Genomic DNA, 57,311 nt, shown 5'->3' on the forward strand with positions numbered 1-57,311 from the left:
GCGCGTCCGTGCCGAGCTGATGCGGTTGTGGCCGACCGAGGGCAGCGCCGGGGAGCGCGAGCTGCGGGGCATCGAGGAGCGGGTCGCGGCCATGGAGTCGGCGAACCCCGCGGCGCTGGCGCAGGCGGACGCGCTGCTGGCGCAATGGCGCGACGGGTACGGCGACGAGTTCGTGCGGCAATGGTCCGATGCGGCCGCACCCCTCATCGGCGTCTCGCCCGCCTTCGTCTCGCTGTGGTTGCTGCCGTTCCTCGTGCGGTGGCAGGTGGGCGAGCTGGGGGCCGGGGTCGTGCCGGCCGCGGCGCGGCTGACCGGCGTGGCGGAGCCCGTACGCGTGCGGCGTACCTCCTCGGGAACGGCAACCGCGCCGGGGGGACTCGAGGCGGCGGCGCGGCGCATCCCTTCCGGCGGAGACGCGCGCGTGCGGGTGGAGAAGTACACCATGCCCGACGGCTCGCGGCAGTTCGCGGTGTATCTGGCGGGCACGCACGGTGGCGGCGGCGACGCGTGGGATTGGCGGTCCAACCTGCAGCTGTACGGCGGCCAGCGCTCGTCCTCCTTCCAAGCAGCCGCCGACGCCCTCGAGCGTGCGGGCGCGGGGCGCGGCGACGTGCTGCACGTCTTCGGTTTCAGCCAGGGCGCGATGATCGGCGCGCGGCTGGCGGTGGAAGGCGGGTACGAGGTGGAAACGAGCGTCGGCTTCGGCTCCCCGGTCGACGCGCAGGCGGGGCCCGGAACCCTGGCCGTGGCCGTGCGCCACGCCGACGACCCGGTCGCGATGCTCGCCGGCGGCGGCCTCGCCGCCGGGGCCGGGTCACCCGACAGTCTCGTCGTGGAGCGCACGTACGACGCGGCGACCGGGCCACGGGAGTTCACGGCGCCGGCCCATCGGCTGGACGCCTACGCCGAGACGGCCGCCCTGGTCGATGCGAGTGAGGATCCGCGGGTCGGTGCCGTGCACGCGACGCTCCACGCGTTGTCCCGCGCCGTCGACGTGCAGGTCACGGAGTACAGCGCGACCCGGGTCGAGAGGGACTGAGTGGTGGCGGGTTCAGCGGCGCTTCTGCTGCGGTCGCAGCAGGATGCCGAACAGCCAGTTGATGATGCTCAGCAAAATGCCCGCGAGCACCGCGGGCCAGAAGTCGCCGACCGAGAGGCCCCAGCCCCAGAAGCTCGTGATCCAGGCGGTGATCATCAGAAGCACCCCGTTGAGCAGCAGCGAGATGAGGCCCAGCGTGAGCACGAACAGCGGGAACGCGACGATCTTGATGATCGTGCCGATCACCGTGTTCACGAGCCCGAACAGCGCGCCCAGCAGCGCGAGCGTGAGCACCAGCTGCAGGTCGTCGGCCGGCGGGAAGGCCTGGACGGAGACCTGCAGGAACGGGATCAGGGTGAGCACCCAGATGCCGAAGCCGTTCACGATCGAGCGGATGAGGAAGCGCATGGGCCCAGTCTGGCATCGCGCGTCGCGGAGCGGGAAGGCCGCCGCGCGGCGGCGCCCCGTGCGCGGCGCGTACGGTCGCGCGCACCGGCGTATGCATGGCGCGGCGCGTGTTGCGCCTGCGGAGGGAAGGAGAGGGGCGGGACGACGCGCGCCCTAGGATCGTCGAGTGACCAGCGAGCCCGTCCTCCCCCGAATCCGGCCCGAGATCGCGGCGCTGCCCCCATACAAGCAGGGGCGTGCCGCCGGCGTCGGGGGTTTCAAGCTCTCGAGCAACGAGAACCCCTTCGAGCCGCTGCCGGGCGTCGTGGAGGCGGTGCGCGCCGAGGTGTCGCTGAACCGCTACCCGGACGCGACCGCCGCCCGGCTGCGCGAGGCGCTCGGCGGCAAGTACGGCGTGGACCCGGAGGGGGTGCTCGTGGGCGCCGGGAGCGTGTCGCTGCTCGCGGCGTTCCTCCAGGCGGCCGCATCGGTCGGGGACGAGGTCGTGTACTCGTGGCGCTCGTTCGAGGCCTACCCGGGCCTGGTCCTGGTCACGGGCGCGACCGCCGTGGAGGTGCCGAACCTCGCGGACGGCCGGCATGACCTCGACGCCATGGCCGCCGCCGTGACCGACCGCACCCGCTGTGTCCTCCTGTGCACCCCGAACAACCCGACCGGCCCCGTGATCACGAGCGCCGAGTTCGAGGCCTTCGTCGCGCGTGTGCCCGGCGACGTGCTGATCCTGCTCGACGAGGCGTATGCCGAGTTCGTCACCGATGACGCGGCGGTCGACGGGCTTGCCGAGCGCGTCTTCGAGCGCCACCCCAATGTCGTCGTCCTGCGCACGTTCTCGAAGGCGTACGGGCTTGCCGCATTGCGGGTGGGCTACGCCGTCGGGCACCCACGCGTGCTCGACGCGGCGCGCGCCACGCTCATCCCGCTCTCGGTGACCGCGCAGGGCGTCGCGGCCGCCGTCGCGAGCCTGCAGCACGAGGAGCAGATGGCCGAGCGCGTCGCCGCGATCGCCGAGCGCCGTGATCGGCTTGCGGCATCGCTGCGCGAGGCGGGCTGGGACGTGCCCGTGAGTCAGGCGAACTTCGTGTGGCTGCCGACCACCGATCCCGACGTCGCCCGCGCCTTCGACGCGGCGGGGCTGGTCGTGCGGCCCTTCCCCGAGGGCGTGCGCATCTCGGTGGGCGAGGAGGAGTCGCTCGCACCGATCGTCGAGGTCGCCCGCGCGATCCGGTGAGCGGTGCCGCGCCCTCGACTCAGCCGCGCCCGGTGAGCCCGGGGAAGTGCTCCTCGCGATACTCGCGCGAGAGGTCGGCGTCGGGGTCGTTCTCCCGCGCGCGCAGTTCGACGCGGCGGATCTTCCCTGAGATCGTCTTGGGCAGCTCGAAGAACTCCACGCGGCGCACCCTGAGGTACGGCGCGAGGTTCTCGCGACAGTGGCGAAGGATGCTCTCGGCCACCTCCGCGCTCTCCTCGTACCCGGGTGCCAGGGCGACATAGGCCTTGGGCACCGCCAGGCGCACGGGATCCGGCGCGGGCACGACCGCCGCCTCCGCGACGGCGGGGTGCTCGATCAGCACCGACTCCAGCTCGAACGGGCTGACCTTGTAGTCGCTCGCCTTGAACACGTCGTCCGTGCGACCGATGTACGTGATGTCGCCGTCCGCGTCGCGCGCGGCGACGTCTCCGGTGCGGTAGTACCCGTCGCGCGTGACCGCGGCGGTGCGGTCCGGGTCACCCCAGTACCCGGTCATGAGCGGCAGCACATCGTGCGAGAGGTCGAGACAGAGCTCACCCTCGCCCACACCGTCGACCCGCCGCCCAGTGGCGGCGTCGAGCAGCACGACCGGGTAGCCGGGCAGCGGCCGTCCCATCGATCCCGGCTTGATGCGGGACGACGGCGTGTTCCCGATCTGCGCGGTCGTCTCGGTCTGGCCGTAGCCGTCGCGGATGGTCAGGCCCCAGGCGCGCTCCACGCGCGCGATCACCTCGGGATTGAGCGGCTCGCCGGCCGAGAGGAGCTCTCGCAGCCCCGCAGGCCGCTCGCCGAGGTCGGCGCCGATGAGCATGCGCCACACCGTGGGCGGAGCGCAGAACGTGCTGACATCGCGCCGGCGCAGCTCCGCGAGCAGGGCGGCCGCGTCGAAACGGGCGTAGTTGTAGACGAAGATCGTCGCCTCGGCGATCCACGGCGCGAAGAAGCTGCTCCAGGCGTGCTTGCCCCAGCCGGGGGACGAGATGTTCAGGTGCGTGTCGCCGGGACGCACACCGATCCAGTACATGGTCGAGAGATGGCCCACCGGGTAGGAGACCTGCGAGTGCTCGACGAGCTTCGGCAGCGACGTCGTGCCGGACGTGAAGTAGCGCAGGAGGGGATCGGTCGTCCTCGTGCGGGGGTGCGGGAGGGGCGCCCAGGGCCGGTCGCGGGCGGCGCGCAGATCGGCCCAGCCGTCGGCCTCGCCCACGCTCAGGCGCAGGAAGCCATCGAGCCCGGCGAACTTGTCCGCATCGGGAGCGTTGCAGATGACGGCGCGCACGTCGCCGCGCGTCACCCGATCGGCGAGGTCGACACGGCCGATCGCGACGGTGGTCGGCAGGATCACCGCTCCCAGCTTCATGAGCGCGAGCATCGCGTCCCACATCTCCACCTGGTTGCCGAGCATGAGCAGCACCGGGTCGCCAGCGCGCACGCCGCGGTCCGCAAGCCACGCGGCCAGGATGTCGGAGGAGCGTGACAGCTCCGCGTACGACCGCTGGAGCGTCGACCCGTCCTCCTCCACGATGACGAGCGCGGGGGTGTCGTTGCCCTTCGCGACGGCGTCGAACCAGTCCACCGCCCAGTTGAACTCGTCGCCGAGCTCGGGCCAGCGGAACTCGGCGACGGCCCTCTCGTGATCATCGCCGAGCGCGAGCAGCTGATCCCGGGCGGCTCGATAGATCTCCGTGACGTTCACGCAGGCCTCCTCTCGTCGCGCGAGCGACGCATCCCGACGACCCTAATCCCGGTGGTCATTCGCGCGCGTGCATACGACTGTGGGGTTTCGCCATCGGATTCGCCGAGGCGTTGTCGGGAGTGCCGCACCGCCGATCCGCCGCGGCGGACATAGCGTGGAACGGTGACTGACGCGCGAACCGAGACGGACGACGGACTGGTGCGCATTCTCGGCGCCGACGGGGCGATCTCGCCCACAGAGGCGGCCGAACGGTACGTTCCGGTGATCGATGGTCTCGACGATCGCATGCTCGAGACCTTCTACCGCGACATGGTCGTCGTGCGCGCCTTCGACCGGCAGGCCACGCTGCTGCAGCGTCAGGGGCAGCTCGCGCTGTGGCCGCCGTCGCAGGGCCAGGAGGCGGCCCAGGTGGGGTCGGCGCGCGCGAGCCGTCCGCAGGACCACATCTTCCCCTCGTACCGCGAGCACGTCGTCTGCACGATCCGCGGCGTCGATCCCGTCGACATCATCAAGCTGATGCGCGGGGTGAGTCACGGCGGCTGGGATCCGACCGACCCGAAGAACGGCCGCACGCGCATCTACACGCTCGTGCTGGGATCGCAGACCCTGCACGCCACGGGCCTCGCCATGGGGCTCGGCTTCGACGGCAAGACCGCCACGGGCGACCCCGACTCGGACGAGGCCGTCATGGTCTACTACGGCGACGGCTCCTCCAGTCAGGGCGACGTGCACGAGGCGATGGTCTTCGCCAACAGCTATCGCACGCCGCAGGTCTTCTTCCTGCAGAACAACCAGTGGGCCATCTCGGTGCCCGTCTCCACGCAGTCGCCGGTGCCGCTCGCAGACCGCGCCCGCGGCTACGGCATGGAGAGCATCCGGATCGACGGCAATGACGTGCTCGCCAGCTACGCCGCCACGAAGCTCGCGCTGGACGAGGCCCGCGCCGGCGGCGGACCGCGCGCGATCGAAGCGGTGACGTACCGGATGGGCGCGCACACGACCAGCGACGACCCCACGAAGTACCGCACGAGCGACGAGGAGAAGCGCTGGGCGCTGCGCGACCCGATCGAGCGGATGCGCACGTACCTGCGCTCGCGCGGCGCGTCGGACGAGTTCTTCGCGGGCGTCGACGCCGACGCGGCGGCCTACGCCGAGGACGTGCGCGTGCGCACGCTGCAGCTGGAGGCGCCGACCCCGGAGTCGATGTTCGCCCACGTGTATTCGGAGCCGCACCCGCTGATGAGGGAGCAGGCGGCCTGGCTGGCCGAGTACGAGGCGTCGTTCGAGGAGGCCGGCGAGTGAGCATCGAGGTGATGACGTTCGGCAAGGCGCTGAACGCCGGCCTGCGCAAGGCGATGGCCGACAGCGACCGCGTTCTCATGATGGGCGAGGACATCGGCCGCCTCGGCGGGGTCTTCCGCGTCACGGAGGGTCTGCTGGCCTCCTTCGGCGACCGCCGGGTGCTCGACACACCGCTGGCGGAGTCCGGCATCGTGGGCACGGCCATCGGCCTGGCGATGGCCGGTTTCCGGCCCGTCGTCGAGATCCAGTTCGACGGCTTCGTCTTCCCCGCCTTCGACCAGATCACGACGCAGCTGGCCAAGCTCACCAACCGCCACGAGGGCGCCCTGTCGCTGCCGGTCGTCATCCGCATCCCGTACGGCGGGCACATCGGAGCCGTGGAGCACCACCAGGAGAGCCCCGAGGCGTACTTCGCCCACACGCCCGGTCTGCGCGTGGTGAGCCCGTCCACGCCGAACGACGCGTACTGGATGATTCAGGACGCGATCGCGTCGAACGACCCGGTCATCTTCATGGAGCCCAAGTCGCGCTATTGGCACAAGGGCGAGGTGGACCTGTCGCAGCGGGCCATGCCGCTGCACGGCAGCCGCGTCGTGCGCAAGGGCACCGACGTGACGCTCGTGGGCCACGGCGCCATGGTCACCACGCTGCTGCAGGCGGCCGTGCTCGCGGAGGCCGAGGGCACGAGCTGCGAGGTGATCGACCTGCGTTCGCTGTCGCCCATCGACTACGGGCCGCTGCTCGACTCGGTGCGCGCGACGGGACGCATGGTCGTGGCGCAGGAGGCGCCCGCCCTGGCGAGCGTCGGCAGCGAGATCGCCGCGACGGTGGCCGAGCGCGCGTTCTATTCGCTCGAGGCGCCCGTGTTGCGTGTCTCGGGTTTCGACGTGCCCTTCCCTCCGGCCAAGCTGGAGGGGTCGTATCTGCCCGACGCCGATCGCGTGCTCGAGGCCGTCGACCGCGCACTGGCCTACTAGGAGGATCCGGATGCAGACCTACAACCTGCCCGATGTCGGCGAGGGACTGACCGAGGCCGAGATCGTCCAGTGGCACGTCAAGCCCGGCGACGCCGTCGCCGTGAACGACGTCGTCGCCGAGATCGAGACGGCCAAGTCGCTCGTGGAGCTGCCGTCGCCGTTCGCCGGCACGGTGTCGGAGCTGCTCGTCGACGAGGGTGAGACCGTGGCGGTCGGCACGCCGATCCTCGCCGTGTCCGCGGAGACGGGGCAGCCCGCGCAAGCGGCGCCGGCCCCGCAGGCCCCGGCGGCGCCCGCTGAGCCGGCCGCCGACGCCGGCGGCTCGGTGCTCGTCGGCTACGGCACCGGCGGCGAGGTGCAGACGCGCCGGCGCAAGGCGCCGCGGGAGAAGACCGTCACCGACACCGTGGGTGTGGTGGCGAAGCCTCCGATCCGCAAGCTCGCGCGCGACCTCGGCATCGAGCTGTCGGAGGTCACGGCGACGGGGCCGGCCGGGGATGTGACCCGCGACGACGTGCTGCGCCACGCCGAGCAGGCGAAGGTGTTCCGCAACCTCGAGACGCCGCAATGGCCCGAGGAGCGCGAGCGTCGCATGCCCGCGCCCCCGCGCAGCGTGCCGCCGCGCCCCGCGGACGACCGCTACGAGGCGATCCCCGTCAAGGGCGTGCGGAAGGCGACCGCCAACGCGATGGTCGGGTCGGCCTACACCGCCCCGCACGTGTCTGTCTGGACCGACGTGAACGCCAGCCGCACCATGGAGTTCGTGCAGCGGCTGAAGCAGCAGCCGCAGTTCGCGGACGTGCGCATCTCGCCGCTGCTCGTCTTCGCCAAGGCGCTGCTGTGGGCCGTGCAGCGCACGCCGGAGATCAACTCGGCGTGGATCGACACGGAGGACGGCGGCGCGGAGATCCAGGTGCGCGGCTACGTGAACCTCGGCATCGCGGCGGCGACGCCGCGCGGCCTGCTCGTGCCCAACATCAAGGAGGCTCACGCGATGTCGATGCGCGAGCTTGCCGTCGCGCTGCAGAACCTCACGCAGACGGCGCGCGAGGGTCGCACCCGCCCCGAGGATCAGCAGGGCGGCACCATCACGATCACCAACATCGGCGTCTTCGGGATGGACGCCGCCACCCCGATCATCAACCCCGGTGAGGCCGGGATCGTGGCCATGGGCGCGATCCGGCAGAAGCCGTGGGTGGTGGAGGGTGAGGTGCGTCCGGCGTGGGTGACGACGGTGTCGGGGTCGTTCGACCACCGCATCGTCGACGGCGACAAGATCAGCCGTTTCATCGCCGACATCGCGGCCGTGCTGGAAGAGCCGGCGCTGCTGCTCGACTGACGCCGCCGGTGACGGCGGCTGTCGGCGGCGGTCCGTAGGCTCGGCTGGTGCCCGCACTCCTCCTGACCCCCGAGCTCGTCGACGCGCTCTGCGCGGCAGACGACGCCGAGGCGGGCCGGATGCTGGCAAGCCGCGTGCCGATCCGGATCCTGCGGGCCGACGTCGGTCCGGACTTCTCGGCGGCACTCGTCGCCGTGGGCACCGCGAGCGTCGAGGTCGAGGCCGAGTTCGACGAGACGGGTAAGGGGCGCATTCGCACGTGGTGCGCCGACGACGGCGGGCGCGGCTGTGCGCACGCCGCCGCGGCGCTGCACGCGCTCGCGGAGCGCGACGAGCCGTTCGGGGTCGGCGGGATCGCCGCGCGCTCTGGCGGGGTCGCCACCCGGCGCGGGGTGGACCCGTGGGAGCGGACGCTGCAGGGCATCCTGCGTCCGGCGGCTGACGATGACGGGACGGACGTGGCGCTGCTGTTCGCCGTGCGCGCCGCCGAGCGCGGCGACCCGCCGGGCGTCGGCGTCGCGGTCCGCCCCGCGGTGCGCGGTCGCTCGGGCGCCTGGATCCGCTCGGGCATCTCGTGGGACGCCGTTGCGGACGTCGGCGCCGCCGACCGGCGCGGGCGGGTGCTCGCCGACCTGCACGCGCTGCACGCCTCGCGTGGCAACTTCCCCGCCGTCGGTGCCCGGCTGCGCGGCGGGGGCCGCCGGGGGTATGACATCGGGTGGGGCAGCCCGGAGTGGATCCGGCTGGACGCCGTGCCCTCCCTCGGGCTGTGGCCGCTGTTGGCCGAGGCGCAGGAGGCGGGCGTGCCGTTCGTGGCGGACGAGCGGCTCCAGCGCGTCGTGCCGCTGGAGCGCCGGCCGGTCGCCGCCGCGCTCGACCTGCGCACCGTGCGGGGCCGCCTGTGGGTGGAGCCGGCGTTGGGCGGTGAGCCCGGGGAGCGGATGCTGCCGCTCGGGGCGCCCACCGCCGCCATGGCGCGCGTCGAGGACGGGCGGGTGACGGCGCTCGTGCCGCTGGAACGGCCGGTCGGCGAGGAGTTCGATCGGCTGCAGCGCACCGGGCGGCTCTCGGTGCCCGCGACGAGGGTCGAGGGGTTCGTGCGGGAGTACCTTCCCGCGTTGCGGGCGGTGGCCTCGCTCGTCTCCAGCGACGGATCGTTCGACGTGCCCGAACCGGCGCTGCCGACGCTCGTCCTGGCGATCCGTCACGCGCAGCCGCACACGCGGCTGTACTGGGAGTGGGAGTACGACGACGGCGGCGCGCACCGGCTGGCCGACGCCGAGCGGCGCATCCTCGACGAGGTCGAGAATGCCGCGGGGCGGTTCGCCCACCTGGTGGGGGAGCGCGGGCGCGACGCGCCGTTCGTCTCGCGCGATCTCGGTCGCGACGAGACGATCGAGTTCCTCGCCTCGGTGTTGCCGGCGCTGCGATCCGTCGAGCGTCTGCGCGTGGAGGCACACGACGAGTTGCCCCGGTACACCTTCGCCACCGAGGACCCGCACGTGCGGATCGGGGCGGACCCGAGCGGAAACGACTGGTTCGAGCTGCGGATCGTCGTCACGATCCAGGGCGAGCCGGTCAGCACGGGCGAGCTCCTCACGGCGCTGTCGCGAGGGCAGACGTACTTCACGCTCCTCAGCGGCACCGTCTTCCCGCTCACGAGCCCGCTGTTCGCACGGCTGCGCGACATCCTCGCCGAGGCGCGGGCGCTCGCCGACGAGACGTCCGACGCGGTCCGGATCAGCCGCCACCAGATCGACCTGTGGGGAGAGCTGTCGGAGCTCGGGATCGTCGAAGCGCAGCGCAGCGACTGGTTCGACGCCGTGCGGGCGCTGGGCGATGCGCGCATCGAACCGCGCGACCCGCCGCCGTCGTTCGCGGCCGAGCTGCGCGATTACCAGCGCACCGGTTTCGGCTGGCTCGATTTCTTGCGGCGACACCGCCTCGGCGGTGTGCTGGCCGACGACATGGGGCTCGGCAAGACCGTGCAAGCCCTCGCCGCGCTCGATCAGGCCCGCCTCGACGAGCCGGGTGCGCGCTTCCTCGTCGTCACCCCCACGAGCGTGGTGGGCCACTGGCTGGCGGAGGCGCGGCGCTTCGCGCCCGAGTTGCGCGCCGTGGCCGTCTCCGAGACCGCCGCCAAGCGCGGGACGGCCGTGGCGGATGCGGTGCAGGACGCCCGGCTCGTCGTGACGAGCTACGCCATCTTCCGCCTCGACGTGGAGCAGTTCCAGGAGCTCGGGTTCCGGGTGGCGATGTTCGACGAGGCGCAGCAGATCAAGAACGCGGCCTCGCGCGGCTACGCCTGCGCGCGGCTCCTCGACGCGCCGACGAAGTTCGCCCTCACCGGCACACCGATGGAGAACGATCTGTTGGAGCTCTTCGCCCTCGCCACGCTCGTCGCGCCGGGGCTTTTCGGCACGCGCGCGCACTTCCGCGAGGAGTATCAGCGCGCGATCGAGCGGGACCGCGACCGGGCCCGTCTCGATCGCCTGCGCTCGCGGATCCGGCCCTTCCTGCTCCGGCGCACGAAGGAGAAGGTCGCGCCGGAGCTGCCGCCGAAGACGGAGCAGGTGCGCGAGGTCGTGCTGCACCCGGAGCACCGGAGAGCCTACGAGCGGCGGTTCCGCCGCGAGCAGCAGAAGCTGCTCGGTCTGCTCGACGACGTCAACCGCAACCGCGTGCAGATCCTGGCCTCGCTCACCACGCTGCGTCGCCACGCCCTCGACCCGTCGCTCGCCGGAGCCGGGGGACCATCGACCAAGCTGGAGGCGCTCGGCGAGCTGATCGACGAGGTGGTCGCCGAGGGGCACCGCGTGCTCGTGTTCAGCCAGTTCACCGAGTTCCTGGGCCTCGCCGCCACGGTCGCCGAGGAGCGCAAGGTGGCCTACGCATACCTCGACGGGTCGACACCACCGCGGCGCCGCGGCGCGATGATCGACCGCTTCATGCGCGGTGAGGTGCCCGTCTTCTTCATCTCGCTGAAGGCCGGCGGTGTCGGTCTCAACCTCACCGCCGCCGACTACTGCGTGCTGCTGGACCCCTGGTGGAATCCCGCGGCCGAGGCCCAGGCCGTCGACCGCACCCACCGCATCGGTCAGGACCGCCCGGTCATGGTCTACCGCCTCATCGCGGCGGGCACCATCGAGCAGAAGGTCGTCGAGCTGCAGGGACGCAAGCGAAGACTGTTCGAGGACGTGCTCGGCTCGGACGACGCCGCCGGCGCCGCGGCCCTGACCGCCGACGATTTCCGCGCGTTGCTCGCGTAGCCTCGCGAGCCCGCTCGTCGAGGAAAGGACGTTCTCTCACATAAGATACTGAGAACCGTTATCGTTCTTGTGTTGAGGGGGACGCATGTCTGTTGCCGCCGGGCGGCTCGTCGCCGCACCGCTGCCTCGCCGACGCGGCCTCGCGCGGCGGGCGGCGCTGGTGGTGGCCGTCGTGGTCGGCGTGCTCCTCGCGCTTCTCGTGGCGACCGCGATCGGCCCCATCCCGACGCCGCTCGGCGACGTCCTCGCCGCCCTCGGCGGCTCACTCCGAGGCGAGATTCCGACCGGCACTGACGCGCTGGTCCTCACCGTGCGCCTGCCTCGGGTGCTCGTCGCCGCCCTGGTGGGTGCCGCGCTCGCGGTGAGCGGTGTGGTGATGCAGGCGCTCTTCCGCAACCCGCTCGCCGAGCCGGGCATCATCGGCGTGTCGAGCGGTGCGGCCGTGGGCGCGGTCACGGCGATCGTGGCCGGCGCTGCTGCGACGGCGTGGTGGATGCTTCCGCTGGCGGCCTTCGTGGGAGCGCTCGCCGCCACACTGGCGGTGCAGGCGATCGCGCAGCTCGCCGGCGGGGCGCCCTCCACGCTTGTGCTCATGGGCATCGCCATCAACGCCCTCCTCGGGGCGGTGGTGGCCGCCGTGCTCGCCAACGCGAGCGAGGCCTCCGACGTGCAGCGGGTGATGTTCTGGCTCAATGGCGATCTCACCGCCCGCACGTGGGGCGACGCCGCCGTCGCGGCGGGGCCGGTCCTCGTCTGCGTGGCGTTGCTGTGCGTGACAGGCCCCGTGCTCAACCTGTTCACGCTCTCCGAGGAGCAGGCGTCGGCGACGGGGGTGAATGTGCCGTTCGCGCGGCATGGTCTGCTCGCGATCGCCGCGCTCGCCACGGCGGCGGCCGTGTGTGTCACCGGCGTCATCTCGTTCGTGGGTCTCGTCGTCCCGCACCTCGTGCGGCTCCTCGCGGGCGCCGACCACCGCCGGCTGCTCCCGCTGTCTGCCGCGGTGGGCGCGGTCTTCCTCGTCCTGGCCGATGTCGGCGCCCGCATGCTGTTCGACCCCATCGTGCTGCAGACCGGCACCGTGACCGCGCTCATCGGGGCGCCCGCGCTCATGCTGCTCGTGCTGCGCCGGCGCAGGGTGGCCGCGTGAGCGGCGCGGCCCTGACCGCCCGAGCGGTCAGGGTGCGGCGGGACGGGCGGGACGTGCTCTCGGGCGCGGACATCCGGATCGCGCCGGGTGAGGTGCACGGCATCATCGGTCCGAACGGCGCCGGCAAGTCGACGCTGCTGCGCGCGCTCGCCTCCACCCTCCCCGTTGCGGAAGGTGCCGTCCTGGCGGGGGCGCGGGACGTGTCGCGGTTGTCGGCGCGGAGCCGGGCGCGGATTCGCGCGCTCCTGCCGCAGGAGGCGGGGCACGGCGACGATCTGCGCGTGCGCGAGCTGGTGATGATGGGCCGTCATCCGCACCGGGGCCTCCTCGCTGCCCCGACGGCGGCTGACGCCGAGGCGGTCGACACCGCTCTCCACCGCGCGGGGATCGCATCGCTCGCAGCGCGCGAGGTCCGCGCACTGTCGGGAGGGCAGCGGCGTCTGGCATTCATCGCCAAGGCACTCGCGCAGCAGCCCGCCGTGCTCCTGCTCGACGAGCCGCTCGCCGCGCTCGATCCGCGTCATCAGCTCGACGTGCTCGCCCTGATCCGCGAGGTGGCACACGACGGCGTGGGGGTCGGGGTGGTGCTGCATGACCTCGAACTCGCCTCGCGGGTCTGTCACCGGATCACGGTGGTCGCGAGGGGGGCGGTTGTCGCGTCGGGTGCTCCGAGCGACGTGCTCACGCCGCGTCTCCTCGCCGACGTCTATGGCGTCCGCGCCCGAGTGTCGCCCTGCGCGGACACGGGCGGACTGCGCATCGCCCTGCTCGGCACCCTGACTCCCGCGGACACCGCGGGCCCACCCGAATACGCACCGATGGAGCAACCCGCATGATCACCACCCGTTTCCGCCCGCTCGCCGCGGCTGCCGCCCTCGCGGCCGCGTCCCTCGCCCTGACCGCCTGCGCCGCCACGGAGGCCGACGTCGCCGCAACGACCGCCCCGGCCGCCGAGTGGCCCCGTACCGTCGATGTCGCCGGCGCCGCGGTCGAGATCGCGGACGAGCCGCAGCGCATCGTCGCCCTCTCCACCGAGACCGGGGATCTCGCGCTCGAGCTGGTGGGCCCGGACCGCATGGCGGCGATCTCGAGCGGGAGCGTCACCGAGGGTGCCGGCAACCAGGTCGAGCTCGCGCAGCAGGTCGAAACCGTTCTCGAGACCAACACGACGCCGGATCCCGAGCAGATCCTCGCGTTGGAGCCCGACCTCGTGCTCATGACCCAGCGGCACGACGGGGAGCAGGCCGCGGCCGACCTGCTCGCCGGGACCGGCATCCCGTCGCTCGCCTTCCCGACCTCGTCGTTCCAGACTCTCGACGGCATCATGGACGCGGTCGACGTGCTGGGAGAGGCGCTGGGGGCCGAAGAGGCCGCCGACGAGGTCGTAGCGACGATGCGCGAGCGCCGGCAGGACCTCGTCGAACACGCGCAGGAACACGCTGCCGACGCTGAGCACGCACCGACGGTGCTGCTGCTCATGGCCCGCGGTGGGCAGCAGATGATCCAGCCCGCGACCACCCTGATGTCGCACCTCGTGTCGGAGGTCGGGGGTGAGGTCGTCGGCGCCGGTCAGGGGGCGGCGCCGGCCGACCCCGAGCGCATCGCGCACGTGAACCCCGACCTCATCCTCGTGGAGGACTTCCGCGGTGCCGGCCTCGGCCCGTTCCAGTCGCTGTTGTCCTCGCCCGCGCTCGCCGAGGTGAAGGCGATCTCGAACGACCAGGTGCACCTCGTGAGCGGCGCGATCGCGTCCGACACCGCGGGCACCCGGGCCGTTGACGGCCTCGAGGAGATCTCCGACCTCCTCCATCACGGCGATCACTGACCGTGGGGAGGGATGGGGTGGCCTGGCGGCCCGCCCATCCCTCCTCGCGCGGCCCGGCGGTGGTGCCGAATTTGAGAACCGTTATCGTTCTGCGTACGCTAGCGACATGACCCGTCGTGCCCTTCCGGTCCTGTCCCTCGCCGCCGTCGCCGCGCTCTCTCTCGCCGGTTGCGCCTCGACTCCCGGCGACGCCGCGGCGAGCGGGGGAGACGTCTCGATCGTCGCGTCGACGAGCGTCTACGCCGACCTGGCGCAGGCCGTGGTCGGCGATGCCGCCGAGGTCACCGCGATCATCGACTCGCCCACGCAGGACCCCCACGAGTACGAGGCCAGCGCACGCGACCAGCTGGCCGTGCAGGGCGCCGACCTGATGATCCTCAACGGGGGCGGCTACGACCACTTCGCCGAGGACCTCGTCGAAGCCGCGGGCATCGAGCACGTCGTCACGGTCGTCGAGTACAACCACGATTACCCGGGTGCCGACGGCGACGACCACGCGCACGGCGAGTCGGACGAGCACGCCCACGAGGACGAGGCGGAGGATCACGCCGACGACGAGCACGGCGAGCACGAGCACACTCACATCGAGGGCTTCAACGAGCACGTCTGGTACGACCCGCACACCATCGCTCACGCGGTCGAGGCCATCGCCGAGGAGGCCGAGGCGCTGCTGCCCGACGAGGCCGAGGCCATCCACGCCAACGCCGAGGAGCTGATCGGGCAGATCGAGGACCTCGAGGTCGGGCTGGACGAGATCGCGGCGGCGCACGCGGGGGGAACGGTGTTCTTCACCGAGCCGATCGGCGGCTACCTCGCCGCGGCGGCCGGGCTCGAGGACGTGACCACCGACGGCTTCGCGGAGGCCGTCGAGGAGGGGCAGGATGTCGCGCCCGCCACGCTGCTCGCCGCGACCACCGCGATCGAGGGTGGAGAGGTCGACGTGCTCGTGACGAACACGCAGACCGCCGGCCCCGAGACCGAGGCCGTGCTCGCCGCGGCCGAGGCCGCCGGAGTGCCCGTCGTCGAATACGGTGAGACGCTGCCCGAGGGTGAGAGCTACGTCGCCTGGATGCGGGCCAACATCGACGCCCTCGCCGACGCCCTCGGCTGATCCCGCACCGCGCGGCGGGCTGGCCGCGCCGCCTCGAGCCGAGCGCCGAGCGCGGCTGCCCGCGGTCGGGGATGCCGCGGAGCGGCGAGAACCGTTATCACAATCGCGGATAGGGTAGAGGGATGACCGCATCCGTGCTCGAGATCGACGGCGCGGCGCTGCGTCTGCGCGGCCGCGAGCTGTGGTCGGGTCTCGACCTGCGGGTCCAACCGGGCGAGTTCGTCGCCGTGCTGGGGCCCAGCGGGTCGGGCAAGACCACCCTGATGCGGGCGATCCTCGGCCTGCGCGAGCTGAGCGAGGGCAGCATCCGCGTGGCGGGGGAGGCGGTACGGCGCGGCAACCGGCGCGTCGGGTACATCCCCCAGCAGCTGCCGTTTCCGGCCGACACGAGCCTGCGCGCCCGCGACCTCGTGGCCCTCGGCGTGAACGGTGCCCGGTTCGGCCTGCCCATCCCGCCGCGTGGCGCGCGCGCCCGCGTCGACGCCCTGCTCGACGCCGTGGGGGCCACGGGCTACGCGGACCACCCGGTCGGCCGGCTCAGCGGTGGCGAGCAGCAGCGGTTGCGCGTCGGTCAGGCGCTCGCCGACGATCCGGCGCTGCTGCTGTGCGACGAGCCGCTGTCGAGCCTCGACCTCGCCAACCAGCAGGCGATCACCGAGATCATCGACCGGCAGCGCGCCCGGGGCACCGCGGTCCTGTTCGTCACGCACGACGTGAACCCGATCCTCGATCGCGTGGACCGCATCCTGTACATCGCGGGCGGCCGATTCACGCTCGGCACTCCCGACGAGGTGCTGCGCACCAGCGTGCTCAGCGACCTGTACGGCGCCCCGGTCCACGTGCTGCGCGCCGGTGACCGGCTCGTCGTCGTGGGCATCCCCGACGCCGATCCGCACCACGCACACGAGCACGAGCACGACCACGAGGCGCACGCATGATCCGCCCCGCCCTCGAGTGGAGCGACGTGTTCTCGTTCCAGGACTACGGAGCGCTGCTGCAGCTCGTCGCGAACTCGCTCGTCGCGGGCGCCGTGCTGGGCATCGTCGGCGGGCTCATCGGCATCTTCATCATGCAGCGCGACATGGCCTTCGCCGTGCACGGCGTCAGCGAGCTGTCGTTCGCCGGGGCCGCCGCCGCGCTGCTGTTCGGCGGGTCCGTCGTCGCCGGGTCGCTGCTCGGAGCCATCGCGGCGGCGCTGCTCATCGGGCTGCTCGGGGCCAGGGCCCGCGACCGCAACTCGATCGTGGGCGTGCTCATGCCGTTCGGCCTCGGCCTGGGCATCCTCTTCCTGTCGCTCTACGAGGGGCGCAGCGCCAACCGCTTCAGCCTGCTGACCGGCCAGATCATCTCGGTCACCACCCCCGATCTCGGCTGGCTCATCGGCATCTCGGCGGCGGTGCTCGTGGTGCTCGTGCTCGTGTGGAACCCGCTGCGCTTCGACTCGCTCGACCCGGACTCCGCCGCCGCGCGAGGGGTGCCCACCACCGCGATCAGCATGTTGTTCATGCTGCTCATGGGGCTCGTCGTCGCGGTCGCCGTGCACATCATCGGGGCGCTGCTCGTGATGGCGCTGCTGGTGACCCCCGCCGCCGCCGCCATGAAGGTGGTACACGGTCCGCTCTCGGTGCCCCTGCTGTCGGCGCTGTTCGGCTTCGTCTCGGCGGTGGGCGGCATCCTCCTCGCGATCGCGGGCACGCTGCCGGTGAGCCCCTACATCACCACCATCTCCTTCCTCATCTACGCCGTGTGCCGCCTCGTGGCGTGGCGGCGGGACCGTGCGCAGCGCTCGCGCGCCCAGGCGACGCCGAGGACGGCGGCATAGGATCGGCATCATGGCGCAGCGGAACACATGGCAGCGCGAGCGGGTTCGCGACGCGCTCAGCGAGGCCGACGGCTTCGTGAGCGCGCAGAGCCTGCATCAGTCGCTGCGCGAGGCCGAGACGGGCATCGGCCTGGCCACCGTCTACCGTGCCCTTGCCGGCCTCACCGCCGCGGGCGAGGCGGACTCCCTGCAGAGTCCCGACGGCGAGGCGCTCTACCGCGCCTGCCGCAGTTCGGCGCACCACCACCACCTCATCTGCCGCTCGTGCGGCCGCGCCGTCGAGATCGAGGCGCACGCCGTCGAGCAGTGGGCCCGCGACACCGCCGCCGCCCACGGCTTCACCGAGGCCGAGCACGTCGTCGACATCTTCGGGCTGTGCCAGGACTGCTCCGCCAAGAAGGCCGCCGCGAGGGCGTGACCGGCGGCGGCCACCGGCCCGAGCCGTGCACCCGCAGCACAACGAAGGCAGATCGAGCACGATGACCACGATTCAGGCGCCGACTCGCCGTCGGGCGGGCGTTCTTCCTTCGTTGTGCATCGGCCTGGCGGTCGTGGCGGCGCTGTTCGCGATCGACGCGTTCGCGCCCGCGCTGTTCCCGGCCGATCTGCCGACGCGCGCGCAGGACGGCCTGACCCTCGCGCTGAGCGTGCTGATCGAGGCACTGCCGTTCGTGACGCTCGGCGTGGTGCTGTCGATCGCCGTGCAAGTGTGGCTTCCGGACGGTGTCATCGAGAGGATCCTCCCGACAGCGGGGTGGGCCCGCCGCGCCGTGCTGTCGCTGCTGGGCATGTTCATCCCCGTGTGCGAATGCGGCAACGTGCCCTTCGCGCGCGGGCTGCTCATGCGCGGCCTCGGGCCGAGCGACGCCCTGGCGTTCCTCGTCGCCGCCCCGATCGTCAACCCGATCGTCATCCTCACCACGCATCAGGCGTTCGGCTGGAGCGATGGCATCCTCGTGGCGCGCCTGCTCGGCGGCTACGCCATCGCCAACCTCGTGGCATGGCTGTACAGCCGTCACCCCGATCCGCAGCGGATGCTCACCGACCGATTCGCGCAGACGTGCGAGGTCGTGATCAACGAGCCCGGCTCGCGCGGGCGGCGCAGCATCGCGCAGCTCGTCGTCGAGCTGCGCGCCGTGATGCCGGCCCTGATCATCGGGTCGGCCCTCGCCGGCGCGGTGCAGGTGCTCGTGCCGCGCGACGCGCTCGTCGCGATCGGATCCAACCCCGTGCTGTCGATCGTCGCGATGATGCTCCTGGCCGTGACGGTGGCCATCTGCTCCAACGTCGATGCGTTCTTCGCCCTGTCGTTCGCCTCGACGTTCTCGCCCGGGTCGCTCGTGGCGTTCCTGCTGGTCGGGCCGGTCGTCGATCTCAAGATGATCGCCCTGATGCGCACGACGTTCACCTGGAGGGTGCTCGCCGGCATCGTCGTCGTGGTGATCCTGTCGGCCTTCGCGATCGGGATCGGGGTGAACCTGCTTGTCTGAGCGCCTCGGATCCCTCGGCACGCGCTGGCTCGGACTGGGCCTCGCGTCGGTGCTCGCCGTCGTCACGATCGGCCTGGCCACGACCGGCCGCCTCGCGCTCTACATCAACCCGGCCCAGAACTGGTTCGCCGTCGGCATGGCGGTGATCGTGCTGATCGGCGCCGTCGCCTCGTTCGCGCTGCCGCTGGGCGCCGAGGCGGATCACGGCCACGACCACGGCGGGCCCGCCCGCGACCCCGACTCGTCCGCCCACGACCACGGCGAGCACCGCGCCGCCTCGCGCGGGCCGCGGGCCGCGCTCGTGGTGGGTGCGGTCGGCGGCGCGCTCGCGACCGGCGTGACCGCAGGGGCGATCCTGCTGCCGCCGGCGTCGCTCTCGGTCGAGCTGGCGATGGAGCGCGACACGGGAACCGCGCCGCTGTTCGCGGGCGCCGACGACGTCGTGCTCGCCGCGGGGTCGGACACGAGCGACTACGGCGTGGGTGACTGGGCCGCCGTGTTCGCCCGCGCCACCAACCCCGACGCGTTCGACGGCGCGGAGGTGGCGCTCACCGGCTTCGTCACCCCCGCGGGCGAGGGGGAGGACGGCATTCGCCTGGGCCGGCTCGTCATCACCCACTGCGTCATCGACGCGCAGCCCGCCTCGCTCCCCGTCGCCCCCATCGAGGCAGACGTGCCCGTCGGCGCCTGGATCAGGGTGGAGGGCGTCGTGACCGCGACGTCCCAGGGCGAGCTCGTCGTCGAGCCGACGTCGGTCGCCGAGGTCTCCGAGCCCGAGGACCCGTATGAGTACTGATCGCACCCCGCGCCGCGCCGCGCGCCTGCGATCGGCGCGCCGCCGCTTCATCGTGGCGTTCGCCGCCGTCGTCGGCGCGCTCGCGGTGCTGGCCGGGGCCGGGGCCGCCGTGAGCCTCGGGCAGGGTCCACGGCTGAGCGACGTGCAGGTCGACCCCGCCGCGGCCACGGAGATCGCCGGCGGTCGCGCGATCCTCACCGCCAACCAGGCGCTCGCCGAGATCGATCCCGCGCAGGTGGTCGTCGAGCCGGAGGCCGCCCATACGGTCGAGGCGGCCGGGCGCGCCGTCGGTGTGCGCTTCACGGCGCCGCTGGATGCCGACACCGAGTACCGCATCTCGGTCGAGGGCGTGCGCGGCGTCGGTGGCGGGCCGGCGTCGACGCTGGAGACGAGGTTCCGCACGCCTCCCGCCGAGGTCCTCATCCTGGAGCGCAGCGAGACGGGCGACGACACGATCTACCGCAGCGGCCTCGACGGCGACCGGGTGGCGGTGCTGACGCACCCCGAGATCGACGACTTCCGCGCCACGAGCGATGCCATCGTCGTGTCGGTGCGGGAGGACGGGCGCGCGCGCCTCATCGTGACCGACAGGGACGGACGCAACGCGCGCGACGTCGCGCTGCCCGGCGAGGGGATGCTCGCCAGCCTGCAGGTATCCGAGCGTGGCGGCACGATCGGGTACACCTACACCGACCTCGACGCGGCCACCGGCCGGCAGTCGGTGCTGCATCTGTCGTCGCTGCGCGATCCCGGGGCCGATCCGGTTCCCGTCGAGGTGGGGGAGGAGGCGCCGAGCGTGGATCGCTGGCGCTTCGTGCCCGACTCCTCGGCGCTGCTCATGATCGACTTCGACGGCGAGCTCATCCTCGTCGAGCCGGACGGCGCCGCGCCGGCGTTCCTCGGCACGGCGCTCACGATCGACGCCGTCACGCGCGGCACGTACACCGCGATCGTGGAGCGGATCGATGCCGGGCTCGTCACGCTCGATCTCGCGACGGGCGAGGAGACGCCGATCCCGCAGGCGGACCCCGAGCCGGGCACGCTCGGCTACGTCGTGCCGCTGCCGGATGGCGACTCGGTGCGGCGATACGCCGTGCTCGGAGAGGACGGCCTGCCCGTGGGCGCCTCGGTCGTGAACGTCTCCGCCGACGGGGAGACGCGGGAGCTGCTCGAGGTGGCCGCCCCCGACGTCGTGCAGCAGGTGTGCGTCTCGCCGAGCGGCCAGTACGCCGCGGTGCTCGTGGCCCCCGACCTCATCTCGAATCCTTACGACATGGCCGCCCAGCCCCTGCCCCGCACGCTCGAGACACGGATCGTCGAGGTCGACTCCGGCGAGCCGGTGGGCACCCTGCCCGGCTTCGACATCTCCTGGTGCCAGGTGGGGCCGTGGTGACGGGGCTGCGGCCGGCCACCCGCGACGACCTGCTGCCCCTCGCGGTGGAGGTCGCCCCCCGCCTGCTGGGCGCCGTGCTCACCACGGCGGTCGATGCGGGGGACGGACCGGAGACCGTCGCGGTGCGGATCACGGAGGTGGAGGCGTATCACGGCGCCGGGTCCGGCGACGTGCCCGATCCCGGATCGCACGCGCGGATGGGGCCCACCGCCCGCAACGCCACGATGTGGGGCGAGCCCGGTCACCTGTACGTGTACCTCAGCCACGGCATCCACTCGTGCGTGAACGTCGTGTGCGGGCCGGTCGGTCGCGGCGACGGGTGCCTCCTGCGTGCCGGCGAGATCGTGCGCGGCGCCGACATCGCCCGCCGCCGCCGGCACGTCCGAGGCGTGGCGCGCACCGACCGCGACCTCGCGCGCGGGCCCGGCCGGCTGGGGGACGCGGTCGGCCTGCGGCACGCGCTGCACGACGGCATCGACGCCGTCCGACACGTTCCCCGGGCGGGCGCGGTGGCGCGGCTCGAACTGCCCGTGGTGCCGCTCGCCGACTATGCGACGGGCCCCCGCGTGGGCGTGGCCGGAATCGCGGGGACCTCGGCGTACCCCTGGCGCTTCTGGATCCCGGGTGATCCGACCGTCTCGGCGTTCCGCCCCGGGCGGGGGGCGGCGTCCTCCTCGTGACCCGCGCGGCGCGAGGGAAGCTCGGTCGAGGAGCGATCCGCCTCCCGAACCGGGACGAGCGGGAGATCTGATAAAGTAGTCGTTTGTCTGCGTGCACTCCTGCGCGTAGTTCGTGCGTGTCCCACTCGAACACAGCCCGCAAGGGCGGGTGCGACACGTGCAGACAAGAGATCTTGGGTGGTCCCGTCCGGGGCCACGGTACTGAAGGAGAGTGAACCATGGCTGCTGTGTGCCAGGTGACCGGCGCCACGCCTGGTTTCGGTCACAACATTTCGCACTCGCACCGCCGGACGAAGCGTCGCTTCGACCCGAACGTGCAGAAGAAGACCTACTACGTTCCGTCGCTCGGCCGTAAGGTCACGCTGAACGTGTCGGCCAAGGGCATCAAGGTGATCGACGCCCGCGGCATCGAGTCGGTCGTGAAGGACCTGATCGCGAAGGGTGTGAAGCTCTGATGGCCAAGAAGGCTCAGGACATCCGTCCCATCATCAAGCTGCGTTCGACCGCGGGCACGGGCTACACCTACGTGACCAAGAAGAACCGCCGCAACAACCCCGACCGCCTCGTGCTGAAGAAGTACGACCCGGTCGTCCGCAAGCACGTCGAGTTCCGAGAGGAGCGCTGATCTCATGGCCAAGAAGAGCAAGATCGCGCGTAACCACCAGCGCGCGGAGGTCGTGGCCCGCTACGCCGAGAAGCGCGCTCAGCTGAAGAAGACGCTCGTCGACCCGAACGCCTCGGACGACGAGCGCGAGGCGGCCCGCCTCGGCCTGCAGAAGCTGCCCCGCGACGCGTCGCCGGTCCGCCTGCGCTCGCGCGACGCCATCGACGGTCGCCCCCGCGGCGTGCTGACGAAGTTCGGCATCTCGCGTGTGCGCTTCCGCGACATGGCGCACCGCGGTGAGCTGCCGGGTGTCACCAAGTCGTCCTGGTAAGCACCGGTTCGCCGAAAGGGCGGGGTCTCCTCACGGGGATCCCGCCCTTTCGCGTTCCCGGCCTCGCGTGCGCCGCTAGCATCGGCGTATGCAGCTCGACCCGCTCTTCGCCGAACGGCTCCGGCGCGAGCGGAAGTACTGGCTGGCGCAGGCGGTGCGCCGGCTGAAGTCGCGGCTCGGCTGGCCCTGGTTCATGCGCCCCACGGCCGAGCACGACGTGGAGTCGGTGAGCCCCGCGGAGAAGGACGTCGCTCGCCGCGCCGCGCGCGCCGAGACTCGGGTGGCGGCTCAGCAGCATCGACCTCACGCCTCGCAACGCCGGGCGGCTCACCGGCGTCAGGCCAAGGCGTGGGATCGCAAGGAACTGGCGAAGTCCGGCGTGCCCGGCCCCGCCGTGCGCACGGCCGAGCACGTCGTGCCTGTCGAGGGGTACCCCGACGTGCGGGTGCGCGTGTACTACCCGGCCGCGGACTGGGACGCCGCGACCGAGGGCCCGATCCCCGCCTGCCTCACGTTCTTCGGCGGGGCGTTCCGGATCGGGGGGATCGACTTCGCCACCACCGACGCCGTCAACCGTCGCCGCGCCGCGGAGGCGCGCGTGGCGATGGTCGCCGTCGACTACGCCCTGGCCCCCGAGCGGAAGTTCCCCACCCAGGTGGAGCAGGGCATGGCCGCGCTCCGCTGGCTGTTCGACCATGCCGAGGAGCTCGGCGTGGACCCCGCCCGTGTCGGCCTGCAGGGCACCTCGGCCGGGGGCAACATCGCCGCCGCGGTCGCGCTTGCCAATCGCGACCGCGACGCGCTTCCCCTGCGCGGCCAGCTGCTCGAGGTGCCCGTGGTCGACCTCACAGGCCGGCACATCGATTTCGCCGCCACGCGCGCGCTCGGCATCCCGACGATCATCATGGCGCGCGAGCTCATCTCCGTCGCGCGCACGTACCTGCGGCACCGTCGCGACGCGAAGAACCCGCTGGCCTCGCCGATTCGGGCCGCGTCGCTGGCCGGCCTGCCGCCGGCCGTGATCTTCACGGCCGAGTACGACCCCCTGCGCGGCGACGGCGCCGCGTACGCGGCGGCGCTGCGGGCTGCGGGCGTCGAGGCGAGCGCCGTGCAGTACCTGGGTGTGCCGCACGACGCCGCGGTGTACGCGGGGGTGCTGCCCGCCGCGCGGCGCTGGCATCGCGACGTCGTGGCGGCGCTGCGCCTGCTGCACTCCTGACGATCACTACCGCCATAGGGACACGTCGCCTATGCTGGCGCGTGGCAAGGAAGCCTGTACCCGATGAAGGATACGGAAACCGATGACGACGACTGTCTCCCCCAGCGGCCCCGCGCGCGACCTGCGCGACCATCTCGAGCGCGCCCCGATGTCGCTCTACCAGTGGATCATCGTGGCGTGCGCCGTCTTGCTGAACGCCCTGGACGGCTACGACGTCGCCTCGATGTCGTTCGTCTCGGTGCGCGTGGAGGAGGAATTCGGCCTCAGCGGCACCGAGCTGGGCGTCGTCATCAGCGCCACGCTCATCGGCATGGCCATCGGCTCGATCGCCATCGGCCGCATCGCCGATCTGATCGGCCGCCGCTGGACGGTGCTCGGGTCGACGACGCTCGCGACGCTCGGCATGTACCTCGCCGCCACGGCGACCGACGTGACGCAGCTCGGCATCTGGCGGGTGCTGACGGGCCTCGGCGTGGGCGGCATCCTCACGAGCATCACCGTGATCACCGCGGAGTTCGCCTCCAACCGATGGCGCGGGCTCGCCATCGGCGTCTATGCCGCGGGCTACGGCGTGGGCGCGTTCGCGGGTGGCATCGCGGCGAACGGCCTGCAGGCGGACTTCGGGTGGCGAGCGGTCTTCCTCGCCGGCGCGCTGGCCAGCACCGCGCTCCTCGTCATCCTCGTGTTCGTACTGCCCGAGTCGGTGCAGTTCCTCACGCGCCGTCCGGGCTCCGACAGGGCGCTGGCCCGCATCGCCCGCCGCGTGGGCTTCGACCCCGCCCGCGCCTCGGTCGTGGCCGAGCGCACCGCGGCCACCGAGGGCACCCACGCCGGCCTGAGGGGCATCTTCGGTGGCGGCGCCGCGGCCGTGACCCTGCTGCTCTGGCTGGCCTTCTTCACCGTGATGTTCGGCTTCTACTTCGTGAACTCGTGGACGCCGCGCCTCATGGTCGACGCGGGCATGACGGCGGAGCAGGGCGTCACCATCGGCATGATGCTCGCGATCGGAGGGGCGCTGGGCTCGGTCCTCTACGGTGCGGGGGCGGCGCGCATCGACCGCGAGAAGCTGCTGCTCGGGTTCCTCGTGCTCTCCGCCGCCGCGATCGTCGCGTTCGTGCTGACCACGGCGGTCCTCGCCCTCGCGTTCGTGCTCGGCGTGGTCGTCGGCATGCTCGTCAACGGCTGCGTGGCCGGCCTCTACGCCGTCGCCCCCACGCGCTACGGCACCTTCGCGCGCGCTACGGGCGTCGGTGCGGCGCTCGGCGTCGGGCGTGCGGGGGCGATCCTCGCTCCCATCGCGGCCGGTTCGCTCATCGACGTGGGCTGGACCAACGTGGCGCTGTACTCGAGCACGGCGGGCCTGCTGGTGGTCGGCGCCGCGGCGGTGTTCCTGCTCACGCGTCGTCCGGCGGTGTCGGACGGGGCCTGATCGCCGCCGCTGGTGTCGCCGTGCCCGCCGCTCTGCCAGGGGGCGGGTCGCGCCGCCGGGTCCACAGGCGTCACATTGGTCACTCCCGAGGCGCGACACGCCGCCCGGATTGGGGCAAAAGTCGCGGAAATCCGCGGAATGCCGGGCCTCGTTGGTACATTCAAGGCGGTCGAACGACCACCCGGGAGCAACCGCCCCCGGCCGACAACACCACGTTCTGCGGCGTCCTTCGCCGCTGGAGGATGACATGGCCGACAAGAACATCACCAAGACCGAGCTCGTTGCGAGCATCGCCAGCGCGACCGGTCAGAGCCAGGCCGCCGTCTCGGGCGTGCTCGACGCGCTCTTCACGACCGTCTCGGAGGCCGTCGCCAAGGGCTCGAAGGTCTCGATCCCCGGTTGGATCGCCTTCGAGCAGGTTGAGACCGCCGCTCGCACCGGCCGCAACCCCCAGACCGGCGCCGAGATCAAGATCCCGGCCGGCAAGCGCGTCAAGGTGACCGCCGGCTCCAAGCTGAAGAGCGCCGTCAAGTAAGACCGCGTTCGAAGGGCCGCCCCGCGGGGCGGCCCTTTCGCGTGTGCGCCCGGCGGCCTTCGCCCAGCGACGGCACATAGGGTGGAACGCGTGAATCCGCGCCTTCTCCGGCTTTTGGGACCCGCGATCCTCGTCGCGGCCGCCGTCGCGACGGCGGCATGGGCGCTCGCCTTCGCCGGCGGCGCGGATCCGCTGTCGATCGGTGACGCCGGCCCCTTCGTGCGCTGGGGGCTGCCGCTCGCCAAGCTGATCGTGAACCTCTCGGCCGCGGCGATGCTCGGCTCGCTCGTGCTCGCCCTGTTCGCGATGCGCTCGGGCGAGCGGGAGTTCGACGTCTCGCTCGACACCGCGTCGATCGGAGCGGCCGTGTTCACGGTCGCGTCGGGAGCGGTCGGCTTCCTCACGTTCCTCGACGTCTTCAACGCCCAGCTCAGCCCCGGACCGGAGTTCGGCGCCCAGCTGGGTCGCTTCCTCGTGGAGACCGAGCTGGGTCGTACCTGGCTGATCACGACGATCGCCGGTGCCGTGGTCACCGTGCTCGCGTTCGCCGTGCGCGGCTGGACCCCTACGCTGCTCACGGGCGGGCTCGCCGCCGTCTCGCTCCTGCCGATGGCCACGCAGGGGCACTCCGGGGATCTGGCGAGCCACGGTCTGGTGGTCACCGCCATGGCCATCCACATCGTCGGCGCCGCCGTCTGGCTCGGCGGCCTGCTGCTGCTCGTCGTGGCGCGCCCGGTGCTCGAGGCGGATCGCGTGCGCATCGTGCTCGAGCGCTACTCGTCCGTGGCGCTCGTGGCGTTCCTGCTCGTCGCGGCCAGCGGCATCCTGCGCTCCGTGGCGGCCATCACGTCGCCCGCGCAGCTCGTGACGACCCCGTACGGAATCGTCCTGGTCGTCAAGATCGTCGCGCTGCTCGCGATGGGCGCGCTGGGCGCGTGGTATCGCCTGCGGCTCATCGCGCGCGAGGGCCGCGGCCTGTTCTGGCGGGTGATCGCGCTGGAGCTTGCGCTCATGGGCGTCGCCTCGGGTGCCGCCGCCGCGCTCGCCCGCTCCGCTCCGCCGGTGGGTGACGAGGCGCCGCTCGCGCAGTCGCCCGCCGAGATCCTCACCGAGGCGCCGCTGCCACCCGAGCTCACCCCGACGCGTCTGCTCACGGAATGGGATCTCGACCCGCTGTGGCTGCTCGTCGGCGCCTTCGGCATCGGCTTCTACCTGCGGGGAGTGTGGCGCCTGCGCCGACGCGGCGACGAGTGGTCGCTGTACCGCACGGCGCTGTGGGTGCTCGGCATGCTGCTGCTCATCTGGGTGACGAACGGCCCGCTCAACGCATACGGGCACTACCTGTTCAGCGCGCACATGCTGATGCACATGCTGCTCAGCATGGCGATCCCGCTGCTGCTCGTGCCCGGCGCGCCCGTCACGCTGGCCGCGCGCGCGATCGCCCGCCGCGACGACGGTTCGCGCGGCGGGCGCGAGTGGGTCCTCTGGTTCGTTCACAATCCCGTCGCGCGCGTCCTGACGCATCCCCTTGTGGCGGCGGGCATCTTCATCGGGTCGCTGTGGCTGTTCTACTTCAGCGAGCTGTTCCGCTGGAGCCTGTACGACCACCTGGGCCACGAGTGGATGGTCGCGCACTTCCTCATCTCGGGGTACCTGTTCGTGCTGTCGCTGGTGGGCATCGACCCCGTGCCGTACCGGCTTCCGTACGCGGGCCGGCTCGTCACGCTCATCGTCGTGATGGCCATGCACGCCTTCTTCGGTATCGCGATCATGAGCCAGTCGGGGCTGATGGTGGCGGAGTGGTACGGCGCGCTCGGTCGCACCTGGGGGCCGACGCCGCTCGAGGATCAGTACATCGGCGGCGGCATCGCGTGGTCGGTCGGCGAGATCCCCACGCTCATCACCGCCATCACCGTCGCGATCCAGTGGAGCCGCAGCGACGAGCGCCAGCAGCGCCGCAGCGACCGTCACGCCGATCGCACGGGTGACGCCGAGCTCGAGGAGTACAACGCGAAGCTGGCGGCTCTGGCCGAGCGGGATCAGCGGGCCGGGATCTGACGCGCGGCGGCGTCAGCCCTCCAGGAGCGGAGCGCCGATCCGGATCTGTGCGGATCCGTCGGCGAGCATCTCGACCGTCCCGTCGATCGTGAAGGGCACGTCCTCCGAGACGTGCGTCACCGCCCCCGTGGCGATGGACTGCACGTCCATCTCGATGTGCGCGACGCCCGTCGCCTCGGCGATCCGCCAGTACGCGCCCTCCGGGATGAGCTCGATCGGCGGCTGCTCGACGATCGACCACGTCGGCAGGCTGCCCGGCGCGAGCCGGTTCTCGAGCGACACCCAGAAGGGGCAGCCGGCCGGCTGCAGCACCTGCTGCGACGCGCACTGGTCGGTGAGGAAACCGCTCACCTGCTCGGAGACGACACGGAGGAACTCGGCAGTGGGCTCGGCCTGCAGCTCGACCGAGACCGCCGCGAGCGGATCGGTCACCAGGGCGCGCGACGGGGCGGCGACGGTCGTGGGCGTGTCGACGGCGACCTCGTACGCCCCGGGCGCGAAGGCCAGCAGCGACACCGGCGCGAGCGGGTCGGCGTCGACCCCCTCCGGGGAGACCTGGCGCTTGTCCAGCTCGAAGCCGTTCACGCTGAAGGTCATCGACCCGTGCACCGACACGTCGATGACGGACAGCGGGCTGCGCGCGAAGCCCCATGCCGGCACGAGACCGCTCCAGCCGATCGAGGCGATTCGGAAGGTGGACTGACCAGGGGTGCCGTCGATGCGGTACGCCACGGTCACCTCAGTCTGCCCGTCGACCGCCCGCTCCGAGACGGCGTGGACGTCGGTGACGTGACGGCTCAGCGCGGCCGAGCGCAGCAGCGCGTCGTGGGCAGACGCGGGCAGGCCCGCCGCCTCGAGCTCGGCGGTGTCGACGGCGACGCCCTCCATCGCGAGCGCGTCGGCGGCGCGCCCCTCGGCGATGAGGCCGACGTATCGCTCGGCGAAGGCGCTGGGGCCCCAGAAGTCGCGGTACAGGGAGGCGAACCCGGCCGCGATCGCCGCGATCAGGAGTGCGCCGACCACGAGCGTCAGCGCGATCTCGATCCCACCGAACCCGCGGCGGGCCGGCGCTGTCGCGGCTGACGGCGGCTCGGACAGCACCACCTCGCCACGCTCCCCCTGCCGCATGGGCACAGTCTATGAACGCGGCATGCGCGCCGGCTGGGCGCCGCCCGGGTCGATACGGGACCGAGATGCGCGCGCGCCCGCGCGCGACCAGTGGCCCGAATCGCCTTCGCCCCTGCCTCCTCTCGGGCTCGCCGTATCTAGCATGGATGGGTGAGCGCGCCGGCACTGTCCGCGGAACAGGAGGCCCTGTTCCGCCTCATCGAGGACACGCGCGAGCACGTCTTCATCACGGGCCGCGCGGGAACGGGCAAATCGACGCTGCTGCGCCATCTCACATGGAACACGAGCAAGCAGATCGCCATCTGCGCCCCCACGGGCGTGGCCGCGCTCAACGTCGAGGGCCAGACGATCCACTCGCTCTTCCGGCTCCCGATCGGCCTGATCGCCGACAGCGACCTCGATCAGAACGACGCCACCCGCAAGATCCTCAACGCGATGGACACGCTCGTGATCGACGAGATCTCGATGGTGAACGCCGACCTCATGGACGGGATCGACCGCGCCCTGCGGCAGGCGCGTGGGCGCCGCGCCGAGCCGTTCGGGGGCGTGCAGGTGGTGATGTTCGGCGACCCGTACCAGCTGGCGCCCGTGCCGCCGCGCGGCGACGAGGCTCGGTACATCGCCGACCACTACCGCTCGTTCTGGTTCTTCGATGCCCACGTGTGGGCCGGACAGGCACCGGCCGCCGACGGATTGATCGACCTGGGACGGCACGGCGCCGACCTCCACATCCGAGAGCTCACCCACATCCACCGTCAGTCGGACGACGGGTTCAAGGCGATGCTGAACGCCGTCCGCTACGGGCGGGTCACCAAGGAGATCGCCGACGTCCTCAATGCCAAGGGCGCGCGCACGCCCCCGGACGACCCGCACGATCCCGTCATCACGCTGGCCACGCGCAACGACCGGGTCAACGCCATCAACGCCAAACACCTCGCCCAGCTGCCGGGGCGCGAGCAGAAGGCGCGTGCGGAGATCAGCGGCGACTTCGGCCGCGGCGACGCCTACCCCGCCGACGAGGAGCTCAAGCTCAAGGTGGGCGCGCAAGTGATGTTCCTGCGCAACGACGTGGCCTCCAAGGGCGAGCCGCCGCGGTGGGTGAACGGCACGATCGGGACCGTCACCAAGATCGTCGGCGAGACCGTGCGCGTGGAGGTGGACCACGAGGAGTTCGAGGTGGAGCCCTCCGTGTGGGAGAGGTACCGCTACGCGTACGACCCGCACACCCGCAAGCTCACGCGCGAGGTCGTGGCCGAGTTCACCCAGTTCCCGTTGCGACTGGCCTGGGCGGTCACGATCCACAAGTCACAGGGCAAGACGTACGACCGGGCCGTCATCGACCTGGGGGCCGGGGCGTTCGCACCGGGGCAGACGTATGTGGCGCTCAGCCGGCTGACGTCGCTCGACGGGCTGTACCTGACCCGTCCCCTTCGTCCCAGCGACATCCGCGTCGACGAGGACGTGCGCCGGTTCATGCGCGGCGTCTGGGAACGGCAGGGCGCGCAGATGCGTGTGGGCTGACCCGTCGCCGCGCGTGGTCCGGGGGCGGTGGGCGCCACGGCTTAGACTCGAGATTTCAGACCGAGGGAGTGGTATGCGGAGCAAGGCACGGCGCGGCGCGGCCGCGCTCGCGGCGCTGATGGCGATCGGTCTGGGGCTGACGGCATGTTCGGGAGCGCCGGCGGCGAGCGTGGCGCTGCCGACCCAGGTGGACGCGGAACTGCCGGGCGAGACCGTCGACCAGTTGCGCGGCGCCGTGGATCAGGCTGTTCAGGCCTCCGGCGCCACCGGTGCGATCGTCGGCGTCTGGGTGCCGTGGAGCGGGACCTGGGTCGCGGGCGTGGGCACGACCGAGCCCGAGGGGGCAGGCACCGAGGTCACGACCGACATGTCGTTCCGCATTGCCGACGTGACCCGCGCCATGACCTGCGACGTGCTGTACGAGTTGGCGGACGAGGGCACGGTCGACCTCGGCGACTCGATCACCGAGCACGTGCCCAGCGTGCCGAACCTCGCCGACGACCCCGGCGACATCACCCTGCAGCAGCTGTGCGACGGCACGAGCGGGCTCGGCGAGTCGTGGAGCACGGCGGCCGGTGCCGTGTACACGACCCCTGCCAGGGAGTGGCACCCGCGCGAGCTCGCGGCGTACGGGCTTGCCCAGGACCGTCAGGCGCCGGGCATGACGTATCGCGACTCGGACGTGGCGTACCTGATGCTGGGCCAGGCGCTCGAGAACGCCTCCGGCCACGGCGCCGCCGCCCTCTTCGACGAGTACGTGTTCGGACCGGGCGGCCTGCAGCAGACGACACTGCCGGGCGACGCCGCCGCCGTGCCCTCGACCACGTCGAGCTACCTGCCGGGTTACGTCTCGTTCCAGGCCGACCGCGACGCGGGATGCGTGGCGCCGACCGACTTCAGCGAGCTCTCGGCCAGCGTCGGCTTCACCGACTCGGGGGTGGTCTCCACCATCGGCGACCTGGGGCGCTACGGCCAGATCCTCGCGGCGAACTCCGTCGCCGAGAAGGACAACGGCCGCTTCGACCACAATCTGCCCGTCAACCCCGACAGTGACACCTGGTTCCAGTACGGCGGTGGGGCCTTCCAGGCCGGCACGCTGCTGGGTCAGCAGGGATCGATCCCCGGCTATGCGGCGAGCGTCTGGGCCGACCCGGTCACGGGGATGTCGGTGGCGGTCGTGCTGAACAACTCGGCCTCGGGCGGCGGGATCGCCGGGCTGCTGGGCCGGGAGCTCGCCGCGATCGCCTCGAAGGCGCCCGCGGCGTCGGGGCAGACGCAGCCGGAGTTCGGGCTGCCGTGGACCGCGGAGTCGATGCATCAGGCGATCGCCGACAGCGCGATCTGCCCGATCGGCTAGTGGCCGCGGAACCGGTCGGCGTCGGCCGGAGCGCGCGGTGAGCGCGGCGCCGCGCTCGGGCGCCCCGCTGGCGCTCGGTCTGGTGGTGCTCGGCCTGGCGTGCCAGGAGATCGGCGCCTCGATCGCCGTGCTGCTGTTCCCGCACGCAGGGCCGCTCGGCATCGTCATGCTGCGCCTCGTGTTCTCCGCGCTCATCCTCCTCGCCCTCGCCCGGCCCTCCCTGCGGGGTCGCTCGCGCTCCGACTGGTGGGCCGTCGTCCGCTTCGGGGCGGTGCTCGCGCTCATGAACGGCTCGTTCTACCTGGCGCTCGAGCGCCTCGACCTGGGCGTCACCGTGACGATCGAGGTGCTGGGGCCGCTCGCGTTGTCGGTGGTGCTCGCGCGCTCGCGCGCCGCCTGGGTCTGGGCGGCCCTCGCGCTCGCCGGGGTGGCGGCGCTCGGTGCGGGCGGTTGGGGAGAGCTCGATCCGGTCGGCGTGGGCTGGGCCCTTGTCGCGGCCGCGAGCTGGGCCGGGTACATCCGCGGCAGCGCGGCCGTGGGGCGCGCGTTCCCGAGGCTCGACGGCCTCGCCCTGGCCATGGCGGTGGGCGCCGTGCTCGCGCTGCCTTTCGGCATCGCCGACGCGGGCACCGCGTTGCTCGACCCCGCGCTTCTCGGACTCGGCGCGGCCGTCGCGCTGCTGTCGTCGACCATCCCGTACGCCGCCGAACTGGCCGCGCTGCGCCGCCTCAGCGAGTCGGCCTTCGGCGTTCTCATGAGCCTCGGGCCCGCCACCGCGGCGCTCGCCGGCTTCCTCATCCTCCGCCAGGACCTGGCCGGGCTCGAGGTGGCCGGCATCGCGCTCGTCGTCGTGGCCAGCGCCGGCGCGGTGTGGGCCTCGCGCACGCGGCACGACGGCGCTCCCGCCGCGGAGCCCGTGGCCTGACGCTCGCCGTCGCCTTGCGAGCGCGGCGCCGGGCCCCGTAGCGTCGCGGTGTGACGGGATCCGAGACCGACGACGCGACGCACAGCATCACCGAGCGGGCCGCGCCCGAGGTGCGGGTGGAGGCCGGTCGCGTGCGCGGGGCGTGGCGGGGCGACTGCGCGGTGTTCCTGGGCGTGCCCTACGGTCGACCGCCGGTCGGGGAGCGGCGCTTCGCCGCCCCGGAACCGGCCGACCCCTGGGACGGGGTGCGCGACGCGACTCGGCCGGGTGCCACGCCGCAGCGCGGTGACACCGGCGTCACGCTCATCCCGGAGCCCTCTGTGCCGGGTGACGACATCCTCAACCTCAACGTCTTCACGCCCTCACCGGGGCCCGAGGCGCGCCTGCCCGTGCTCGTCTACATCCACGGCGGTGGGTATGTGTCCGGTTCGCCCGCCTCGCCCTGGTACGACGGCGCGCCCTTCGCGCGCGACGGGGTCGTCACCGTGGCGATCTCGTACCGGATCGGTTTCGACGGCTTCGGCTGGGTGAGCGACGGCACGACCAACCGCGGGGTGCGCGACTGGTTGCTCGCGCTCGAGTGGGTGCAGCGCAACATCGCAGCGTTCGGCGGTGATCCGGATCGCGTGACGATCGCCGGACAATCGGCCGGCGGTGGCGCCGTGCTCACGCTGCTCGGCATCCCCGCGGCGCAGCCGCTCTTCCGCCACGCGTGGAGCATGTCGCCCACCGCGGTGACGATCTCCGAGGAGGCGGCACGTTCGGTCTCGCGGGCGGTCGCCGCGGCCGCGGGGGTCGGCGCCCCTACGGCCGCCGCGCTCGCCGCCGTGCCGTCCGAGCGGCTTCACGATCTGCTCCCGAACCCGCTCGGCGGCGGCCTCGGTGCGCTCGGACGCGAGCTCGACGGGGGGATCCCGAACATCGGCCCCTCGGTCGACGGCGACCTGATCGCGCGTCCCACCATCGCGTCGCTCGATGCGGGCACGGGGCGCGACAAGCCGCTGGTGGTCGGGGGACTCGACGACGAGTTCTCGATGATCGCCGACGACATCCCGCGCGCGCTCGAGCTCGTGCCGCTGCCGCTGCTGTTGCGTGTGCTCGGGCTGCGCGGCGAGAGGCGCCGCGCCTATCTGGCCGCGAACGGCGAGCTGAGGGCTCGCGGAGCACGCCGCCTGCTCGGCCGGTTCGTCAGCGACACCACGCTGCGCCGCGACGTCGTGCGCGCCGCCCGGGCGCGCGGCGCGTCGACCCCGACTTGGGTCTACGCGTTCTCGTGGGTCTCTCCGACGCGCCACTGGGCGATGCACTGCCTCGACGTGCCCTTCTTCTTCGACGTGCTCGACGCGCCGCAGGTGGATCGCGTGGCGGGCGCGCACCCTCCGGCGGCCCTCGCCCGGGCCTACCATGGCGCGGCGGTGTCGTTCATCCGAGATGGCCGAGTGGGCTGGCGCCCGTGGGCGGACGGCGAGGTCGCCCGCGTGTTCGACGGCGCCGGCACACACGACTCCCGCCGCGCCTACGCGGGTGTGACGCCGCTCGTCTGAGCGCCGGGGAGCCGCGATGCGGCGATCAGCCCCGCACGCCGGCGCCGAGCAGGATGACGAGGAGCACGATCGACACGGCGGCCATGAGCGCCATGAGGCCCGCGAGGATCCGGTTGCGCAGCGACGGCCGGTGCACGGCGAACGCCACGGCGAGCATGGCGACGGCCGCGACGGCGACGATCCCGATCCCGGTGCCGGCCAGGGCCGGGCCGAAGGGCAGAGCGGCGGCCAGCGATGCGATCCCGGCCGCGGCCAGCAGCAGGCCGGGGATCAGCCACCACCGGCGCTTGGGGTCCGCAACACCGGCTGATTGCGCATCAGGGTGGGGTCCTCGGGTCCTCCGGTCGCGCTCATGCGCATCCTCCTTCCGTGCCCTCCTCGTGCGTCGCCGGTGGCGACCGGCCGCGCGCACGGCTCTGTGTCAGGACGGGGCGGGGTACTCGCTCGCGCGCAGCAGGCGCGCCACGTGCACGGCGTTCTGCACCGCGCCGTCCATGGTGGTCCGCACCGCCTCGGGGATCTCGTCGAGATCCTTGTAGTCGGTCGTGCTCATAGCCTCGCCGTTCCAGTACACCGCCGCCTGGGCTGGGATCGTGTAGCCGACATCGTTCAGGGCCTGGAACAGGATGGCCGAGATGTGGTGCGCGCCGTCCTCGTTGCCCACCACGCCGGCGATCGCGACCTTGCCCCACAGGATCGGCCGGCCCTGCTCGTCTGTCGCCGACAGTTCGGCGTCCAGGCGCTCCAGCGCGCGTTGCGCCACGCTGGAGTGCTGCCCCAGCCACGTCGGCGTGACGAAGACGAGGATGTCGGCCTCGAGCACCTGCTTGCGCAGCTCGGGCCAGGCGTCGCCCTCGCCCATGTCGGCCTGCACGCCCGGCGCGACGTCGTGGTCGACCAGTCGCACCTCGAACCCCTCGACGTCGTGCGCGGCCAGTCGCTCGAGGATCTGGCGCGCCATCACGTGCGTACTCGACTCTGCCGGCGACGGCTTGAGGGTGCAGTTCAGCGCGATCGCCGTGACCTTGTTCTCCGCCATGGCCCCGAGGCTACGCCGGCGCGCGGCGGCCGCCCATCGGCTTCCGCGCGACGGGGACGATCGCTACGATCCGCCCGCGGCCCCTGCCGGCGCCACGTTCGCGCGTCAGCGGGGGCGAGCTGGCTGACGGGAATGATGCGGTCGGTGCGGGCGCTCGTACTGCGCGAAACCGGCGCTCATCTGCGTGAAGCGGCGCCACGCCGCGCCATGCGCCATACGGTGCTCCCCGCGCGAGAGCGGCGGGGCGCCCCCCGCATCGGACCGCGCAGCTCCGGAAGAACTCGCTCCCACGTCCACGGGTGCCCCTCGTCAGCCGACACGTGCCGTCATCGTACGCCCCCGGACAGCACTGTCCGCAGGCGCGTCGGGGGAGCCATCTCGTTCGGCCGGCGGGTCAGGCGGTGCGCCAGCCGCGCATCGAGTGGAGGAAGGCGGTCTTGGGATAGCTGCCCCCGGGCGGGCCGATCTCGAACAGGTCGAGCATGAGGAACATCGGGTAGCCGGGCGACTGCTGCAGGCGCTGGACGACGCGGCCGTCGCAGCCGATGACCGTCTCCCCGTCGCCCCACAGCACCGCCCAGGCGTGTGGCGCGCCGGCGTCGAAATCCAGCGGTGTCTCGATCATCTCCGTGGTGAGACGGTCGTCATGATGGGCCTTGATCCCCGTGCGGGCCGTCCATCCTTCCGTGCCCTGGCGGCCGTCGATCTCGAAGAGACAGATCTCGCCCGAGTCACGCGGGCTTTCGTGCTCGGTGCCGACGAGCCAGGCGGCCAGCATGCATCCCGGCGCGCGGCTGGCGCTGACGACGACGTCGATGCGTCCGGCCCGAGGAGCCCACAGCAGGTTCAGCGGCACCGCGGTGCGCACCGTGAGCCCGGGCCTGTGCCGGTGCGTTCCGCGTGTGGAGCCCACCGGCCCGCTGAACGAACCGGTCTGCAGATGCGAGACCCGCAGCGGTGCGTCCTCAGGTCGCCAGTCGGGCTGATCCTCCTCGATGCGCAGCGCGAGCCCGTCGGGCGTGGCCGCGTGGCGACCTCGCGCGCGGTCGGGCGTCGTCCAGTGCTCGAGGTATCGGTCGATCCAGAGGGCGGGGTCGGGTCCGTCCGCGAAGTCGTCCTCGACGTCCGGTGGTCGTGCCGGAGCCGCAGGCAGGAGTTCGCGCATGCGACTCATCATGCTGCAGTCCCGCGCTCCTCGGCCAGGGAACTGTGGCGCCCGGCGCGGCTCCCCTCCGACCCGCCTGCCGGCATCGCCGACGCCGTGGCGTCAGAGGCGGGCGGGCTCGCGCCGTCCGCCGTCGAACATGCCCTGCGGCGGCGCGGCATACGGCAGGGGCTCGCCCGCCTCGCACGTGTTCTCCGCGCCCGTCGCGTCGGAGAACGGACCGTCCGGGGCCATCAGGGCCGTCATGTGGTGGTCGGCGTGGTCTCGCCACCATTCGCTCATTCCGGTCCCCTGGTCCCGCCGCAGGTGCTCCCACGCGCGCCAGAGCGCGTCGAGACGGCTCACGGCCTCGTCGTACTCCCACCAGCGCGCCGCCCAGTAACGGTTGCGACCGTCGACGCGGCGGCGGTAGACCCAGCGCAGGTGGTCGCGCACGAACTCGTCGACCGACGCGTAGCGGAGCGCGGGCGTCGATTCCGCCCGCTCCCCGCGCTCACGGTCGGCCGAGTGCTCCTGGTCGGCGTCGATCACCTCGCCCACGGTCCGGGCCGCGGCGTGCTCCGCGTCGTCCCAGGCGAAGTCCTCGGAACCCCAATCACTCACGATGCATCCCTCCCCGTATTCCACCGTAGTCTGCTCGGCCAGGGGTCCGGCTGCTCCCCCTGTGGCACGCCCCGCCCCGGGAACCGCGCCCCGCCGCGTCCGCCTGTCACCGAGGGGCGGCGGGGTCGGGCAACAGGCCGAGCGCCGCAGGAGGTCACGAGGCTGCGGGCCGATCGAGCGCGTCCGCTGCCGCCTGCTCCTTCTGCCACGGCCAGCGGCCGGTGATCTCGAGCTCGAGCGACCAGCTCAGGAACGTCCGGATCAGGACGATCGCGGCGAGCACGCCGACGCTCGCCAGCGTGGGCGTGACCGCGACCGTGCGGATGATGTCGGCGGCCACCAGCAACTCCAGCCCCAGCAGGATGGATCGTCCGAGGAACCGGCGGAAGCGGCTGTACACGCCCGCCTCCGATCTTCGAAGCGACCGGACCGCGAAGATCGTCGCAAGCGCCGCGCCGACGACGATCGCGACGACGCCTGCCGCGTCGACCGCTTTCCCGACGGTCTCGATGATGCTCTGAAAGTCCATGCCCCCGTCCTACCCACGGAGGGGAGCGACGTCATCGGCCTTGACGGCGACACCCACGCCGGGATCGGCCGCGATCGACGGCGGCGCGCCCGCTGGTGAGGGGGCCGGCCGGCGCCGCTGCGCCGGAGGGAGTCCGAGGTGCGAGGACCCCCTCCGGTCGGGATCACTCCGCGAAGGCCGACGCGAGGGCCGCGACGGCCTGGGCGATGGCTCCGCGGGCGGCGTGCGTGTCGTGCAGGCTGTTCACCATGACGAAGTCGTGGACGATGCCGAGATAACGCACCGCCGTGACCGGCACCCCCGCCGCGCGGAGCTTAGCGGCGTACGCCTCGCCCTCGTCGCGCAGCACGTCGGCCTCGGCGGTGATGACGAGCGCAGGCGGAAGCCCCGCGAGCTGCTCGATCGAGGCGCGCAGCGGCGACGCGGTGATCTCCGCACGCTCGTCCGCATCCGCGGTGTACTGATCCCAGAACCACTTCATTCCGTCGCGCGTGAGGAAGTAGCCCTCGGCGAACTCCTCGTAGCTGGCGGTGTCGAACGACGCATCGGTGACCGGGTAGAAGAGCACCTGGAAGCGGAAGGAGACGTCGCCGCGCTCCTTCGCCAACAGGGTCAGTGCGGCCGACATGTTCCCGCCGACGGAGTCGCCCGCCACGGCGAGGCGACGCGCATCGAGGCCCCGAGCAGGTCCCTCAGACGTGATCCACTTCGCCACCGCGTAGGACTGCTCGATGGCGTGCGGGTAGCGCGCCTCCGGCGACCGGTCGTACTCGGGGAAGACGACCGCGGCGTTCGCGCCGATCGCCAGGTCGCGAACGAGCCGGTCGTGCGTGTGCGCGTCGCCGAAGACCCACCCGGCGCCGTGGATGTAGAGAATCACGGGCAGCTCGCCTGTCGCGCCGATCGGCTTGACAATGCGGACGCGAACCGGGCCGGTCGGGCCGCCGGGGACCTCGATCCATTCCTCGTCCACCTCGGGCTTGACGATGGGGGTGTCCTGCACCGAGTCCACCGCGGCGCGCCCCTCGGCCACGGGCAGCTGGTTCAGGAAGGGGGGTTCGGCGGTCGCTTCGACGAACGCCTGGGCCGCCGGCTCAAGCGAGATGCGGCGCGGATTCGCGGACATGGGGACTCCTCTTCTCGGGGGAGAACGATCGTTCTCCGGCTGCTGACGAGCATAGAGAACGAACGTTCTCCGCGCAAGATAGACTTCCCCCATGGCGGAGCGTGAGGCGCGTGAGCGCATCGTGGAGGCGGCGGATCGGCTGTTCTACTCGCGAGGGATCGGCCGGGTGGGCATGGACGCCGTGCGGGACGAAGCGGGGGTGTCGCTGAAGGCGATCTACCGCGAGTTCCCGTCGAAGGAGGATCTGGTCCTGGCTGTTCTCGCCCGGCGCCATGACGTCTGGGTGAACGGCGTGGAGGGCGCGGTCGGGGGGATCGGTGACCCGCGGGAACGCATGCTCGCTGTCTACGATTACCTGGCCTCGTGGTTCGAGGAGGCCGACTTCCGTGGCTGCGGATTCATCAACGCGTTCGGCGAGCTCGGCGGCTCGAGCGCCCGGGTCGCGGAACTCGTGCGAGAGCACAAGCAGTCGTTCCAGCGCTACGTCGATCGACTCGTCGCCGACGCGGGGTGGCCGGCGTCGGTGGGCCCTCAGCTCGCGATCCTCGCGGAAGGCGCACAGACGACGGCGGCGATCGCGGGCGACGCGGCGGCGGCTGCCATCGCGCGCGAGGCGGCGGCGACCCTCATCGCCGCGAACGCGCCGCGCTGAGCGGTGGCCTGCGAGCCGGAAAGAGGGAGTGGAGGGGCTGACGGGAATCGAACCCGCGCTGTCTGCTTGGGAAGCAGAAGTTCTGCCATTGAACTACAGCCCCGCGCTTTCGCGTAGGCCCATCGTAACAGCGCCGCGGCGCCGCGGCGGAGCACGCCGGCTCCGGCGGGGCGGGCCCGGCGCGCGGCACGCTCTAGGCTGGTGCCGTGCTGCTCTCGGATCGCGACATCAAGGCCGAACTCGAATCGGGTCGGATCGCACTGGATCCACTGGATCTCGCGATGGTCCAGCCCTCGAGCGTGGACGTGCGGATCGATCGGTTCTTCCGGCTCTTCGACAACCACAAGTACCCGTTCATCGACCCGGCCGAGGATCAGCCCGACCTGACGCGCCTCGTCGAGGTCTCGCCGGACGAGCCGTTCGTGCTGCACCCGGGGGAGTTCGTGCTCGGGTCGACGTTCGAGACGGTCACGCTGCCCGATGACATCGCGGCGCGCCTCGAGGGCAAGTCGTCGCTGGGGCGGCTGGGGCTCTTGACGCACTCGACCGCCGGCTTCATCGACCCGGGCTTCTCGGGTCACGTCACCCTCGAGCTGTCGAACGTCGCCACGCTGCCCATCAAGCTGTGGCCGGGCATGAAGATCGGCCAGCTGTGCTTCTTCCGGCTCACCTCGCCGGCCGAGAACCCCTACGGCTCGGGCCCGTACGGCAATCGCTATCAGGGGCAGCGCGGCCCCACGGCGTCGCGCTCGTTCCAGTCCTTCCACCGCACCGACGTCTCGGTCGCCGGCGCGCAGGAGGGCTAGCCGCGGCTGACTGGCCGCGGCGCGTCGTCGCCGCCGAGGTCGCGCTGCATCCGCAGCACGTCCCACCACCGGTTCAGCTTCCACCCGACGCGCTCGAGCACGCCGACGTCTCGGAACCCGAGCCGGCGGTGCAACCGCACGCTCGCGTCGTTCGGGACGACGATCCCCGCGATCGCGCGCCGGAAACCCCGGGCCGCGAGCCGGTCGAGCAGTTCGGTGTACAGTGCCGAGCCGAGCCCGGCGCCGCCCGTTCCCGGGGCCAGATAGACGCTCGTCTCCGCCGTCCAGGCGTAGGCGTCCCGCGGCGAGTAGGGCGCGGCGTACGCGTATCCGACGACCCGTTCGCCCTCGATCGCGACGATCCACTCGTGGCTGGCGCCGTAGCGTGCGATCCGGTCCGCCATCTCATCGACCGTGGGAGGGCTCGCCTCGAACGAGATGGGCGTCTCGCGGACGTACGGGGCATAGATCTCGGCGCAGGCCGCGGCATCCGCGGTCTCGGCTTTGCGGATGACGGGCACGGTTCCATCGTGCCACCACGGTCCGCCCCCGATGCGCGGGCGGACCGTGGTGCCGGGGATCGAGCGTCAGAGCAGCTGGCGCCAGTTCGCCCGCGCGAGATCGAGCAACTCGTCGCCGCGCCCCGACATCACGGTGCGCAGCGCGTAGAGCGCGAAGCCGCCCACCTGCGCGGCCGTGACGTTCGGCGGCATGGCGAGCTCCTGCCGCTCGGTGACGACGTCGAGCACCGCCGGCCCCTCATGCGCCAGGAACTCGTCGACCGCGTCGGGTAGGTCGTCCGACCGCTCCACGCGGATGCCGCGGATGCCCAGGGCGGTCGCGACGTCCGCGAAGTTCGGGTTGGCCAGGCCGGTGCCGTAGGTGACGAAGCCCGCCGCCTTCATCTCGAGCTCGACGAAGTTCAGTGACGCGTTGTTGTAGACGACCGTCTTGAGCGGCAGCTCGTGCTGCGTGAGCGTGATGAGCTCGCCGAGCATCATGGCCAGGCCGCCGTCGCCCGCGAGCGCGACGACCTGGCGGCCCGGCGCCGCCGTCTGCGCGCCGATCCCATGCATCAGCGCGTTCGCCATGGAACCGTGGCTGAACGAGCCGATCAGCCGCCGCCGACCGTTCATCGTGAGGTAGCGGGCGGCCCACACGGTGGGCGAGCCCACGTCCGCGGTGAACACGGCGTCATCCGTGGCCGCTCGGTCGAGCAGGCGCGTGAGGTACTGCGGGTGGATCGGCTCGGAGCCGCGGCGCGGCACCGCCAGCTCGTCGAGCTTGGCGCGCGTGCGCAGGTAGTGATCGCGTGCGTCGTCGAGGTGGGCGCGCCCGCGTCCCGCGCGCACGCGCGGCAGGAGCGCCCTCGCGGTGGCGCCGACGTCGCCGACCAGGCCGAGGTCGAGCGGGTGGCGCCGGCCGAGCTGGCTGCCGCGGATGTCGACCTGGATCGTCTTGGCGTGATCGGGATAGAACTGCGGGTAGGGAAAGTCCGTGCCGAGCATGAGCACGGCGTCGGCGGCATCCATCGCCCGGTAGCCCGACGCGAAGCCGAGCAGTCCCGTCATGCCGACGTCGAACGGGTTGTCGTACTCGATGTGCTCCTTGCCGCGCAGCGCGTGCACGATGGGTGCGTTCAGGCGGTCCGCCAGCGCGATCAGCTCGTCGTGGCTCCCTGCCACACCCGCGCCCGCGAGGATCGTCACCCGCTTCGCCGCGTTGAGCAGCTCGGCGGCCCGGTCCAGCTCGGCGTCGCTCGGCACGACCGTGGGGTGGGTGCGTCGGATGACCGAGGTGCGGTTGGAGGCGGCATCCGCCAGGGCGACGTCGCCGGGGATCACGATCACCGCGACGCCCTGCTCTTCCACCGCCGTGCGCATCGCGATCTCGAGGATGCGCGGCATCTGGGCGGGGTCGGCGACGTACTCCACGTATGAGCTGCACTCGCGGAACAGCTCCTGCGGGTGCGTCTCCTGGAAGTAGTTCGTGCCGATCTCGGAGGTCGGGATGTGCGCGGCGATCGCGAGCACGGGAACGCGCGATCGGTGGGCGTCGTAGAGGCCGTTGATGAAGTGCAGGTTGCCGGGCCCGCAGGATCCGGCGATCACCGCCAACTCTCCGGTGATCGCCGCGTCGGCGGCGGCCGCGAAGGCAGCGGATTCCTCGTGACGCACGTGCATCCAGCGGATGGTTCCGTCCCGGCGCAGCGCGTCGGTGAACCCGTTGAGCGAGTCGCCCGGGATGCCGTACACATGCTTCACGCCGTTCGCGCGAAGAGTGGCGACGATGTTCTCTGCGACTGTGGTCATGCGAACCCCCTGGTCGGCCTGCTTTGAGGCTACTCCCGTGGGGGAGGGGCGGCGCCAGAAGGCGCCGCTGCTCGTCAGTCGGTGCGGCCGTCGACGTAGAACCAGCGGCCGCCGCGCAGGGCGAATCGGCTGCGTTCGGTCATCGCTTCCGGGCCGCTCGGTGTGCGGTACCGGGCGGTGAAGAGCACCTCGTCGCCCACGGCCTCGTGGACCTCGAGGGCCGTCCAGGTCGTGCCGTCGTCGAGGTCGAGCGCGGCGGGTCGCGTGCGCGGGTGCCAGGTGCGCAGAAGGTAGTCGGCGTCGCGGCGGGCGAAGGCGCTGTAGCGCGACCGCATCAACTGCTCGGGGGTCTGTGCCTGACGCGCCCCGGCGTGTAGCGGGCCGCAACAGGTCGGGTAGGGCTCGCCGGATCCGCAGGGGCAGGCGACGGCGAAGCTCACCGTTCCAGCCTACGGCGGCGCCCCGGACCGCGCGGGCCCGGGGCGCCCCGGTACGCGGGTGGGGCGCGGGCGGATCAGGCGGCGCGCCCCCGCTCGAACCCGGCGAGGAAGCCTCGCTCGAACGCGTGCTGCGCCGTCAGGCGCCCGCGCCGAAAGGGGTGCCCCGGTTCGCCGAGGTGACGACCCCAGCGCGGGTGCGGTCGCATGCCGTGCCCGTGCCCGCGCCGCGGGTGGTCGGGAGCTTCGGGGATGTCGTCGCTCTCGCTCCATCCCAGCTGCCGAGCGATGGCCTCAAGCGTGCGCAGGGTGACCTCGAAGTCGGCGGAGGGAACGCTGCCGGCGACGCGGGAGCGGACCGCCGCGACCTTCCTCTCGAGGCGCTCTTTGGCCGCGCGCCCCGAATCGGTGAGAGACCAGCCGTGGTCATCCAGGGCGATCCAGCCCAACTCGGCGAGGTGAGCGAGGTGATCCGGCGTGCCGTCGATCACGGGCGCGGCCGCGGAGCCGTCGACGCGATTCAGCGCCCTCCAGTGGCGGCGGTCGACCGGTTCGTCGGCGAGCGCGACGTCGATCTCCCGCGCGATGAGGTGGTCGACGGCCCTCAGCCAGAAACCGAGCGGGCGGTCCCCGCGGCCGTGCGTGTGCGTGTCAGGGGTGTGCATGGTGGTCCTTTCGGAAGCGGTGGCGATGCATGTCATATGTCATGTACATGCACTGTGACATGTTCTTTCGTTGCATGTCAAGTGGCATGTATCGTGGAGGAGTGACGCCGCTCGATCCCGCCGACCAGATCGCCGCCGCGCTGGCCCGCCTGCGGGGGCTGCGGCCCGTCAGCGGCCGTCACGATGCCGAGGGTCCCGCCCACGCCCATCGGGGCGCCGGGCATCACCGGGGTCCGATGACCTGGGGCGCCACCACGCCGGGCGACCTGCGCGATCTGCGCGCGGAGATCGCGGATCGTCGCGGGCGCGGCCCGGCGGGGGGACTCGGGCGCTCGGCCACCCGGATGCGCATGCTCGAGGTGCTCGTCGATGCCGGCACGGCGCTGTCGGTCGGGGACCTCGCCGCGCGGCTGCACATCGATCAGCCGCGGGCCAGCCGCGTCATCCAGACTGCGGTGCACCTGGGCTTGGCGCGCCGCGAGGCCGACCCGCGCGACGCGCGGCGCACGCTCATCGCGCTCACCGAGCACGGGGCGCACGCCGTGGCCGAGGCGCGGGGCGCGCGCGCCGACGCCGTGCAGCAGGCGCTGGCGGGCTTCACGCCGGACGAGCGGGCCCAGCTCGCGGCGCTGCTCACGCGGCTCGCCGACGCGTGGCCGCGGCCCGGCCGCTGAGCTCGTGCCGGTGTGTCAGCGCAGCTGCTTGACCGGCAGGAGAAGCAGCAGCCCGGCCAGGATGACGCCCACGATGGCGAGAATGCCGTAGGTCGATCCGAGCGCCGCGACGACGATCGTCCACGCGCCCGAGGCCATCCAGCTCGACGCGCGACCGGTCGTCGCGTACAGGCCGAAGATCTCGCCTTCTCGGCCGGCCGGCGTCACGCGGGCGAGGAACGACCGCGATGCGGCCTGCGCGGGCCCCACGAAGGCGCACAGCACGAGCCCGCCGATCCAGAACACGATGGGCCCGAGATCCACGAGGAAGAACACCGCCAGCCCGGCCACGACCATCGACGCCAGTGCGGCGATGATCACGCGCTTGGCGCCGAATCGGTCGTCCAGGGGGCCGGCGAGGATTGTCGAGACGCCCGCGATGAGGTTCGCGGCGACGCCGAAGATCACCATCTGCAGGAACTCGAAGCCGAACACGACCTGCCCGATGATGGCGCCGTAGGCGAAGACGCCGCCGAGGCCGTCGCGGAAGACGGCGCTGGCCAGCAGGAACCACCCCGTGTGGCGGGTCTCGGGGTTCTGGAACAGGGCGACGATGTCGTGCACGAGCAGCTTGTACGAGGCGAAGAACCCGACCTTGCGCTCGGGGCGGCCGAGCGACGGCTCGGGCACGTTGCGGAAGATGGGGATCGAGAAGAGCAGCGCCCAGATCGCGCAACCGACGGCGATGATCCGGAACGGCAGACCGGTCTCCTCCGGCAGCCCGAACCAGCCCGACATGTAGAAGACGATGACGAGCACCAGCGCCACGATGCCGCCCAGGTAGCCGAAGCCCCAGCCGAGCCCGGAGACGCGACCGATCGTCTTCTGGTTCGCGATGCCGATGAGCATGGCGTTGGAGCTGACCGCCGCGATCTCGCCGAAGACCTGGCCGGCCGCGATGAGCGCCACGCCGACCCAGAACAGCGCCGGGGCGGGCTCGACGAACCACAGCCCGAGCATGCAGGCGACGAGCGCCCCCGTGCCGATCCCGAGCCACAGCTTCTGGCGGCCCGCCGCGTCGGCGCGCTGACCCAGCACGGGCGCGATCGCGAGGATGAGCAGCCCGGCGATCGTGCCGGCCAGGCCGAAGCCCGACGCCAGCCCGTCGACCGCGCGCGCCCGGATCGGGTCGTCCTCCGCGAGGGCCCGCACGTCGGCGGGCAGGAACACGTCGGTGGTCAGGTACATCGACGCGAAGATGAAGGTGAGGATCACCGTGTTGAAGGGCTGCGTCGCCCAGTCCCACAGCGCCCACGAGTAGATCTGCTTCTTGGATGCCGTCTTGCCCTCGCGCAGATCGAGCCCCATCACGCCGATCGCGCCGCTGTCGGCGGTGGCGGGAAGGTCGGCCCGGGGCGTGCTGTGCTCGCTCATGCGAGCGAACGTAGGGACGTCGGGTGAACGGATGGTGCCGCGCGCATGGCGTCACCCTAGCGCGCGTCTTCGCGCCGCGGGGGTGGCGAGCGACCGTGGCGACACCCGGGCGCGAGGGTGAAATTCGGGGTGAAGTCGTGCTCCGGCGCGTCCGTTTCGTTGAGGTGCGTTCGCTCCCTCCGATTGACTGCGGGGGTCTGCACCTGCACATTCACTGAGCGTTTCGGGGGAGTTCGATGAAGACCAGACCGTCCGGTGGACCGGGCACACGTTTCCGCGCCGCGCTCGCGGCCGTCACCGCGGCGCTCGTGGCGTCGACGACCTTCCTCGTCGCGAGCCCGGCGGCAGCCGCGACGCCCGTCTACGAGATCAAGGGCGCATGGCTCGCGCAGCCCGACTCGATCTCGCGCGGCAATCCCGTCGTCGCCGAGTGGCGCATCAACGTCAACGACGCGGACAACCCGCCGGTGAATGAGCCCGTCCAGAACGTCGTGGCGACCTTTGCGGTCGAGAAGGCCTTCTTCGACGAGATCCCCGACGCCTGCCTGCGTACCGGAGTGGACCCCGTCTCGTCCCTCTCGGCCGACGGCACGGCGCTGACATGCAACTTCGGCCCCGTCGCGATGGGCACGGCGCTCGTGCTGCAGACGCCCGTCGTGGCGAACGGTGTCACGGGCGAGGAGATCGCGCTGGCCGGCACGAGCCCCAGCGGGGAGGTCGTCGACCTGCCCCGCATCCCGATCGCCAACCCGTTCGTGATGGACATCCACTACGGACAGAACACGAACCTGGCGTCGTGGAACGCCGACTACACGGCGGTGGACGTCGACGTGCAGTGGTCGCTGCGGCTGGGCAAGGGCTCCGACCCCGGCCCGGACAGTGTCACCTACCGGCTCACCGTGGCCGACAGCAACGGCGGCACGGTGCAGCGCGGCACGAACCCCCGCACGGGCGACCTGGGCTGCAGCCCCTTCGACTCGGGCAACGCGTCGGGTCACCCGTGGTCGACGGTGCCGTCGCACTTCCGCCACACCAACTTCGTGGGCTCCTGCACGCTCACGGCGGTGCCCGGGGCGCCCGGCCAGTTCGACCTGACCCTGAGCGGCATCAACTACGACCTGCTCAATTCGCCGACGCAGGACGCCGGCGGCGGCGCGGGAACGCCGCTGCCCACCGACTACGACTACATCGCGAGCGGCTCGCTCTGGTTCCACATCCTCACCGACCAGGCGGGATCCGTCTCGGTCACCTCGAACGCGCCGACGTATGAGGCGCCCACCGGCCAGCGTTTCACCGACCTGGTGGCGAACAACCGCACGACCAAGTCGTACACGCTGCCGGGCGGCTGGAGCGCCGGTTACCGCCGGGACTACACCGGCTCCGGCGGCACGACGTGGGACGACACCTACCGTGTCTCGCCGGGCACGGTCGTGAACGCGTACGTCAGCAACACCGGCGGACCGGTGACCCCCACCGGCGGCCTGTTCGGCAACTGCATCGCGCTCGACACCGCCTACGTGGAGTACGTGCCGGTTCCGGCCGACACGCGATTCCCCGAGGTCATCGGCGTCAGCACGGACGCGTCGCGGCCGTGGAGCGGGCTCGACAACCCGCCGCCCGTCGAGTACTACACCGGTCCGGTCGGCGACCCCGACCAGTTCGACTGCGGCACCGGCACGTGGTCGACCACCATGCCGGAAGACCCCGCCGACGTCACCGCCGTGCGCATCCGGCACGAGCACGCGCACTACGCCGCGGAGGACCGCGACAACTTCCAGCTGAACGCGTACATGCGCGTGCGCGACAACGTCGCCGTCGGCCGCGACGTGTGGACCTTCGGCTCCATCCTCCGCAACGGCGTCTGGACGGGACCGAACGCGGGCAACCGGGTGACCGATACCCCCGACGCGCGCTACCCGTACACGACGGGACGCCGCGACATCCTGCGCATCACCACCGCGACGCCCTTCATCCAGAAGGCCGCCGAGCGCGCCACGGTCACGCCCGGCGTGCCGACGCTGTTCACGCTGCGCTACTCGGCGAACGGCTCGGGCATCATCCCCGAGACCGTCGACGGCTACGAGATCGTGGACACCCTTCCGGTGGGCATGACGTACGAGCCGGGATCGGCGACGCCGGAGCCGGCGATCACGATCGACGCGCAGGGTCGGCAGGTGCTCACCTGGACGCTGAACGACGTGCCGACGAACGAGGCACAGACGCTGACCTATCAAGCCGTCACCGATACGGCGGTGGAACCGGGCACGAGGCTCACGAACACCGTGTTCTCGCGGTACGGCGGGGCCGACTCCCGCCCGGCGGCGGCGACGGTCACGACCACGTCGAACGGCTACACGACCATCCTGAAGACGGCAGACCTCTGGTTCATCCCCAACCGCACCGGCGACGGTGACGGCACCGGCTCGTGGACCGTGGAGATCGAGTCGCGCGACCCCGAGTCGCAGGCCTACACCGACACGATCGACATCCTGCCGTACAAGGGCGACCAGCGGGGCACGTCCTTCTCCGGCACGTACACGCTGGACGACGTCGTGCTGCACGACGGCGGCACGGTGTACTACACCGACGCCGACCCGGCGACCCTTTCGGACGATCCCGCCCACGAGGACAACGGCGCGCCCAACGCACCGTCGGACCTGTGGACCACGGAGCGACCGGAGAACCCCACGGCCATCCGCGTGATCGGCGGTGAGCTCGTCTCGGGCGGCACGTTCTCGTTCCAGGTGCTCATCGCCACCGACGGCGCCCAGCCGCAGGACGTGTACGTGAACCGGGCACAGGCGCGTGCCGAGCACACCGAGCTCGTCATGCGCACCTCGGCGTCGCTCACCATGGGCACCTGGTACGCGGCCACGCTGAAGAAGTACGTCCAGGATCTGCAGGGCGAGTGGCGTGACGCGAACGAGGTCGACGAGTACCCGAGCTTCCGCATCGGCGACACGGTCAACTACCGCGTCGTCGTGGAGAACATCGGTCAGGGCACGCTCGAGAACATCGTCGTGAGCGACGACCAGCAGCCCGAGCTCGGGGCCGTGACGATCGATGTGCTCGACCCGGGTGAGACCTTCACCCACGAGTACTCCATCGTGCTCGAGGACGGCGCGCCGGAGACTCTTGTGAACAACGCCTGTGCGGAGATCCCCGAGGAGAGCCAGCCGGCCGACACCGAGCCGGTGACGATCGACTGCGATCCGGCCGGCCTCGAGGTCGTCGGCGATCCCACCCACGTCAAGGAGCTCGTCTCGGCGTCGCCGATCGGCGATGGCCGGTGGGAGGTCGTCTACGGCATCGACGTCACGAACGAGGACGCGTACGACACCACCTACCACCTCGACGACACCCTGCACTTCGCCGAGGAGGCCGAGATCGTGTCGGCCGAGGTGACCGCCGCGCCCGAGGGCGTGACGCTCGCCACGCCGGCGTGGGACGGTCAGGGCAACGTGCGCATCGCGGCGGCGGTACCGCTTCTCGCCGCCGACGACGAGGCCTACGCGCCGCACCGCTACGAGGTGACGGTGATCGCCGAGGTGCCGCTGTGGCTCGACGGGGCCGGCTCGGGTGACGATGACCCGACCCGCTGCGGCGAGGACGGCGACGACACCGACCGCGCGTTCAACAACACGAGTGCGCTGACGGATCCGTCGGGAACGGTGGAGGACGATCAGGCGTGTGCCGAGATCCCCTCGATCCGTCTCGACAAGAGCGTGGCGTCGGGCCCGACCGCCTCGGGCGTGGGCCGGTGGACGATCGTGTACGCGATCGTCGCGGAGAACGCGGGGGGCGCGGCCGGCACCTACGACCTCTACGACAAGCTGCTGTTCGGGGAGGGCATCGAGATCGTCTCGAGCGAGGTCGCCTCGGCCCCCGCCGGGGTGACCCCGGCCGCGTCGTGGACCGGCCTGGGCGAGCAGAAGCTCTCGGACCCCAACCGGATCGCCGCGGACGTGGTGCTCGATTCGGGTGCGGCGCACACGTACTCGGTGCGGGTCGAGATCACGGCCGAGGCCTCCGACCTCAGCGCGTCGGCGCGTCAGTGCCCCGCCCCGGGCTCGGGTGACCGCGGTGGCCTCGCCAACTCGGCGGCGCTCGCGCACAACGGTCACCTCGCCGAGGACGACGTCTGCCCGCCGCTGCCGGCGGCCCTGGCGGCCACCGGCGGCGTGCTCATGCTCGGCGTGCTCAGCACGGCACTACTGCTGCTCATCGGCGGAGGCGGCTTCCTGCTGTTCCGCCGCCGCATGACCGTCTGACGGGGGCGGAACGGCCCGCCCGGTGCCCTTTCGGAGGCCCGGGCGGGCCGTTCCGCGTCTCGCCGCCGCACGCCGGATCAGCCGGCGAGCCAGCGCTCCAGGAGGGCGGCTCGCTCGGGCCGGCCGATGAGACGGTAGGCGATGGCCCACACCGCGGGATCGGCGATGGGCAGCCCGCGCCATTCGCCCGTCACCCCCACGGGAAAGGGGACGAGCCGGTCGCCGTCCCAGGCGGCGAAGCCCACGAGCACGTCGATCTCGTGATCCCCGGCGTCGACGACCAAGCGCGCCCGCGTGGCGAACGGTCGGCCGGCGCTCGCGGGCGCCGTCCAGGCGAGACCGAGCCGGTCGAGCGCCGCCGTCACGACGGCGGGTTCGCCCTCGCACGTGATGTCCCAGTCGCGCACGCGATCCACGAGGCCCAGCGACGCCAGCAGGGCGGATCCGCCGACCGCGACGGGCAGCCCCCGCTCCCGCAGCGCCGCGACGATCCGAACGGCGGTGTCGGTCGGTGGATGCGTGATCACCCTGCCATCCTGCCCGGGCGGGCAGCGTCGATGGGCGGGCGATCGCCGGTCGACGCCAGCGACCGTCAGGCGGGCTTGTTCCGGAAGGCCCAGCGGTAGTACTCGGCGTACCGCAGGCGCGAGGCGGCGGCCTCGTCGACCAGCACCGTGGTGCGGGGATGCAGTTGGATCGCCGAGCCGGGCAGCGACGCGGTGACGGGCCCCTCGACGGCCCCGGCGACGGCGGCGGCCTTGGACTCGCCGAAGGCGAGCAGAACGAGGTGACGCGCCTCGAGGATGGTGCCGATGCCCTGCGTGATGCACCACACGGGCACGTCGTCGATCGAGGGGAAGAAGCGCGCGTTGTCGCGCCGGGTCTGCTCGGCCAGTGTCTTCATGCGCGTGCGCGAGGCGAGGGACGATCCGGGCTCGTTGAACCCGATGTGGCCGTTGGAACCGATGCCCAGCAGCTGCAGGTCGACCCCGCCCGCGGCGGCGATGGCCGCCTCGTACCGCTCACCCGCCGAGCCGGCCCCCTCGAGGGACCCGTCCGGCACCTGCACCAGCGACGGCGTGAGACCGAGGGGCTCGACGACCTCGCGAGTGATCACCGAGCGATAGCTCTCGGGATGCGCCAGGTCGATCCCCACGTACTCGTCGAGCGCGAATCCGCGCACCCGCGACACGTCGGTTCCGGCGAGGCGGCGGCGAAGCGCCGTGTACACCGGCAGCGGAGTGGATCCGGTCGCCAAACCGAGCACGGCGTCGGGGCGCGAGCGGATCAGGCTCGCGACGAGATCGGCGGCGATCTCACCCGCCGTCTCGCGGTCGGGAACGATGACCACCTCAGCCACGCGCGCCTCCCGTCGCCGCGGCCGTCGCATCGGCGCTCACTGCAGCAGGCGCCCGATCGCCTCGAACTTCTCGCTGTAGGTGTCGACGAGCCGGCGCGCGATGCCGACGGAGTCGACCAGGGGGTGGGCGGCGAAGGCGCGCCAGGCCGACTCGCGCGAGCCGGAGAGCGCCGCGTCGATCACGTGGCGCTCCGCGGCCTTGACGCTCGTCATGAGCCCGAGCATGTCGCCGCTCACGGGCGCGACCGGCCAGGGGTGCACGCCCTCGTCGTCGACGAGGCAGCCGACCTCGACCACGGCGTCCTCGGGCAGCTGGGGCACGAGGCCGTTGTTGCGCACGTTGAGGATCATCGTGGCCGGTCGCCCGGTGGCGATCGCGGCCATCAGGTCGAGGGCGACCTTCTGGTAGCCGCCGCCGTCGACGTCCGAGTCCTCGCGCTCCTCGTCCTCGTCGCGGCTCTCGGCCATGTAGCTGGCCTCGCGCTCGTGGCGGGTGCGCAGCCACGTCTCCAGGGGATCGTCGCCCGGGTGTGCGAAGAACTCCGCCTGCTGGTGGTCGATGAACTCGCCCCGGGTGGACTGCGCGGCGCGGATCCGGGCGGTCGCCTCGCGCGTGAAGTAGTAGTAGTAGAGGTACTCGTTCGGGAGGGCGCCGAGGGCGCGCACCCAGTCGAAGCCCATCAGGCGAGCTTCCTCGATGGTGCGCAGCTTGTCGTCCTCGGCGAGCAGCGCGGGCAGCAGCTCCTGGCCGTCCACCGCCACGGAACGCAGCCACCCCAGGTGATTGAGGCCGACGTAGTCGAAGGACAGGCCCTCGGCCGAGGCCGAGCCCGTGGCCGCGAGGGCGGCGCGGCGCATCAGGCCGATCGGCGTGTCGCAGATGCCCACGACGCGGTCGCCCAGCACGCGGCGCATGGCCTCCGTCACGATGCCGGCCGGGTTCGTGAAGTTGATGACCCACGCGTCCGGCGCCAGATCGCGGATCTGCTCGGCCAGGCGCGTCATGAACGGCACCGTGCGCAGCGCGTACGCGAGACCGCCGGGTCCGACCGTCTCCTGGCCGAGGACGCCGAGGTCGAGCGCCGTCCGCTCGTCGAGGATGCGTCCGGCCGTGCCGCCGATGCGCACCGCGCTGAAGACGAAGTCGGCCCCCCGCAGCGCCTCCGTGAGGTCGGTCGTCGCGACGACGCGGGGAGCGTGCGCGCGCGTCTCTGCGAGGCGGTCGATCACGGCGCGGATGGTCGCCAGCCGCGACTCGCTCACGTCGTAGAGCGCGAGCTCATCGATCCGCACGGGCGCGTCGTCCGACGCCACGGCCTCGAACACCTGCGGAACGCGGAAGCCTCCGCCTCCGATGATCGTCAGCTTCATGCCACCATCACCTCGACCTCTCCTTGGCGCAGCAGCGCGAGCGTCTTCTCGTCTGCTCCTTCGCTGGTCACGACTCCCCACAGGCGATCCGCGCCGCACACGCTGAGCAGACCCACGCCCGGGAACTTCGAGGCGTCGGCCAGCACGACGGTGCGCTCGGACGAGGCGATCATCGCGCGCTTGATGGGGACCTCCATGCCGGTGGTGTCGGTCACCGTGCCATCCGAGCGGATACCGCTCGTGCCCAGGAAGCAGATATTGGCCCGCAGCTGCGCGAGCGCCTGCTCGGTGAGCGCACCGACCATGGAGTAGTAGTTCTTGCGGACGGCGCCGCCCAGCACGATGAGCTCGACGGCCTCGTCGTCCCGCAGCTCGTCGATCACGGCCAGGCTCGAGGTGATCACCGTGATGCGGCGACCCTTCAACATTCGCGCCAGCAGGGCCGTAGTGGTGCCGATGTCGATGAGCACCACGTCGCCGTCCGCGACAAGCGTGGCGGCCAGGGTGGCGACCCGCTCCTTCTCGGCGTGGTGCTGGTTGCTGACCGACTGGAAGGGGACGCGATCCGGCTCGATGCTGCCGCCACCGCGCACGCGGCGCAGCAGGCCCTCTGCGCTCAGCGCATTCAGATCGCGCCGGATGGTCGACGCGGACACGCCGAACACGTTGGCGAGCTCGTCGACCGTCGCCTCGCCGCCTTCGCGGATCGACTGAAGGATCCTCGCCTTGCGCGTCTCGGTCAGCATGCACGTCAGCCTACCAGTCATGTTCGCGCATGAATGCGCAATTGTGTGCACATGAGTGAGCATCGAGAGGGTATGCTCGGGCGAAATCGATCAACCCCGATGATGGAGGTGCGGCACCGTGACCCTGCACGATGGCTCGATGGCCCCCGTGGGCGCCGTGGATGTCGTGCTCTCCGGCGCCGTGTTCTTCGACCTCGTGATGGGGGAGCTGGACCAGGCTCCGGCACCCGGCACAGAGGTGTATGCGCGCGAGCTGGCGACCGCCCCTGGCGGCATCGCCAACCTCGCCGTCGCGACCGCACGTCTGGGTCTGCGCACCGATCTCATCACGACGCTGGGCGATGACATCTACGGCCGCTGGTGCCGCGAGTTCCTCGTGGACCACGAGGGCATCGACCTCAGCCGCAGCCGCACGCTGACGGGATGGCCGACCCCGCTCACCGTGTCGCTCGCGCACGACGGCGACCGCAGCATGATCACGCGCGAGGAGCCGGCACCGCCCACGCCCGACGCCGCCGAGGTGCCTGCGCGCGCGGCGATCGTGGACCTTCGCGCCGTCGCGCGCGATGAGGCGTGGCTGTCGTCCGCTGCGCGAGGCACCCTCGTGTTCGCCGACCTCGGATGGGATCCGACCGGCCGCTGGGACCCCGCCGATCTGCGCGCGCTGGAGGCGTGCCACGCCTTCACACCCAACGAGCGCGAGGCCATGGCGTACACGCGCACCGACACGCCGGTCGCCGCGGCGCGGGCACTGGCCGAGCGCGTGCCGCTGGTGGTCGTCACGTGTGGCGCCGCGGGCGCGGTCGCGATCGACGCGGCGTCGGGCGAGGAGGCGCGCGTCCCCGCGGTCCCGGTGCGGGCGCGTGACGCCACCGGCGCCGGCGATGTGTTCGGGGCGGCGCTCGTCGCCGCGACGCTGGAGCAGTGGCCGCTTGCGCAGCGCGTCGCCTTCGCCGCGCTGTGCGCGGGGCTTGCCGTCGAGGGCGTCGGGGGTTCCATCTCCGCCCCCGGATGGGGCGACATCGCCGACTGGCGTGGTCGTCATCGCGACGGAGAGCTGGGCGAGCGCTACGGCTTCCTCGACGACGCCCTGCGCGGCCGGGTGCTGCGGCGCCGCGCCGACGCGGCGTTCCCCTTCGCCACCTATCGACCTTCCCCCTCGCACCACCCGCATGAACACAGCACCATCTCGACGGGCAGCGGCTCCGCCGCTTCCCTCCCGCACTGAGAAAGGGACTCTCATGAAACGACACACGCGGCTCGGATCCGCCGTTCTCGGGGGCGCGGCCTTCGCCCTCGTCCTCAGCGCCTGCGCGCCCGGCACCGGTGGCGGCGGCGCCTCGGACGAGCCCGCCGGCGAGATCAGCACCGACATCTCGGGGGTGGGCGACGTGACGCTCACCGTCTGGGACCAGGAGGTGCGCGGCGGCCAGAACGAGCAGATGGAGCAGCTCAACGAGGCGTTCATGGAGAAGTACCCGAACGTCACCATCGAGCGGAACTCGCAGGCCTTCGACGACCTCGCGACCACCCTGCGGCTGGCGCTGACGGGCGACGACGCCCCCGACGTCGTGCAGGCGAACAACGGCCGCAACACCATGGGCGCCTTCGTGGAGGCCGGGCAGCTGCGGCCGCTCGACGACTACGCCGACGCCTACGGCTGGACCGATCGCTACGCGGAGTCGATCCTGCAGTACTCCAGCTACAGCGACGACGCGAAGACCTTCGGCTCCGGCAACCTGTACGGCCTGCCGCAGGTGGGTGAGGTCGTCGGCGTCTTCTACTCGAAGTCCAAGCTCGACGCGCTGGGCCTCGAGGTGCCGCAGACGTGGTCGGACTTCGAGGGCGCGCTGCAGACCGCGAAGGACGCGGGCGAGACGCCGCTTCAGCTCGGAAACGTCGAGCAGTGGCCGGCGCTGCACGTCTTCGGACCGCTGCAGGGCAACTTCGTCGATGCCGAGAGCATCACGAACCTCGGCCTGGGCAACGCCGGCGCCAGCTGGACCACGCCCGAGAACGAGGAGGCGGCGGCGACGATGCAGCAGTGGGTCGAGGCCGGCTACTTCAACGAGGGCGTCAACGGCGCCGACTACGACGCCGCGTGGCAGGCGCTCGCCGACGGCAACGGCGTCTTCCTCATCGGCGGATCGTGGCTGGCGGCGGATCTCGAGGACGCCATGGGCGACGACGTGGGCTTCTTCGTGCCGAGCACCGACGAGGGGACGTACGCGACCACCGGCGGCACGGGCCTGCCCTTCGCCGTGACCTCAGCGGCCGACAACACCGACGTCGCCGCGGCCTACATCGACTTCATCACCAGCGATGAGGCCATGCAGATCCTCGCCGACACGGGCAACCTGCCGGTGAACCGCACGGCCGAGCTCGCGCCGGAGTCGGGCGTTCTCGCCGACGTGTTCACGGTGTTCGGCGAGGTCACCGAGAACGGTGCCGTGCTGCCGTACCTGGACTACGCGACGCCCACCTTCTCGGACACCATGGGCCAGTCGCTGCAGGACCTGATCGCCGGCAACATCACGCCGGCGCAGTTCACCGAGACGCTCGAGGCCGACTACGCGGAGTTCGTCTCGTCGAATGAGTAGCACGATCGCCATCGTCACCGGGCGGGGCGCCGAGAGGCGCCCCGCCCGGCTGACGAGGACATGGGTTCCCTACGCGTATCTCGCGCCCGCCCTTTTGCTCTACGGCGGTTTCCTCCTCGTGCCGCTCGGGCGCGCGTTCCAGTTCTCGTTCTACGAGTGGGACGGGCTCGGCGCGTCGACCTTCGTCGGGGTGCAGAACTACATCTCCGTCTTCACCGATCCGAAGCTGCGCGAGGCCTTCCTGCACGCGCTCGTGCTCATCTTCTTCTACGCGGTGCTGCCGCTGTGCATCGGCCTGGTGCTGGCGGCGCTACTGACGCGATCGCGGGTGCGGGGCCTGGGCTTCTTCCGCACGATCATCTTCCTGCCGCAGGTGATCGCGATGGTCGTCGTCGCGGTGACGTGGCGGCAGATCTACGCGCCGGACGGGCCCCTCAACGGACTGCTGCGCGCCGTCGGACTGGACGCGTTGACCCGCGCGTGGCTCGGCGACTACACGTGGACGCTTCCCGCGGTGGGCCTGATCGGTACGTGGGTCTCGACGGGTCTGGTCACCGTGCTCCTCATGGCGGGCATGAGCCGCATCCCCCGCGAGCAGTACGAGGCCGCTCGCCTCGACGGCGCCGGGCCGCTCCGCGAGTTCTTCGCGATCACGCTGCCGTCCGTGCGCGGCGAGATCACGGTCGCTCTCACGCTCACCATCGTCGCCGCGCTGAAGACGTTCGACCTCGTGTACGTGACGACCAGCGGTGGCCCGGGCACGAGCACGTCCGTGCCGAGCTACGAGGTCTATCGCCGCGCCTTCGAGCTCGGCGAGGTCGGCGCCGCGGCCGCCGTCGGCATTGTGCTGACCGTCATCGTCTTCATCATCAACTGGATCGTCAACCGGATCGGAGACCGTTCGTGAGGGTCTCGCGCATCGAAAGCGCCGCCAACTACGTCATCCTCATCGCCTTCGCCCTCGTCATCCTCGGGCCGATCGGTGTGATCCTCACGCTCGCGTTCGGTCCGAAGAGCGCCTCGGTCGCGCGCGAGGGCGGCCTGGTTCACCCGGAGAACTTCCTGGAGGCGTGGGAGGTCGGCCGGTTCGGCCAGTACATGCTCAACTCGGTGCTGGTCGCCGTGGTGGTCGTGGTGGTCGCGGTCGCTGCCTCGATCCTCGCCGGGTACGCCCTGGGCGCGATGGATTTCCGAGGGGCGACGTTCTTCTTCTACCTCTTCCTGCTCGGCATCATGGTGCCGACGGAAGCGTTCATCATCCCCCTGTTCTTCGACATGCGGTCGTTCGGCCTCGTCGACACGGTCGCGGGCGTGGCCCTGCCGCAGATCGCCATGTCGATCGCGTTCG

General features: G+C 71.9%; 54 protein-coding genes and 1 tRNA gene (2 of these 55 only partly in view). 36 read left to right on the plus strand and 19 right to left on the minus strand.

Annotated elements, in window-relative coordinates; genetic code table 11:
- Positions 1-1,039, plus strand: partial view of a hypothetical protein gene (locus N8N77_RS10380; protein WP_261166751.1) — the 3' portion only. The gene continues 275 nt to the left of window position 1, outside the view; only the last 1,039 of its 1,314 coding nucleotides appear in the window; the start codon falls outside the window, past its left edge; the stop codon is at positions 1,037-1,039.
- A 12-nt stretch (positions 1,040-1,051) separates the two neighbouring features.
- On the opposite strand, the gene N8N77_RS10385 is transcribed toward N8N77_RS10380, so the two are convergent.
- Positions 1,052-1,447, minus strand: coding sequence for a phage holin family protein (locus N8N77_RS10385; protein WP_261166752.1), 396 nt, complete (start codon positions 1,445-1,447; stop codon positions 1,052-1,054).
- Positions 1,448-1,613: 166 nt separating this feature from the next.
- On the opposite strand from N8N77_RS10385, the gene N8N77_RS10390 reads away from it, so the two are divergent.
- The gene (locus N8N77_RS10390; protein ID WP_261166753.1) at positions 1,614-2,675 is read left to right on the plus strand and encodes a histidinol-phosphate transaminase; all 1,062 of its coding nucleotides are present in this window, start codon (positions 1,614-1,616) and stop codon (positions 2,673-2,675) included.
- Positions 2,676-2,694: 19 nt separating this feature from the next.
- Here N8N77_RS10390 and N8N77_RS10395 read toward each other — a convergent pair whose 3' ends face one another.
- Positions 2,695-4,392, minus strand: coding sequence for an AMP-binding protein (locus tag N8N77_RS10395; protein ID WP_261166756.1), 1,698 nt, complete (start codon positions 4,390-4,392; stop codon positions 2,695-2,697).
- Between the two features lie 162 nt (positions 4,393-4,554).
- On the opposite strand from N8N77_RS10395, the gene N8N77_RS10400 reads away from it, so the two are divergent.
- From N8N77_RS10400 to N8N77_RS10505, 22 genes are all read left to right on the plus strand, one after another.
- Positions 4,555-5,694 carry a thiamine pyrophosphate-dependent dehydrogenase E1 component subunit alpha gene (locus tag N8N77_RS10400; RefSeq protein ID WP_261166758.1) on the plus strand — a complete coding sequence of 380 codons (1,140 nt, stop codon included), beginning with the start codon at positions 4,555-4,557 and terminating at the stop codon, positions 5,692-5,694.
- Between the two features lie 11 nt (positions 5,695-5,705).
- Positions 5,706-6,671: an alpha-ketoacid dehydrogenase subunit beta gene (locus N8N77_RS10405; protein WP_261166870.1), complete on the plus strand. Its 966-nt coding sequence runs from the start codon at positions 5,706-5,708 to the stop codon at positions 6,669-6,671.
- 4 nt (positions 6,672-6,675) lie between these two features.
- Positions 6,676-8,010 carry a dihydrolipoamide acetyltransferase family protein gene (locus N8N77_RS10410; RefSeq protein WP_261166871.1) on the plus strand — a complete coding sequence of 445 codons (1,335 nt, stop codon included), beginning with the start codon at positions 6,676-6,678 and terminating at the stop codon, positions 8,008-8,010.
- A 47-nt stretch (positions 8,011-8,057) separates the two neighbouring features.
- On the plus strand, positions 8,058-11,279 hold the full coding sequence (locus N8N77_RS10415) for a DEAD/DEAH box helicase (protein ID WP_261166759.1): 3,222 nt from the start codon (positions 8,058-8,060) through the stop codon (positions 11,277-11,279).
- Positions 11,280-11,364: 85 nt separating this feature from the next.
- The gene (locus N8N77_RS10420) at positions 11,365-12,426 is read left to right on the plus strand and encodes an iron ABC transporter permease (protein WP_261166761.1); all 1,062 of its coding nucleotides are present in this window, start codon (positions 11,365-11,367) and stop codon (positions 12,424-12,426) included.
- Positions 12,423-13,262 (plus strand): ABC transporter ATP-binding protein, encoded by an 840-nt coding sequence (locus N8N77_RS10425; protein ID WP_261166763.1) that lies wholly within the window; start codon positions 12,423-12,425, stop codon positions 13,260-13,262. The genes N8N77_RS10420 and N8N77_RS10425 overlap by 4 nt, the downstream gene beginning before the upstream one ends.
- Positions 13,259-14,251 (plus strand): ABC transporter substrate-binding protein, encoded by a 993-nt coding sequence (locus N8N77_RS10430; protein WP_261166765.1) that lies wholly within the window; start codon positions 13,259-13,261, stop codon positions 14,249-14,251. The genes N8N77_RS10425 and N8N77_RS10430 overlap by 4 nt, the downstream gene beginning before the upstream one ends.
- Positions 14,252-14,357: 106 nt before the next feature.
- Positions 14,358-15,362, plus strand: coding sequence for a metal ABC transporter solute-binding protein, Zn/Mn family (locus tag N8N77_RS10435; protein WP_261166767.1), 1,005 nt, complete (start codon positions 14,358-14,360; stop codon positions 15,360-15,362).
- Positions 15,363-15,484: 122 nt separating this feature from the next.
- Positions 15,485-16,300 (plus strand): metal ABC transporter ATP-binding protein, encoded by an 816-nt coding sequence (locus N8N77_RS10440; protein ID WP_261166769.1) that lies wholly within the window; start codon positions 15,485-15,487, stop codon positions 16,298-16,300.
- Entirely contained in the window at positions 16,297-17,184 is an 888-nt protein-coding gene (locus tag N8N77_RS10445) for a metal ABC transporter permease (RefSeq protein WP_261166771.1), read from the plus strand. Before N8N77_RS10440 ends, N8N77_RS10445 begins: the two co-directional genes overlap by 4 nt.
- Before the next feature lie 10 nt (positions 17,185-17,194).
- A complete protein-coding gene (locus N8N77_RS10450; protein WP_261166773.1) occupies positions 17,195-17,602 on the plus strand; it encodes a Fur family transcriptional regulator in 408 nt (135 codons plus the stop codon).
- Positions 17,603-17,663: 61 nt separating this feature from the next.
- A complete protein-coding gene (locus N8N77_RS10455) occupies positions 17,664-18,674 on the plus strand; it encodes a permease (protein WP_261166775.1) in 1,011 nt (336 codons plus the stop codon).
- Positions 18,667-19,470, plus strand: a complete 804-nt coding sequence (locus tag N8N77_RS10460; RefSeq protein WP_261166776.1) for a TIGR03943 family putative permease subunit — start codon at positions 18,667-18,669, stop codon at positions 19,468-19,470. The genes N8N77_RS10455 and N8N77_RS10460 overlap by 8 nt, the downstream gene beginning before the upstream one ends.
- Positions 19,460-20,863 carry a hypothetical protein gene (locus N8N77_RS10465; RefSeq protein ID WP_261166778.1) on the plus strand — a complete coding sequence of 468 codons (1,404 nt, stop codon included), beginning with the start codon at positions 19,460-19,462 and terminating at the stop codon, positions 20,861-20,863. The genes N8N77_RS10460 and N8N77_RS10465 overlap by 11 nt, the downstream gene beginning before the upstream one ends.
- Entirely contained in the window at positions 20,860-21,543 is a 684-nt protein-coding gene (locus N8N77_RS10470; protein WP_261166780.1) for a DNA-3-methyladenine glycosylase, read from the plus strand. Before N8N77_RS10465 ends, N8N77_RS10470 begins: the two co-directional genes overlap by 4 nt.
- A 218-nt stretch (positions 21,544-21,761) precedes the next feature.
- Positions 21,762-21,998, plus strand: coding sequence for a 50S ribosomal protein L28 (gene rpmB, locus N8N77_RS10475; RefSeq protein ID WP_261166782.1), 237 nt, complete (start codon positions 21,762-21,764; stop codon positions 21,996-21,998).
- On the plus strand, positions 21,998-22,168 hold the full coding sequence (gene rpmG / locus N8N77_RS10480; RefSeq protein ID WP_067026508.1) for a 50S ribosomal protein L33: 171 nt from the start codon (positions 21,998-22,000) through the stop codon (positions 22,166-22,168). The genes rpmB and rpmG overlap by 1 nt, the downstream gene beginning before the upstream one ends.
- Before the next feature lie 4 nt (positions 22,169-22,172).
- Positions 22,173-22,478 (plus strand): 30S ribosomal protein S14, encoded by a 306-nt coding sequence (gene rpsN / locus N8N77_RS10485; protein ID WP_261166784.1) that lies wholly within the window; start codon positions 22,173-22,175, stop codon positions 22,476-22,478.
- An 88-nt stretch (positions 22,479-22,566) separates the two neighbouring features.
- Complete coding sequence (locus N8N77_RS10490; RefSeq protein ID WP_261166785.1) at positions 22,567-23,697, plus strand: alpha/beta hydrolase; 1,131 nt, start codon at positions 22,567-22,569, stop codon at positions 23,695-23,697.
- 82 nt (positions 23,698-23,779) lie between these two features.
- The gene (locus N8N77_RS10495) at positions 23,780-25,126 is read left to right on the plus strand and encodes an MFS transporter (protein WP_261166786.1); all 1,347 of its coding nucleotides are present in this window, start codon (positions 23,780-23,782) and stop codon (positions 25,124-25,126) included.
- A 247-nt stretch (positions 25,127-25,373) separates the two neighbouring features.
- Positions 25,374-25,661, plus strand: coding sequence for an HU family DNA-binding protein (locus N8N77_RS10500; RefSeq protein WP_261166787.1), 288 nt, complete (start codon positions 25,374-25,376; stop codon positions 25,659-25,661).
- 90 nt (positions 25,662-25,751) lie between these two features.
- Positions 25,752-27,719: a bifunctional copper resistance protein CopD/cytochrome c oxidase assembly protein gene (locus N8N77_RS10505; protein WP_261166790.1), complete on the plus strand. Its 1,968-nt coding sequence runs from the start codon at positions 25,752-25,754 to the stop codon at positions 27,717-27,719.
- Positions 27,720-27,731: 12 nt separating this feature from the next.
- On the opposite strand, the gene N8N77_RS10510 is transcribed toward N8N77_RS10505, so the two are convergent.
- Positions 27,732-28,847: a hypothetical protein gene (locus N8N77_RS10510; RefSeq protein ID WP_261166791.1), complete on the minus strand. Its 1,116-nt coding sequence runs from the start codon at positions 28,845-28,847 to the stop codon at positions 27,732-27,734.
- Positions 28,848-28,997: 150 nt separating this feature from the next.
- On the opposite strand from N8N77_RS10510, the gene N8N77_RS10515 reads away from it, so the two are divergent.
- From N8N77_RS10515 to N8N77_RS10530, 4 genes are all read left to right on the plus strand, one after another.
- Positions 28,998-30,368 (plus strand): ATP-dependent RecD-like DNA helicase, encoded by a 1,371-nt coding sequence (locus N8N77_RS10515; protein WP_261166793.1) that lies wholly within the window; start codon positions 28,998-29,000, stop codon positions 30,366-30,368.
- A 73-nt stretch (positions 30,369-30,441) separates the two neighbouring features.
- A complete protein-coding gene (locus N8N77_RS10520) occupies positions 30,442-31,725 on the plus strand; it encodes a serine hydrolase (RefSeq protein WP_261166794.1) in 1,284 nt (427 codons plus the stop codon).
- Between the two features lie 37 nt (positions 31,726-31,762).
- Complete coding sequence (locus N8N77_RS10525; RefSeq protein WP_261166795.1) at positions 31,763-32,650, plus strand: DMT family transporter; 888 nt, start codon at positions 31,763-31,765, stop codon at positions 32,648-32,650.
- Positions 32,651-32,700: 50 nt separating this feature from the next.
- Positions 32,701-34,194, plus strand: coding sequence for a carboxylesterase/lipase family protein (locus N8N77_RS10530; protein ID WP_261166797.1), 1,494 nt, complete (start codon positions 32,701-32,703; stop codon positions 34,192-34,194).
- A 25-nt stretch (positions 34,195-34,219) separates the two neighbouring features.
- Here the strand turns inward: N8N77_RS10530 and N8N77_RS10535 are convergent, their stop codons facing one another.
- The 6 genes from N8N77_RS10535 to N8N77_RS10560 form a co-directional block, all read right to left on the minus strand.
- The gene (locus N8N77_RS10535) at positions 34,220-34,606 is read right to left on the minus strand and encodes a hypothetical protein (RefSeq protein WP_261166798.1); all 387 of its coding nucleotides are present in this window, start codon (positions 34,604-34,606) and stop codon (positions 34,220-34,222) included.
- Between the two features lie 9 nt (positions 34,607-34,615).
- Positions 34,616-35,233: a flavodoxin family protein gene (locus N8N77_RS10540; protein ID WP_261166799.1), complete on the minus strand. Its 618-nt coding sequence runs from the start codon at positions 35,231-35,233 to the stop codon at positions 34,616-34,618.
- Positions 35,234-35,627: 394 nt separating this feature from the next.
- Complete coding sequence (locus N8N77_RS10545) at positions 35,628-36,398, minus strand: hypothetical protein (protein WP_261166800.1); 771 nt, start codon at positions 36,396-36,398, stop codon at positions 35,628-35,630.
- A 102-nt stretch (positions 36,399-36,500) separates the two neighbouring features.
- Entirely contained in the window at positions 36,501-37,001 is a 501-nt protein-coding gene (locus tag N8N77_RS10550) for a DUF4913 domain-containing protein (protein WP_261166801.1), read from the minus strand.
- A 154-nt stretch (positions 37,002-37,155) separates the two neighbouring features.
- The gene (locus N8N77_RS10555) at positions 37,156-37,530 is read right to left on the minus strand and encodes a DUF1622 domain-containing protein (protein ID WP_261166802.1); all 375 of its coding nucleotides are present in this window, start codon (positions 37,528-37,530) and stop codon (positions 37,156-37,158) included.
- A 163-nt stretch (positions 37,531-37,693) separates the two neighbouring features.
- A complete protein-coding gene (locus tag N8N77_RS10560; RefSeq protein WP_261166804.1) occupies positions 37,694-38,656 on the minus strand; it encodes an alpha/beta hydrolase in 963 nt (320 codons plus the stop codon).
- A 91-nt stretch (positions 38,657-38,747) separates the two neighbouring features.
- Between N8N77_RS10560 and N8N77_RS10565 the strand changes: the two genes are divergently transcribed.
- Complete coding sequence (locus N8N77_RS10565) at positions 38,748-39,308, plus strand: TetR/AcrR family transcriptional regulator (RefSeq protein ID WP_261166806.1); 561 nt, start codon at positions 38,748-38,750, stop codon at positions 39,306-39,308.
- Between the two features lie 29 nt (positions 39,309-39,337).
- Here N8N77_RS10565 and N8N77_RS10570 read toward each other — a convergent pair.
- Positions 39,338-39,411 (minus strand) — tRNA-Gly (locus N8N77_RS10570).
- 103 nt (positions 39,412-39,514) lie between these two features.
- Between N8N77_RS10570 and dcd the strand changes: the two genes are divergently transcribed.
- Entirely contained in the window at positions 39,515-40,114 is a 600-nt protein-coding gene (dcd, locus tag N8N77_RS10575; RefSeq protein WP_261166809.1) for a dCTP deaminase, read from the plus strand.
- Here dcd and N8N77_RS10580 read toward each other — a convergent pair.
- From N8N77_RS10580 to N8N77_RS10595, 4 genes are all read right to left on the minus strand, one after another.
- Positions 40,111-40,635 carry a GNAT family N-acetyltransferase gene (locus tag N8N77_RS10580; RefSeq protein ID WP_261166811.1) on the minus strand — a complete coding sequence of 175 codons (525 nt, stop codon included), beginning with the start codon at positions 40,633-40,635 and terminating at the stop codon, positions 40,111-40,113. The genes dcd and N8N77_RS10580 overlap by 4 nt on opposite strands.
- 66 nt (positions 40,636-40,701) lie before the next feature.
- Positions 40,702-42,426 carry a ubiquinone-dependent pyruvate dehydrogenase gene (gene poxB / locus N8N77_RS10585; RefSeq protein WP_261166813.1) on the minus strand — a complete coding sequence of 575 codons (1,725 nt, stop codon included), beginning with the start codon at positions 42,424-42,426 and terminating at the stop codon, positions 40,702-40,704.
- Positions 42,427-42,500: 74 nt separating this feature from the next.
- Positions 42,501-42,866 carry a YchJ family protein gene (locus N8N77_RS10590; RefSeq protein ID WP_261166815.1) on the minus strand — a complete coding sequence of 122 codons (366 nt, stop codon included), beginning with the start codon at positions 42,864-42,866 and terminating at the stop codon, positions 42,501-42,503.
- Positions 42,867-42,940: 74 nt separating this feature from the next.
- Complete coding sequence (locus N8N77_RS10595) at positions 42,941-43,528, minus strand: hypothetical protein (protein ID WP_261166817.1); 588 nt, start codon at positions 43,526-43,528, stop codon at positions 42,941-42,943.
- 101 nt (positions 43,529-43,629) lie between these two features.
- Here N8N77_RS10595 and N8N77_RS10600 point away from each other — a divergent pair, with 101 nt between their 5' ends.
- Positions 43,630-44,202 carry a MarR family winged helix-turn-helix transcriptional regulator gene (locus tag N8N77_RS10600; protein ID WP_261166819.1) on the plus strand — a complete coding sequence of 191 codons (573 nt, stop codon included), beginning with the start codon at positions 43,630-43,632 and terminating at the stop codon, positions 44,200-44,202.
- 15 nt (positions 44,203-44,217) lie between these two features.
- Here N8N77_RS10600 and N8N77_RS10605 read toward each other — a convergent pair whose 3' ends face one another.
- Positions 44,218-45,615, minus strand: coding sequence for an MFS transporter (locus N8N77_RS10605; RefSeq protein WP_261166821.1), 1,398 nt, complete (start codon positions 45,613-45,615; stop codon positions 44,218-44,220).
- Between the two features lie 236 nt (positions 45,616-45,851).
- On the opposite strand from N8N77_RS10605, the gene N8N77_RS10610 reads away from it, so the two are divergent.
- A complete protein-coding gene (locus N8N77_RS10610) occupies positions 45,852-49,886 on the plus strand; it encodes an RHS repeat domain-containing protein (protein WP_261166822.1) in 4,035 nt (1,344 codons plus the stop codon).
- Positions 49,887-49,963: 77 nt separating this feature from the next.
- On the opposite strand, the gene N8N77_RS10615 is transcribed toward N8N77_RS10610, so the two are convergent.
- The 4 genes from N8N77_RS10615 to N8N77_RS10630 form a co-directional block, all read right to left on the minus strand.
- Entirely contained in the window at positions 49,964-50,413 is a 450-nt protein-coding gene (locus tag N8N77_RS10615) for a hypothetical protein (protein ID WP_261166824.1), read from the minus strand.
- A 65-nt stretch (positions 50,414-50,478) separates the two neighbouring features.
- On the minus strand, positions 50,479-51,246 hold the full coding sequence (locus N8N77_RS10620; RefSeq protein ID WP_261166826.1) for a glucosamine-6-phosphate deaminase: 768 nt from the start codon (positions 51,244-51,246) through the stop codon (positions 50,479-50,481).
- A gap of 36 nt (positions 51,247-51,282) precedes the next feature.
- Complete coding sequence (locus tag N8N77_RS10625; RefSeq protein WP_261166828.1) at positions 51,283-52,617, minus strand: 6-phospho-beta-glucosidase; 1,335 nt, start codon at positions 52,615-52,617, stop codon at positions 51,283-51,285.
- A complete protein-coding gene (locus N8N77_RS10630; protein WP_261166830.1) occupies positions 52,614-53,363 on the minus strand; it encodes a DeoR/GlpR family DNA-binding transcription regulator in 750 nt (249 codons plus the stop codon). The genes N8N77_RS10625 and N8N77_RS10630 overlap by 4 nt, the downstream gene beginning before the upstream one ends.
- A 118-nt stretch (positions 53,364-53,481) precedes the next feature.
- Here N8N77_RS10630 and N8N77_RS10635 point away from each other — a divergent pair, with 118 nt between their 5' ends.
- The 4 genes in view from N8N77_RS10635 to N8N77_RS10650 are tightly spaced (at most 13 nt apart) and all read left to right on the plus strand, a layout consistent with a single transcriptional unit that may run on beyond the window.
- Positions 53,482-54,591 carry a carbohydrate kinase family protein gene (locus N8N77_RS10635; RefSeq protein ID WP_261166831.1) on the plus strand — a complete coding sequence of 370 codons (1,110 nt, stop codon included), beginning with the start codon at positions 53,482-53,484 and terminating at the stop codon, positions 54,589-54,591.
- A 13-nt stretch (positions 54,592-54,604) separates the two neighbouring features.
- Positions 54,605-55,963, plus strand: coding sequence for an ABC transporter substrate-binding protein (locus tag N8N77_RS10640; protein ID WP_261166832.1), 1,359 nt, complete (start codon positions 54,605-54,607; stop codon positions 55,961-55,963).
- The gene (locus N8N77_RS10645; RefSeq protein WP_261166833.1) at positions 55,956-56,870 is read left to right on the plus strand and encodes a carbohydrate ABC transporter permease; all 915 of its coding nucleotides are present in this window, start codon (positions 55,956-55,958) and stop codon (positions 56,868-56,870) included. Before N8N77_RS10640 ends, N8N77_RS10645 begins: the two co-directional genes overlap by 8 nt.
- Positions 56,867-57,311, plus strand: the 5' portion of a protein-coding gene (locus tag N8N77_RS10650; RefSeq protein ID WP_261166834.1) for a carbohydrate ABC transporter permease. 374 nt of this gene lie beyond the right edge of the window; 445 of the gene's 819 nt are visible here — the first part of the coding sequence; the start codon lies at positions 56,867-56,869; its stop codon lies beyond the right edge, outside the window. Before N8N77_RS10645 ends, N8N77_RS10650 begins: the two co-directional genes overlap by 4 nt.

The organism is Microbacterium sp. Marseille-Q6965 (assembly GCF_946151065.1).
GTDB lineage: Bacteria > Actinomycetota > Actinomycetes > Actinomycetales > Microbacteriaceae > Microbacterium.

Excerpts from the sequence above, each read along its gene's own strand:
- N8N77_RS10500 (WP_261166787.1), top strand. The coding sequence starts at position 25,374 with ATGGCCGACAAGAACATCACCAAGACCGAGCTCGTTGCGAGCATCGCC.
- N8N77_RS10595 (WP_261166817.1), bottom strand. The coding sequence starts at position 43,528 with ATGCACACCCCTGACACGCACACGCACGGCCGCGGGGACCGCCCGCTC.
- N8N77_RS10455 (WP_261166775.1), top strand. The coding sequence starts at position 17,664 with ATGACCACGATTCAGGCGCCGACTCGCCGTCGGGCGGGCGTTCTTCCT.
- N8N77_RS10625 (WP_261166828.1), bottom strand. The coding sequence starts at position 52,617 with ATGAAGCTGACGATCATCGGAGGCGGAGGCTTCCGCGTTCCGCAGGTG.
- N8N77_RS10605 (WP_261166821.1), bottom strand. The coding sequence starts at position 45,615 with ATGAGCGAGCACAGCACGCCCCGGGCCGACCTTCCCGCCACCGCCGAC.
- N8N77_RS10405 (WP_261166870.1), top strand. The coding sequence starts at position 5,706 with ATGACGTTCGGCAAGGCGCTGAACGCCGGCCTGCGCAAGGCGATGGCC.
- N8N77_RS10420 (WP_261166761.1), top strand. The coding sequence starts at position 11,365 with ATGTCTGTTGCCGCCGGGCGGCTCGTCGCCGCACCGCTGCCTCGCCGA.
- N8N77_RS10640 (WP_261166832.1), top strand. The coding sequence starts at position 54,605 with ATGAAACGACACACGCGGCTCGGATCCGCCGTTCTCGGGGGCGCGGCC.
- N8N77_RS10465 (WP_261166778.1), top strand. The coding sequence starts at position 19,460 with ATGAGTACTGATCGCACCCCGCGCCGCGCCGCGCGCCTGCGATCGGCG.
- N8N77_RS10540 (WP_261166799.1), bottom strand. The coding sequence starts at position 35,233 with ATGGCGGAGAACAAGGTCACGGCGATCGCGCTGAACTGCACCCTCAAG.
- N8N77_RS10495 (WP_261166786.1), top strand. The coding sequence starts at position 23,780 with ATGACGACGACTGTCTCCCCCAGCGGCCCCGCGCGCGACCTGCGCGAC.
- N8N77_RS10435 (WP_261166767.1), top strand. The coding sequence starts at position 14,358 with ATGACCCGTCGTGCCCTTCCGGTCCTGTCCCTCGCCGCCGTCGCCGCG.
- N8N77_RS10555 (WP_261166802.1), bottom strand. The coding sequence starts at position 37,530 with ATGGACTTTCAGAGCATCATCGAGACCGTCGGGAAAGCGGTCGACGCG.
- N8N77_RS10430 (WP_261166765.1), top strand. The coding sequence starts at position 13,259 with ATGATCACCACCCGTTTCCGCCCGCTCGCCGCGGCTGCCGCCCTCGCG.
- N8N77_RS10630 (WP_261166830.1), bottom strand. The coding sequence starts at position 53,363 with ATGCTGACCGAGACGCGCAAGGCGAGGATCCTTCAGTCGATCCGCGAA.
- N8N77_RS10385 (WP_261166752.1), bottom strand. The coding sequence starts at position 1,447 with ATGCGCTTCCTCATCCGCTCGATCGTGAACGGCTTCGGCATCTGGGTG.
- N8N77_RS10490 (WP_261166785.1), top strand. The coding sequence starts at position 22,567 with ATGCAGCTCGACCCGCTCTTCGCCGAACGGCTCCGGCGCGAGCGGAAG.
- N8N77_RS10450 (WP_261166773.1), top strand. The coding sequence starts at position 17,195 with ATGGCGCAGCGGAACACATGGCAGCGCGAGCGGGTTCGCGACGCGCTC.
- rpsN (WP_261166784.1), top strand. The coding sequence starts at position 22,173 with ATGGCCAAGAAGAGCAAGATCGCGCGTAACCACCAGCGCGCGGAGGTC.
- N8N77_RS10645 (WP_261166833.1), top strand. The coding sequence starts at position 55,956 with ATGAGTAGCACGATCGCCATCGTCACCGGGCGGGGCGCCGAGAGGCGC.
- N8N77_RS10565 (WP_261166806.1), top strand. The coding sequence starts at position 38,748 with ATGGCGGAGCGTGAGGCGCGTGAGCGCATCGTGGAGGCGGCGGATCGG.
- rpmB (WP_261166782.1), top strand. The coding sequence starts at position 21,762 with ATGGCTGCTGTGTGCCAGGTGACCGGCGCCACGCCTGGTTTCGGTCAC.
- N8N77_RS10440 (WP_261166769.1), top strand. The coding sequence starts at position 15,485 with ATGACCGCATCCGTGCTCGAGATCGACGGCGCGGCGCTGCGTCTGCGC.
- N8N77_RS10545 (WP_261166800.1), bottom strand. The coding sequence starts at position 36,398 with ATGCGCGAACTCCTGCCTGCGGCTCCGGCACGACCACCGGACGTCGAG.
- N8N77_RS10560 (WP_261166804.1), bottom strand. The coding sequence starts at position 38,656 with ATGTCCGCGAATCCGCGCCGCATCTCGCTTGAGCCGGCGGCCCAGGCG.
- N8N77_RS10610 (WP_261166822.1), top strand. The coding sequence starts at position 45,852 with ATGAAGACCAGACCGTCCGGTGGACCGGGCACACGTTTCCGCGCCGCG.
- N8N77_RS10445 (WP_261166771.1), top strand. The coding sequence starts at position 16,297 with ATGATCCGCCCCGCCCTCGAGTGGAGCGACGTGTTCTCGTTCCAGGAC.
- poxB (WP_261166813.1), bottom strand. The coding sequence starts at position 42,426 with ATGACCACAGTCGCAGAGAACATCGTCGCCACTCTTCGCGCGAACGGC.
- N8N77_RS10520 (WP_261166794.1), top strand. The coding sequence starts at position 30,442 with ATGCGGAGCAAGGCACGGCGCGGCGCGGCCGCGCTCGCGGCGCTGATG.
- rpmG (WP_067026508.1), top strand. The coding sequence starts at position 21,998 with ATGGCCAAGAAGGCTCAGGACATCCGTCCCATCATCAAGCTGCGTTCG.
- N8N77_RS10510 (WP_261166791.1), bottom strand. The coding sequence starts at position 28,847 with ATGCGGCAGGGGGAGCGTGGCGAGGTGGTGCTGTCCGAGCCGCCGTCA.